The 57,671-nt window shown below is 36.7% G+C and carries 46 protein-coding genes (1 of these 46 running past the window's edge); 28 read left to right on the forward strand and 18 right to left on the reverse strand.

Translation table 11 applies throughout. The annotated features are described in order from the left end of the window. Positions 1-189: 189 nt before the first annotated feature. Positions 190-2,598: a prolyl oligopeptidase family serine peptidase gene (locus tag ACH2CJ_RS00605; RefSeq protein ID WP_394990125.1), complete on the reverse strand. Its 2,409-nt coding sequence runs from the start codon at positions 2,596-2,598 to the stop codon at positions 190-192. A gap of 260 nt (positions 2,599-2,858) precedes the next feature. On the opposite strand from ACH2CJ_RS00605, the gene ACH2CJ_RS00610 reads away from it, so the two are divergent. Further along, positions 2,859-3,761: a radical SAM protein gene (locus ACH2CJ_RS00610; protein WP_394990126.1), complete on the forward strand. Its 903-nt coding sequence runs from the start codon at positions 2,859-2,861 to the stop codon at positions 3,759-3,761. Positions 3,762-3,837: 76 nt separating this feature from the next. On the opposite strand, the gene ahcY is transcribed toward ACH2CJ_RS00610, so the two are convergent. The 4 genes from ahcY to ACH2CJ_RS00630 form a co-directional block, all read right to left on the reverse strand. Continuing rightward, positions 3,838-5,154, reverse strand: coding sequence for an adenosylhomocysteinase (gene ahcY / locus ACH2CJ_RS00615; protein ID WP_394990127.1), 1,317 nt, complete (start codon positions 5,152-5,154; stop codon positions 3,838-3,840). A gap of 171 nt (positions 5,155-5,325) precedes the next feature. Next, the gene (locus tag ACH2CJ_RS00620; RefSeq protein WP_394990128.1) at positions 5,326-5,985 is read right to left on the reverse strand and encodes a hypothetical protein; all 660 of its coding nucleotides are present in this window, start codon (positions 5,983-5,985) and stop codon (positions 5,326-5,328) included. A gap of 152 nt (positions 5,986-6,137) precedes the next feature. After that, entirely contained in the window at positions 6,138-6,965 is an 828-nt protein-coding gene (locus ACH2CJ_RS00625) for a DUF2911 domain-containing protein (RefSeq protein ID WP_394990129.1), read from the reverse strand. Positions 6,966-7,101: 136 nt separating this feature from the next. After that, positions 7,102-8,226, reverse strand: coding sequence for a Gfo/Idh/MocA family protein (locus ACH2CJ_RS00630; protein ID WP_394990130.1), 1,125 nt, complete (start codon positions 8,224-8,226; stop codon positions 7,102-7,104). A gap of 110 nt (positions 8,227-8,336) precedes the next feature. On the opposite strand from ACH2CJ_RS00630, the gene ACH2CJ_RS00635 reads away from it, so the two are divergent. Next, positions 8,337-10,004 (forward strand): S41 family peptidase, encoded by a 1,668-nt coding sequence (locus ACH2CJ_RS00635; RefSeq protein WP_394990131.1) that lies wholly within the window; start codon positions 8,337-8,339, stop codon positions 10,002-10,004. Positions 10,005-10,087: 83 nt separating this feature from the next. Here the strand turns inward: ACH2CJ_RS00635 and ACH2CJ_RS00640 are convergent, their stop codons facing one another. After that, entirely contained in the window at positions 10,088-12,340 is a 2,253-nt protein-coding gene (locus tag ACH2CJ_RS00640; protein WP_394990132.1) for a c-type cytochrome, read from the reverse strand. A gap of 443 nt (positions 12,341-12,783) precedes the next feature. Here ACH2CJ_RS00640 and ACH2CJ_RS00645 point away from each other — a divergent pair, with 443 nt between their 5' ends. Then, positions 12,784-14,313: a lipopolysaccharide biosynthesis protein gene (locus ACH2CJ_RS00645; protein ID WP_394990133.1), complete on the forward strand. Its 1,530-nt coding sequence runs from the start codon at positions 12,784-12,786 to the stop codon at positions 14,311-14,313. A gap of 116 nt (positions 14,314-14,429) precedes the next feature. Here the strand turns inward: ACH2CJ_RS00645 and ccsA are convergent, their stop codons facing one another. Together ccsA and ACH2CJ_RS00655 are read right to left on the reverse strand one after the other, a co-directional pair. Further along, complete coding sequence (gene ccsA / locus ACH2CJ_RS00650) at positions 14,430-16,955, reverse strand: cytochrome c biogenesis protein CcsA (RefSeq protein WP_394990134.1); 2,526 nt, start codon at positions 16,953-16,955, stop codon at positions 14,430-14,432. A 21-nt stretch (positions 16,956-16,976) separates the two neighbouring features. Further along, on the reverse strand, positions 16,977-17,414 hold the full coding sequence (locus ACH2CJ_RS00655; protein WP_394990135.1) for a hypothetical protein: 438 nt from the start codon (positions 17,412-17,414) through the stop codon (positions 16,977-16,979). A 110-nt stretch (positions 17,415-17,524) separates the two neighbouring features. Between ACH2CJ_RS00655 and ACH2CJ_RS00660 the strand changes: the two genes are divergently transcribed. The 11 genes from ACH2CJ_RS00660 to ACH2CJ_RS00710 all read left to right on the forward strand — a co-directional run bounded on the left by ACH2CJ_RS00660 (position 17,525) and on the right by ACH2CJ_RS00710 (position 26,500). Beyond that, positions 17,525-18,259, forward strand: a complete 735-nt coding sequence (locus tag ACH2CJ_RS00660) for a hypothetical protein (RefSeq protein ID WP_394990136.1) — start codon at positions 17,525-17,527, stop codon at positions 18,257-18,259. A gap of 191 nt (positions 18,260-18,450) precedes the next feature. Continuing rightward, positions 18,451-19,743 carry a phosphoribosylamine--glycine ligase gene (purD, locus tag ACH2CJ_RS00665; RefSeq protein WP_394990137.1) on the forward strand — a complete coding sequence of 431 codons (1,293 nt, stop codon included), beginning with the start codon at positions 18,451-18,453 and terminating at the stop codon, positions 19,741-19,743. Between the two features lie 14 nt (positions 19,744-19,757). After that, entirely contained in the window at positions 19,758-20,000 is a 243-nt protein-coding gene (locus ACH2CJ_RS00670; RefSeq protein ID WP_394990138.1) for a hypothetical protein, read from the forward strand. Between the two features lie 69 nt (positions 20,001-20,069). Beyond that, on the forward strand, positions 20,070-20,318 hold the full coding sequence (locus tag ACH2CJ_RS00675) for a type II toxin-antitoxin system RelE/ParE family toxin (RefSeq protein ID WP_394990139.1): 249 nt from the start codon (positions 20,070-20,072) through the stop codon (positions 20,316-20,318). Positions 20,319-20,373: 55 nt separating this feature from the next. Then, on the forward strand, positions 20,374-22,023 hold the full coding sequence (gene ricT / locus ACH2CJ_RS00680) for a regulatory iron-sulfur-containing complex subunit RicT (RefSeq protein WP_394990140.1): 1,650 nt from the start codon (positions 20,374-20,376) through the stop codon (positions 22,021-22,023). Between the two features lie 54 nt (positions 22,024-22,077). Continuing rightward, entirely contained in the window at positions 22,078-22,590 is a 513-nt protein-coding gene (locus ACH2CJ_RS00685) for a gliding motility lipoprotein GldH (protein ID WP_394990141.1), read from the forward strand. A gap of 83 nt (positions 22,591-22,673) precedes the next feature. After that, a complete protein-coding gene (locus ACH2CJ_RS00690; RefSeq protein ID WP_394990142.1) occupies positions 22,674-23,303 on the forward strand; it encodes an LON peptidase substrate-binding domain-containing protein in 630 nt (209 codons plus the stop codon). A gap of 137 nt (positions 23,304-23,440) precedes the next feature. Continuing rightward, a complete protein-coding gene (gene hemB, locus ACH2CJ_RS00695; protein ID WP_394990143.1) occupies positions 23,441-24,415 on the forward strand; it encodes a porphobilinogen synthase in 975 nt (324 codons plus the stop codon). A gap of 55 nt (positions 24,416-24,470) precedes the next feature. Beyond that, positions 24,471-24,614: a hypothetical protein gene (locus ACH2CJ_RS00700; RefSeq protein WP_394990144.1), complete on the forward strand. Its 144-nt coding sequence runs from the start codon at positions 24,471-24,473 to the stop codon at positions 24,612-24,614. Next, positions 24,607-24,771 carry a hypothetical protein gene (locus ACH2CJ_RS00705; RefSeq protein ID WP_394990145.1) on the forward strand — a complete coding sequence of 55 codons (165 nt, stop codon included), beginning with the start codon at positions 24,607-24,609 and terminating at the stop codon, positions 24,769-24,771. The genes ACH2CJ_RS00700 and ACH2CJ_RS00705 overlap by 8 nt, the downstream gene beginning before the upstream one ends. 385 nt (positions 24,772-25,156) lie before the next feature. Continuing rightward, entirely contained in the window at positions 25,157-26,500 is a 1,344-nt protein-coding gene (locus tag ACH2CJ_RS00710) for a dihydroorotase (protein WP_394990146.1), read from the forward strand. A gap of 52 nt (positions 26,501-26,552) precedes the next feature. Here ACH2CJ_RS00710 and ACH2CJ_RS00715 read toward each other — a convergent pair whose 3' ends face one another. Then, complete coding sequence (locus tag ACH2CJ_RS00715) at positions 26,553-29,492, reverse strand: alpha/beta hydrolase family protein (protein ID WP_394990147.1); 2,940 nt, start codon at positions 29,490-29,492, stop codon at positions 26,553-26,555. A gap of 186 nt (positions 29,493-29,678) precedes the next feature. Here ACH2CJ_RS00715 and ACH2CJ_RS00720 point away from each other — a divergent pair, with 186 nt between their 5' ends. From ACH2CJ_RS00720 to ACH2CJ_RS00745, 6 genes are all read left to right on the forward strand, one after another. Beyond that, a complete protein-coding gene (locus ACH2CJ_RS00720) occupies positions 29,679-30,608 on the forward strand; it encodes a sugar phosphate isomerase/epimerase family protein (protein WP_394990148.1) in 930 nt (309 codons plus the stop codon). A 156-nt stretch (positions 30,609-30,764) separates the two neighbouring features. Beyond that, positions 30,765-32,144 (forward strand): glycosyl hydrolase, encoded by a 1,380-nt coding sequence (locus ACH2CJ_RS00725; protein WP_394990149.1) that lies wholly within the window; start codon positions 30,765-30,767, stop codon positions 32,142-32,144. A 68-nt stretch (positions 32,145-32,212) separates the two neighbouring features. Beyond that, a complete protein-coding gene (locus ACH2CJ_RS00730; protein ID WP_394990150.1) occupies positions 32,213-33,664 on the forward strand; it encodes an NADH:flavin oxidoreductase in 1,452 nt (483 codons plus the stop codon). Beyond that, a complete protein-coding gene (locus tag ACH2CJ_RS00735) occupies positions 33,661-34,431 on the forward strand; it encodes a 3-ketoacyl-ACP reductase (protein WP_394990151.1) in 771 nt (256 codons plus the stop codon). The genes ACH2CJ_RS00730 and ACH2CJ_RS00735 overlap by 4 nt, the downstream gene beginning before the upstream one ends. Positions 34,432-34,535: 104 nt before the next feature. After that, positions 34,536-35,834 carry a Gfo/Idh/MocA family protein gene (locus ACH2CJ_RS00740; protein ID WP_394990152.1) on the forward strand — a complete coding sequence of 433 codons (1,299 nt, stop codon included), beginning with the start codon at positions 34,536-34,538 and terminating at the stop codon, positions 35,832-35,834. Between the two features lie 133 nt (positions 35,835-35,967). Next, positions 35,968-37,197, forward strand: a complete 1,230-nt coding sequence (locus ACH2CJ_RS00745; protein WP_394990153.1) for an MFS transporter — start codon at positions 35,968-35,970, stop codon at positions 37,195-37,197. 96 nt (positions 37,198-37,293) lie between these two features. On the opposite strand, the gene ACH2CJ_RS00750 is transcribed toward ACH2CJ_RS00745, so the two are convergent. Further along, complete coding sequence (locus ACH2CJ_RS00750; protein WP_394990154.1) at positions 37,294-38,211, reverse strand: OmpA family protein; 918 nt, start codon at positions 38,209-38,211, stop codon at positions 37,294-37,296. 329 nt (positions 38,212-38,540) lie between these two features. Here ACH2CJ_RS00750 and ACH2CJ_RS00755 point away from each other — a divergent pair, with 329 nt between their 5' ends. From ACH2CJ_RS00755 to ACH2CJ_RS00775, 5 genes are all read left to right on the forward strand, one after another. Then, a complete protein-coding gene (locus tag ACH2CJ_RS00755) occupies positions 38,541-40,304 on the forward strand; it encodes a phospho-sugar mutase (RefSeq protein ID WP_394990155.1) in 1,764 nt (587 codons plus the stop codon). A 193-nt stretch (positions 40,305-40,497) separates the two neighbouring features. Then, entirely contained in the window at positions 40,498-42,579 is a 2,082-nt protein-coding gene (locus ACH2CJ_RS00760) for a bifunctional aldolase/short-chain dehydrogenase (protein WP_394990156.1), read from the forward strand. A 59-nt stretch (positions 42,580-42,638) separates the two neighbouring features. Further along, complete coding sequence (locus tag ACH2CJ_RS00765; protein WP_394990157.1) at positions 42,639-43,649, forward strand: GntR family transcriptional regulator; 1,011 nt, start codon at positions 42,639-42,641, stop codon at positions 43,647-43,649. A 111-nt stretch (positions 43,650-43,760) separates the two neighbouring features. Next, a complete protein-coding gene (locus ACH2CJ_RS00770) occupies positions 43,761-44,192 on the forward strand; it encodes a MarR family winged helix-turn-helix transcriptional regulator (protein WP_394990158.1) in 432 nt (143 codons plus the stop codon). Between the two features lie 101 nt (positions 44,193-44,293). Beyond that, a complete protein-coding gene (locus tag ACH2CJ_RS00775; RefSeq protein ID WP_394990159.1) occupies positions 44,294-46,339 on the forward strand; it encodes a glycoside hydrolase family 3 N-terminal domain-containing protein in 2,046 nt (681 codons plus the stop codon). A 63-nt stretch (positions 46,340-46,402) separates the two neighbouring features. Here ACH2CJ_RS00775 and ACH2CJ_RS00780 read toward each other — a convergent pair whose 3' ends face one another. Next, positions 46,403-48,757: a prolyl oligopeptidase family serine peptidase gene (locus ACH2CJ_RS00780; protein WP_394990160.1), complete on the reverse strand. Its 2,355-nt coding sequence runs from the start codon at positions 48,755-48,757 to the stop codon at positions 46,403-46,405. An 80-nt stretch (positions 48,758-48,837) separates the two neighbouring features. After that, positions 48,838-49,749: a methionyl-tRNA formyltransferase gene (gene fmt / locus ACH2CJ_RS00785; protein WP_394990161.1), complete on the reverse strand. Its 912-nt coding sequence runs from the start codon at positions 49,747-49,749 to the stop codon at positions 48,838-48,840. A 237-nt stretch (positions 49,750-49,986) separates the two neighbouring features. On the opposite strand from fmt, the gene greA reads away from it, so the two are divergent. Beyond that, on the forward strand, positions 49,987-50,460 hold the full coding sequence (gene greA, locus ACH2CJ_RS00790; RefSeq protein WP_394990162.1) for a transcription elongation factor GreA: 474 nt from the start codon (positions 49,987-49,989) through the stop codon (positions 50,458-50,460). 182 nt (positions 50,461-50,642) lie between these two features. Here the strand turns inward: greA and ACH2CJ_RS00795 are convergent, their stop codons facing one another. Together ACH2CJ_RS00795 and ACH2CJ_RS00800 are read right to left on the reverse strand one after the other, a co-directional pair. Further along, positions 50,643-51,812 carry a glutathionylspermidine synthase family protein gene (locus ACH2CJ_RS00795; protein WP_394990163.1) on the reverse strand — a complete coding sequence of 390 codons (1,170 nt, stop codon included), beginning with the start codon at positions 51,810-51,812 and terminating at the stop codon, positions 50,643-50,645. A gap of 107 nt (positions 51,813-51,919) precedes the next feature. Continuing rightward, positions 51,920-52,606 (reverse strand): hypothetical protein, encoded by a 687-nt coding sequence (locus tag ACH2CJ_RS00800; RefSeq protein WP_394990164.1) that lies wholly within the window; start codon positions 52,604-52,606, stop codon positions 51,920-51,922. Positions 52,607-52,816: 210 nt separating this feature from the next. Here ACH2CJ_RS00800 and ACH2CJ_RS00805 point away from each other — a divergent pair, with 210 nt between their 5' ends. After that, positions 52,817-54,583 (forward strand): ABC transporter ATP-binding protein, encoded by a 1,767-nt coding sequence (locus tag ACH2CJ_RS00805; protein WP_394990165.1) that lies wholly within the window; start codon positions 52,817-52,819, stop codon positions 54,581-54,583. A 37-nt stretch (positions 54,584-54,620) separates the two neighbouring features. Here the strand turns inward: ACH2CJ_RS00805 and ACH2CJ_RS00810 are convergent, their stop codons facing one another. From ACH2CJ_RS00810 to ACH2CJ_RS00825, 4 genes are all read right to left on the reverse strand, one after another. Then, complete coding sequence (locus ACH2CJ_RS00810) at positions 54,621-55,187, reverse strand: bifunctional precorrin-2 dehydrogenase/sirohydrochlorin ferrochelatase (RefSeq protein WP_394990166.1); 567 nt, start codon at positions 55,185-55,187, stop codon at positions 54,621-54,623. Beyond that, the gene (locus ACH2CJ_RS00815; protein WP_394990167.1) at positions 55,184-55,681 is read right to left on the reverse strand and encodes a GAF domain-containing protein; all 498 of its coding nucleotides are present in this window, start codon (positions 55,679-55,681) and stop codon (positions 55,184-55,186) included. Before ACH2CJ_RS00815 ends, ACH2CJ_RS00810 begins: the two co-directional genes overlap by 4 nt. Positions 55,682-55,717: 36 nt before the next feature. Then, positions 55,718-56,218, reverse strand: a complete 501-nt coding sequence (locus tag ACH2CJ_RS00820) for a hypothetical protein (protein WP_394990168.1) — start codon at positions 56,216-56,218, stop codon at positions 55,718-55,720. A gap of 161 nt (positions 56,219-56,379) precedes the next feature. Beyond that, positions 56,380-57,174: a (Fe-S)-binding protein gene (locus ACH2CJ_RS00825; RefSeq protein WP_394990169.1), complete on the reverse strand. Its 795-nt coding sequence runs from the start codon at positions 57,172-57,174 to the stop codon at positions 56,380-56,382. A 246-nt stretch (positions 57,175-57,420) separates the two neighbouring features. On the opposite strand from ACH2CJ_RS00825, the gene priA reads away from it, so the two are divergent. Then, positions 57,421-57,671, forward strand: the beginning of a protein-coding gene (gene priA, locus ACH2CJ_RS00830; RefSeq protein WP_394990170.1) for a primosomal protein N'. 2,242 nt of this gene lie beyond the right edge of the window; only the first 251 of its 2,493 coding nucleotides appear in the window; its start codon is at positions 57,421-57,423; its stop codon lies beyond the right edge, outside the window.

Below are 57,671 nucleotides of genomic sequence, written 5' to 3' on the forward strand. Positions count from 1 at the left end.
ACCGTAGCGGTGCTATGCTTTCAAAATTTCCTCAATTTTCGCTTGAAAATCTACTATTTTTCAATCATAAAACACTTTCGCAAGAAGTCTAATAAATAATCCTATTTTTGCAAACCTTGAAGATTTTAACTTCGTAAAACGCCCATCTATCTCTCAATAAATGGGCGTTTTTCATAAAAACACTATCGACTATTTACTTTCTTTTACATATTTTCTCAACCATTCATTTTGCTCCCAAAGCATGTGTAGCAAGTTTTCCTTGCCTCGGTAGCCATGTGCTTCGTAAGGTAAAAATACAAAACGTACTGTTCCACCATGACCTTTGATAGCACTAAACATGCGTTCACTATTGATGGGAAAGGTTCCAGGATTATCGTCAGTATCGCCATGAATCAACAAAAGTGGTGTTTTGATTTTATCAGCGTAACTAAACGGACTCATTTTGTAATACAAATCTGGTGCTTCCCAATAAGTTCTATCTTCAGCTTGAAAACCAAATGGTGTTAAAGTTCGGTTATAAGCACCGCTTCGTGCAATTCCTGCCTTAAAAAGTTTGGTATGACTCAATAAATGGGCAGTCATAAAAGCACCGTAGCTATGTCCGCCAGCCGCAACTCTGTTTCTATCACCTACGCCCATTCCTGCCAAATGATTGATGGCGGCCTCGGCGTTGAGTGTTAGTTGTTCAATAAAATCATCATTCGGTTTTGAATCTCCTCCTTTGCTCACAATTGGCATTTCGGCATTGTCAAGTACTGCAAAACCCTGTGTAACGTAGTAAATCGGACTTCCCCACGCAATAGTTATGAACTTATTCTCGCTTCCACGCACCTGTGCGGCATCAGCGGCATTGTTAAATTCTCTTGGATACGCCCACAAATAAACTGGCAATGCTCCGTCTCGCTCTTTATTATAACCTTTTGGCAAATATAAATCTCCTGTAAGCTCAATACCGTCTTTGCGAGTATATTTCACTTTTTGCTTACTTACACCAACCAAACCAGGGTAAGGATTTGTAAATGCCGTTATAGGCATATCGGCTATTTTTAATTTTAAGTTTTTAATATAAAAATTTGGCACATCGGTTTTAGACTCTTTTCGGGTAATAAACTTTAAATTTTTTGAATCTAAAACATCTACTACGAATTCAAAAGTACCTTCGCTGCATCGCCAAAGTTGTTCGGTTTTCTTGGTATCAAAATCAAAAAGGCTCAAAAATGGCAAATCACCTTTAGGAGAAGAACCCGCAGTATTATTCAAGAAAACCTTGTTTCCTTCTACTAAAATAACTTGTTTACCATAGTTGTTTTTTGTCATTAAGGGCGTTCCTGGATTACCGTAAGCATCAGTAATATTTCTTTCAAACAGCGTAGATAAGGTTTTGCTACTGCTATTATATCTACTTACTTTGAAAGTTTGCTTGCCCGTAAGTGCTTCCGAAACCCACGCAAAGTTTTCATTTCCCCAAGTTATTCCACGAAAACGCATCTTTGTTTTGAATAATTCTTGCTTTTCAGCCTTGAAAGGTGCAGTTTGAGCATAAACTACATCATGAAATTCCACATTCTTTTTTATCAAGCCACTGTCTAAAGGCATTGCCCAAACCAAAGTGGCTGCTTCGTCGGCTCTCCATTCAAAGCCTCTTGGAATATTCTGAACATTGTCATTACCTGTTGGTCTTGTTTCGGCACTTGGCAAGTCTGCAATGTCTTTCATCAATTTTCCACTAATATCTACTATCAAAATCGTAGTTGGAAAGCCACCAGCTGTAACTAAATATGAAAATGGTTTCTTCAAAATTTCCAACAAAAAGTATTTTTTATCGGGCGATAAAGTATAAGATTCATAAATGGCAGGTTTGCCAATAGGCGTTTCTACACCTCCACGATTAATGACCATTTGAGCGATTGACATAAACTCAAAAAGCTGTTCATCATAAGGCGTTTTGATTAAATCTTGGTAGGTTCGTCCAGGTGCAGCTTTTCCAATATTTTGCTGCACAGTTGGTCCTTTGGGCGTTATAGGTTTTGCAGGAGCTGCACTCGGAAGACTAACAGCCGTTTTATAAACAATCGCATTGTCATCAAACCAAGTTAAGTCCGCACCTAACACCACGTTTAATGCTTTTTTATTTACCTTCTTAGCTACTTTTGTTGATACATCAATAAGGTATAAATCAACTCTGCCGTTGGTAGTATTGGTGAATGCAATTTTCTTTTCATTAGGACTCCATCTTACATTACCTGCCAACATATTGGCTGGCAAACCAATAATTTTAAACTCTTTACCAGTTTTTATACTTTTCAGGGTAAAGTTATTGATGAAAGTTTGTCGGCTGGGCGAGAAATTATTCGGGTTTAATCTCAAACCCGCAATTCGAATTTCGGGCTGACCTAACTCCTCAACCGTAGGGTAGGAATTTCTTTCACTCTGCAACATCCATTCGCCTTGACTGTCGATGCTCACATCGGGCGTGGGTTTTGCCAAAAGTAAATCGGCTATTTCTTTGGGTGGGAGTTGATAATTTACGGCATCTTGTGAAAATGAACTAAAATACATGGCAAAGGTTGCCCATAAAAAGATAATTGTCTTATTCATTGCAAGTGTTAGTTAGTAAAATTGATGAAGAATGATTTAACAAAGTGAAATTAACGATTAAAAAGCATTTATGATATGTTTTGGCGACTTATACTGTAAAAAGGTAGACGTTTCAGTAGATTTATCTAATTCTTACCATCAATTTTTATAAAGTTACGTGTTCTTGATAATACCTTTAAAATTAGAACTATCACACTAAAAATATTGTTATATATAGTTAGCCAACTTTAGATTTCGCCCATTTTTAGAATTAATCCATCATGCCTTTTACACTCAAACCTATTGTCGCTCGTCAGGCTCTGACTTCAACCTACGGCTCAAATATTGCAATCAATCCTTATCAAGGATGTGTTTTTGCTTGCGAATTTTGCTCGGCTATTAAAATGAATTTTTTTACAGGTCGAACGAAGGAAAAATGGGATAAAACTGGTTGGGGAACTTGGGTAGATTATAAAACTAACTTGGTGGAATTGCTCCACAAAGAAAAAGAGAAAATTAAAAAATCAAAGATTTATTTTGGCAATGCTACCGATATTTACATGCCTATCGAACGAAAATTAGGTTTAATTCCTCCAATTTTAGAATTTTTTCTTGAAAATCCACCCATCGAATTAGAAGTGCAAACACGTGGTACGGCTCGAGATATTGCCCGAGATATTCCATTATTGCAGGAATTATCAAAAAAAACGAGCGTCTTGGTAAGTTATTCGATTCATACTGACCGAGAAGATGTTAGAAAGATTTTTGAACCCAAAGCTCCCAGCTTACTGGAAAGAGAACGTGGACTAAGACTTTATAATGAAGCAGGCATCGAAACTCGACTTTCTTGTATGCCTATTTTACCACTAAATCCTGAAATCTATGCTGAGCGATTTGCTCCGTTCGTAACCAAACGAGTTTGGATTGCTACCATGAATCATAAACAATTAACCAAAGACTTATTTCAAAAACATTTTCCAGAGTGGTTAGATGAGTCATTTGTGGAAGCAATGATGCAAAAAACTCGTGAAGAGTTTGAGAAGCGAGGCGTTAAATCATTTTATAATTCTATTACGCCCGAAGCCAAAAAAGAACGTTGGGAATGGCGTGAGAAAAAAATAGTTGAACGTAAACTAAAACCGATTGCTGTAATAACCGATACGAATCAATTAAATCTATTTTAAAGATTCTATAAAATATCATAAAAAGCCCATCTATTTCTCAATAAATGGGCTTTTTTGTATAAAAATCTATTATTTCTTAATAACGATACATTTCTGATTTGAATGGTCCTTCAGTCGAAACGCCGATGTAAGCAGCTTGTTCAGCATCTAATGTTTCTAATTTTGCACCAACGTGAGCCAAGTGGAAAGCGGCTACTTTTTCATCTAATTGCTTAGGAAGTACATAAACTTTTTTCTCATATTTGCCAGGATTACCCCACAACTCCAATTGAGCTAAAACTTGGTTTGAGAACGAACATGACATCACGAATGATGGGTGTCCCATGGCACAACCTAAGTTTACCAAACGTCCTTCAGCTAAGATGATGATTTCTTTACCATCAACTTCATACATATCAACTTGTGGTTTGATTGTAGATTTTGTATGACCATAGTTTTTGTTCAACCAAGCCATGTCGATTTCGTTGTCGAAGTGACCGATGTTACAAACAATTGCTTTGTCACGCATATTTTTGAAGTGGCGGTCACGAATGATATTTACGTTACCAGTAGCCGTTACGAATATATTTGCACGAGTTACCGCTTCATTCATTGTTACAACTTCGTAGCCGTCCATTGCTGCTTGCAAAGCACAAATTGGGTCGATTTCAGTAACTAATACACGGCAACCAGCTCCACGAAGCGATTCTGCCGAACCCTTTCCTACATCACCATAACCTGCAACGGCAGCAACTTTTCCTGCCATCATAATATCGGTTGCACGACGGATAGCATCTACCAACGATTCTTTACAACCATATTTATTATCAAATTTCGACTTTGTAACCGAATCGTTCACGTTGATAGCTGGCAAGAACAACGTGCCATTTTTCATACGCTCATACAAACGGTGAACACCAGTTGTAGTTTCTTCCGACAAGCCTTTGATGCCTTCGATGTATTCTGGATACAAATCAAAAACCATATTTGTTAAGTCGCCGCCATCATCCAAAATCATGTTTAATGGATTTTGTTTTTCGCCAAAAAGCAAAGTTTGCTCAATACACCAGTCGAATTCTTCGGCAGTTTGACCTTTCCAAGCATAAACTTGAATACCAGCAGCAGCAATAGCAGCAGCGGCGTGGTCTTGTGTTGAGAAAATATTACAAGAAGACCAAGTTACTTCTGCACCCAACTCTACAAGGGTTTCAATCAAAACCGCAGTCTGAATTGTCATGTGTAAACAACCTGCTACTCTTGCACCTGCCAATGGTTTTGACGGGCCATATTCAGCACGGATTGCCATTAAACCTGGCATTTCGGCTTCTGCTAATTTAATTTCTTTGCGACCCCAATCGGCAAGCGTTATGTCTTTTACCTTGAAAGGAATGTAGGTTTTTGTTGCTGTTGACATTATTGATATAAGTTAAATTATCCTTAGAAAATTATATATTTAGTTGGTTTTTCTAAATAATGAACAAAATTAGGATAATTTATTTGCCAAATCAACTTTTTTTGGATAATTTTTATTTACCAAAATCTTTTACTTTAACAAAAAATAATACTGTTGGTGCAGAAGGTTTCTTTAGTTTTTCTTCAATTTCATTTTTCCATCTGTCAATACTATCACATCTTTTTTATCTTGTTTTTTATAACCATTTCCTTCGGGGTCTATGTCTGAATCAAAACCAGTTGCTGATGTAATCACTTTACTTTCAAATTTATCTTTAATTCTGCCCAAACCTCCAAAAACCGTAGCCGAAGCTTTTTCTTTCCAATAAGAGCCTGTTAGTGTTCCGCTAAATATAACTTCAATAAAACCATCTGTTCCTGCTTTTACCTCTAAAGTTTCATCATTATTTTGCGACTCGCCCACATGATATTCCATGCGAGGTTCTTTGGTTTCTTCTACGTATTTAATAGCCGCAATACCTTTATATTTTCCCAAATCTTGAGCTTTTTTAATATTATCTTTCGTGTCGGGGTTATCGGCATTGACGATTAGATAAGTGCCAGATTCTACAGCCGAGCGACCATAAAAGTCACCAAGCCAAATTCTTAGCATTTTATCTGGTTTGCTTCCATTTCCTGTAAAATAGGCATAATTGCCAATTTTTATTTGGCGAGGTTGAGTTTTAAACTCCTTACCATCAAGCATAACTGTCATAGAATTTTCGTTAGAAAGCTGGCCAAATGAGCTAACAGAAATAATCAGAAAGAAAAAGAATAATTGCAGTGCTTTCATATTATTGAATATTTATGGGTTCATGAATCTTTTATATAAAGTTAAAAAAGTTTTATGAACTGTTCTATGATTATTGGTAGTTTCTCGTAAAATAAAAAGCGTTCCCTCCTTACGAAGAGAACGCTTTTTCAATGTTTTTAGAACCATGCTTCTTATAAAGTTGCAATCAATTTTTCGTTCAATACAACGTAGTCATCATTTTTGCCTTCTTTTGCTAATTCAATTCCTTTCAAAGCTGTTGCTTTTGCAGCAACCTTATCGCCCATTTTAGCTTGGATTTTTGCTTTCAAATGTACCATCCAATAAGCTTTTGGTTGAGCGTCAATTGCTTTGTTTACCCACTCCAATGCCTTTGGTAACTCTTTTCCTACTTCAAAATAATAACTTGCAGCAGCAAAGTAAGGACGATTATCAACATTCATTGCTGCGTCAATCGACTTCATAATTTTGCTGTTAATATCTGCTTCTACTGGAATGCTTACAGCGGTATTTTCCCATAAAATTTGGATATTGGCAGAAGCAGGCAATACATCACCAATCATCATCGTAAACGATTCAATAGCAAATGGCAACGCCATTGTTTTTACTTTGAAACGAGCTACATCTTCTTCAGTTTTGTAGCCAGTTAAACCACCATTATTTACGCCTTTATTGATAATAATTTCCCATTCGTTAGCATTTGGAATCGAATAAATAGCATACGAACCTGCTTTTACTGCTACTCCGCCTACTTTTACATCTTCACCGAATGTTACTTTGGTAGCACCATTGGCACCTGTACGCCATATTTTTCCGAAAGGCACTAAATCTCCAAAAATCTTGCGACCTTTAGCCAATGGACGAGAATAATTAAGTTCGATTGATGAAAGAGCAAAATCTTGCTTGATGGTTTGGGTTGGACTTGGTGCAGGCATTTTGATGCCTTGTGCCATTGCTCCCATTGATACAAAGATTGAGAATAGTAAAACGATTTTTTTCATTTGTGTTTGATTGTTTTTGTTTAAAAAAAGATAACGTTGAAATAATAGAAATGGTTTGTTGGGGAGATACAAGATTCGAGAATAGAATTTGAAAATATAAATACTACTTTCTCAAATCACGTATTTAAAATCCTCCTTATACCAAACTAATTCGCTTGCCTGTTTGAGCGGCTTCATAAATTGCCATCAAGATTTTCATATCTCTCAATCCTTCTTCACCGCCAATATGTGTAGGGAATTTTTTGGTTGCGAGAAATTCCTTACAAATTTCTTCCAACATTACAGTTTGATGATGAACAACAGGTAATTTCAAATCTCCTTCATGTGTTTTTCCTTTTAATGGGCCATACGAATACGCTGGACTTAGCTGAACAAAACCTTTATTTGCCGAAACATAAAGTTGCTCAATATTAGATTTGTAAGAACTAAAGCCATTGACCATTGCTCCGCTTGGAAACTGCATTTGCCATGAAACATTTTCTTCTACATCTTTGAAACGCTCGGTGTCAGAAATTGGGCCATATTGTGCAGTTACCCAAAGTGGTTCTTCGCCCAAAACATGGCGAGATGCTTGCACACAATAAATGCCAACGTCCATCAAAGGTCCACCACCAGCCATTGCTTTTTTCAAACGCCATTGTGTTGGGTCTCCAATGCTAAAACCAAAATTTGTTTGAATAAACCTTACATCACCAAATACTTTTTTCTGTCCAATTCGCATAATTTCTTGCGTAAATGGCTCAAAATGAAGACGATAACCAATGCCCAATTGCACGCCAGCATCTTGACAAGCCTTTATCATTACTTTACAATCTTCTACTGAAGTTGCCATTGGTTTTTCGCACATTACATGTTTTCCTGCTTTTGCTGCACGCACCACAAATTCGCGGTGCAGCGAATTTGGCGTAACTACATAAACAATATCAATGTCTTTGTTATTGACTATTTCGTCAAAGTTTTGATAATTATAGACATTTTTTGCAGGAAGGTTGTACTTTTTCGCCCATTCTTCTGCTTTGGCTGGTGTACCAGTAACGATTCCTGCCAAATAGCAATTTTTAGCATTTTCTAAACCAACCGCCAATTGATTTTTTGCGTAACTACCTAAGCCAACGAGAGCGACTCCGAGTTTTTTTTCGTCTTTTTGAAGCTTAGTTTCTTGAATCGCCATGACTGAAGGCACAGCAAAAGCAGCTGTAGTAGTGCCAAGTCCGACACCGAGATTTTGTAAAAAAGACCTACGAGATTGATTTTCAGACATTTTTTTAGTAAATAGGGTTAAAATAGAATATTTATGTAATCTTGTGTAATTTATTAAGCCAAGAAACTGTTTCTAAAAGTACGAACTAATTATCAAATCAAAAGTAAAAAGTGGAAGAAAAAAAAATATTCAATAGTAAGACAACTATTCGTACGCCCATAATCGTAGCTACGACACTCGTTGTGGGCATGTTGATTGGTGCTACTTTTTTTGGTGGACGCAGTGCAGGAAATGATGTTTCTCGTAGTTCGACCAAATTCAGAGAAATTTTAACATACATAAATCGAAGCTATGTTGATAGTGTCAATACCGATTCGTTGGTTGATTATTCTATCACGAAAATGCTCGAAAAACTCGACCCACATACTTACTATTTTCCGCCACAAGAAGCTGAAATAGCTCGTTCGCAACTCGAAAGTGGTTTCGATGGAATTGGAATTGAGTTTAATGTCTTCAATGATACCGTTTATGTGGTTACTCCCTTAGCTGGTGGGCCTTCCGAAAGTGTCGGAATTCAGAGTGGCGATGCCATTATTAAGGCAAATAGTAAAAACTTGACAGGAAAAGATGCCAATAGTACAAATATTTTTTCAAATCTTCGAGGAAAGCGTGGTTCAGAAGTAAAACTCGAAATCAAACGCCGAAGCTTTAAAGATTTGTTGAAATTTACTGTTATACGCAATAAAATTCCCCAGTACTCAATCGATGCGGCCTACATGATGGAAGATAAAAAAACGGCTTATCTCAAAATCAATCGTTTTACTGAAACCACTTATGACGAATTCAAACAACATCTTTCTTCTTTGCAAAAGCAAGGCATGAAACAATTATTGCTCGATTTGCGTGGAAACCCTGGCGGCTATATGGACAGAGCTACCGATATTGTTGATGAGTTGGTGGGCGGTAAAGGTGTTATTGTTTATACCGATGGAAAAGATAGCCGAAATAACAGAAAAACGTATGCCGAAAAAGATGGAATGTTTGAAAAAGGCTCAGTTATAGTTTTGGTTGATGAAGGCAGTGCATCTGCCTCAGAAATTGTTTCGGGAGCTTTGCAAGATTATGACCGTGCATTAATTGTAGGTCGTCGAACTTTTGGAAAAGGTTTAGTTCAACAGCCAATTCAACTTTCTGATGGCTCAGAATTACGTCTGACGATTTCTCGATATTATATTCCAAGTGGGCGAAGTATTCAGAAACCTTATTCGAAAGGGCATTTGGAAAATTATGAACATGAACTTGAAGACCGTAGCAAATCGGGAGAGTATTTTATAGCAGATAGTATAAAAAACAATCCTAAAATGCGATTCAAAACTAATGGAGGAAGGGTCGTTTATGGCGGCGGCGGCGTTACTCCCGATATATTTGTACCGAGAGATACAAGTCATATTACCAGATACTTGTTGGAATTATATGGCAAGAATGTTTTGCGTGAATATGCCTTAAATTATGCAAATGATAATAGAAAAACATTAGAAAAACAAGCCTTTAATAGCTTTTTCAAGAATTTTGAAGTAACAGAGCAAATGCTTGAAAGTGTAAAAAAACTGGCAAATAGCTCTGAAATCAAATTTATTGCTGCTGATTATGGTCTCTCAAAAGATTTTATCAAATTACAGATAAAAGCTACGATTGCTCGTCATATTTGGCAACGAAATGTGAAAAATGGCTTGAACAATGAATTTTACCAAATCATTTATGGTAAAGACCCAATTGTTGAAACAGCAATGGGACAATTTGACAAAGCTGAAAAATTGGAGAGAGAAAAGAGGCTTTAAAAGCCTCTTTTCCTAAACTCAATCCTGTTTTGCCTATTAAACTTCAATTTAACCCTCAAATATAAATTTAAAAGCAGAGTAATTTACTGACTTGGAGGTATTGATAGTTTTTCTAAAGCATCCATTGTCCAAGACTCATTTTGGGTTGAATGTTGGTCTCTAATCTTCTTAACATCAGCTACTTGTACCACCGCAGACTGTCTGCCTTTGCCAACTCTCACCGAAGTTCCAACAAATTCGTAGCGTATATAACTTACTACAGAAGCAATCCACTCATCGGAATTATCTTTCATTGAAGCCATTTCACTTGGATACGTTTTTCCTTCGATTGGGCCTTTTAAACCATGTAATAAAATTCTGATGGCTATATCTTTATCTGCACTTACATGTTTTGCCCCCCTCAAGGCTGGAGCTGCATTTGTGGGAAGTCCTTTTCCATCAGCACCGTGGCAAGCTGAACAAAGTGATTTGTAAATTTCACTACCAGCTAAGATTAGTTTTCTTTCGGGCGGTGTAAAGCCAGCGAGTTTCATTCCATATATTTTTGCATCTTCGTTTCGGTCAATGCTTGCTTTTGACCTTACAAGCATTTGATTATTAGGGTTTTGTACTAAAATGTCTTGAACAATTTTCTTGGCAAGATTATTTTTATTCGCCCCTAATGATAAAACCAACTGTGTTTTTACATCGAAACTTTCATCATTTGTTAGTTTGCCAACTTGGGCAATCATTGCTTGGTCATTTTGTTTTAGGTAGCGTTCAGCAATCCAAATTCCTGCTCTTCTTATTTGAGGATCAGTATCTTTCAGAGCAATATAAAGCACACTTTTGTCAATGGCATTCAAGCCTTCAAGCGTCCATAATGCGTGTAATCTACCCAAAACTGATGAGCCTTTTTTGCCGGAAACTATCAATTTTAAAGTTGGAATTACCGATTTATCGCCAAGAATAATGATTTGTTTTTGGGCATTGTCACGCCACCAACCGTTTGGATGGTCTAAATAATTGACCAACGTTTTTGCAGAAACGTCTAACATTTTAGGTTTCGGACTTGGTTTATAGTCATCGTGAACCAATCGCCAAATTCTTCCTCGCTGGTTGATTTTAGCTATACCATAATAATCAATTTTATTTCTGAGAAAAGTCCCTTTTTGCGTCCAATTGGATTCTTGAATAATTCCTCTATTCATATCTACAATATAAATAAGTCCGTCAGGCCCTGTATAAGTATTTACTGGTCTAAAATAAAAGTCAGTGCTGGCAATAAATTCCTTGTGGTCGTAAGCATTTTCGAGATGTGTTTTGCCTTCTCGATTGATTACTTTGGCACGTCTAACGATGCGTGCTACGGGTTCGTTGATAATATAATCGCCCACCAAATCGGCGGGAAGACGGTCGCCTCTAAAGATTGATTGACCATTTGCAGCAGTAAAATGGTTCAAAGTGCTATCAGGACGCAAACGAGGTAAACCACCTTGCACATCAGGATTAGCAATAGCTGACCAAACAGGGCTAAATTTTTCCTCACTGTAAGCATCCGAAAATTCTAATGAGCCATATTTTGGATTTACTTGAAAGCCCGAACCAGCGTTTTCTCCACCTGCACGGCTAAAAAATAAACGTCCGTAATTGTCATGCGTTAAGCCCCATTGTCCATTTGAACCACTATGCAGCGAATCGGGCTTGAGCATTCCATTTACATAACGAAATCGTATGGGGTCAACAGTTTGATAAATATAATTGTCGAGATTCCAGTCTAAACCGCTTCTCTGATGTTCCAAATTGCCAGGTGCAACTTTCCCCAATGTATAAACCGCTTTTTTTACATCGGCAATGCCATCGCCGTTGGTATCTTTATAACTATGAATATCGTAGGTATCAGTTTCGTTTACCAAAAGCTCATGATTTACACAAAGAATCATACGTGGCAGCATCAAGTCTTTGATGAAAACCGAACTTTTATCCATCTTTCCATCATTATTTGTGTCTTCTAAAAGCATCACCCTACTTTTCTTCTCTTTTGTACCCGTTCCATCGGCATCTTGAGTATAAGTTTCCATTTGAGCAACGTACATGCGAGCGTCGCCGTCCCACGCAATAGCCACAGGTTCGGTAATCATTGGTTCACTTGCCACCAATTCGATATGGTAGCCCGCAGGAACTTGAAATGCCATCAGGCTTTGTTGGGGCGTGAGTGGTGTGGGTGTTTTAATCAGACTGTCTGATTTTGTAATTGAGATAGCATTTTTTTCAGTCATTGATGTTTCTTGAATCATAGAAACAAATATTAATGTAGAAAAAGCCAATAAGCTAAATTTCAAACTATTACTTTTCATTTTATTAAGGTTGAGGTTAAAAACGTTACAATTTAGGGTTATTTTTTAGCATTTTAGAAAATCTAAAAAAGGAAAATCTATAAAAGTCTTAGCAGTAAATAAACAAATGCCAAATAGCTACGCACTGAAAGGCTGAAAGCCTTTAACATGAATAGCCCCGAAAGTATTTCGGGGAATAAAATGCAATAAATGTTCACAACCCCAAAGTGGGTTGAACCACTATTGTTCAACCCACTTCGGGGTTGGTATCTATTTTTATAGTTTACCCCGAAATACTTTCGGGGCTATTCAGGTTTAAGCCCGTTGGGCTTAGTTTTGCGTAACATCAGTTAATTATTAATTACCATTGGTGATTCTATTGCTTTCGCTTGCATATAACTCTTTAAGTGCTGAAATTGCGAGAAATTTATGATAAAGTAAACCTATAGTCTATCGACTAACAAATGAGCGTAGTAAAAAAATTAGCGAGCGATACCGCTCTTTATGGCATTAGTAGCATTGCAGGACGTTTTCTAAACTGGCTTTTGGTGGCAGTACATACACGAGTTTTCCATCAGCCAAAACTCCTTGCCGATAACAATCAACTTTATATTTATGTAATATTATTAAATATTCTCTATACTTATGGCATGGAAACTGCGTTTTTCCGCTACGCCAATAAAAAAGAAAATCGGCAAGAATATTACAATCTTATACTGTCATACATTATTATGACAAGCATTTTTTTCTCAATAATCATCTATTTTTTGGCTACACCAATCATCAACTTGATGGGTTTTCCAGGAAAAGAACGCTTGATAGTTTGGTTTGCAATTATTTTGGCAACTGATGCAATCGCTGCCATTGCATTTGTAAAATTAAGAGCCGAAAGTCGAGCAAAACGCTTTGTTTTTATTCGTTTGGCCAATATTTTTATCAATATCGGACTTAATGTTTTCTATTTGATGTTCTGCAAATATATTAATGAAGGGTTTTTTCTTAGTTCATGGAAACCTTTTGCCGACTTTTTTTATAACCCCGCTATTGGGCCAGATTATATCGTTTGGGCAAATTTTATAGCCAGTCTTATTACAGTTTTACTGCTGTGGCGAGAGTTCATCGACTTCAAATTTACTTTCGATTTTCAGAAATTTAAACCTATTTTGGTCTATGCTTATCCACTACTCATCATGGGTTTGGCTGGTGCAGTCAACCAAACCGCCGACCGTGTGATGTTTCGTGAGATACTTCCCGAAGGTTTTTATAAAGGTTTTAGTACCGACGATGCCTTTAGTATTTATGCTAATGTTTATAAATTATCGATTTTTATGTTGCTCGTTGTGCAGGCTTATCGCTATGCTGCCGACCCGTTTTTTTTCTCAAAAGCCGAAGATAAAAACTCGCCTTCAATGATTGCCCTCGCCACCAAATGGTTTACAATTGCTTGCATTTTGATTTGGGTGGGCGTGAGTATCAATATCGACTTGATTAGTTTGATTTTGGGCAAAAGTTATCGTTCGGGAATTGTAGTTGTACCTATTTTACTCTTAGCCAATCTATTTATTGGTGTTTATCAAAATATGTCGATGTGGTTCAAATTAAGCGACAAAACTCATTTTGGTACTTATTTCACCATTTTTGGAATGATTTTGACGGTTATCCTCAATATCATTCTGATTCCGATTTTGGGCTACGTTGGTTGTGCCATTACCTTTGCGTTTTCATCATTTGTTATGATGATACTATGTTATTATTATGGACAAAAACATTATCCAATTCCTTATGAACTTAAGTCAGTGGGTATTTATCTTATTGCTGCTGGCGTTCTTATTTTTGCTTCGTTGCAAATCAAAATTACAAATCCTTATTTTTCTATACCTTTTCATATCATACTAAGTTTGTTATTTTTATTTAGTATTGTTATTTTGGAAAGAAAAAGCTTAGGAATAAGTTTTAAAGGCACCAAGAAACAAAAGCACAAAGGCACAGAATAGAAAAGGGTGTGGTAAAGAACGTATGATTTGATTAGAAAAGACAATGAAGATTCTTCATTGTCTAAGTGTTATTGATATTTTTAAGAGAAATTTTACTGATTTTCTGAGAATTTAATTTATTCAGCCCCAATAATTCTAAATCTTCTGATTGTTGCCAAAGTTATTCCTATAATTACCAACAGAAATCCAAACCAAAGTAAGTTGATATGAGGTTTTTCGGTAGCTTTCATAACCAAAAACTCTCGCTGCCCTTGACTTGCAGAGAATGAAAATTTACCAGAAGTAGGGTCAATTTTTGTCAGTTGGAGGCGTAGTCCCATTTCGTTATTTACTTCGGGTTTGCTCCAAATCTCACGGTTACGAATAGCAAAAACTGGTCGCATTGTAACCGAAACATCTCTGTCCAAAATTCTTACCGATGCACGTGCTGCTGCATCTCCTTCGGCGAGAGCCATGCCATCAACCTCCTTTATGCCTTCAACATTTTCTAAAATGGCTACGTAGTCATTCACAAAAAAAGTATCGCCAATTGCCACTGCAAATTCTTCTGGACGACTCCAATCACGCTCATCTTCTGCCACAGGAGGCCCCGATACGAAAGCATAAATATCTTTATTCCAAAACTTTTTAATGTCAGGCGAATCAACCCTGCCCATTTTTTCATTTTCCTGCGTGCGTGGGTACATATTAAAATGCTTGCCCGATTTATCGGTATATTCTATCTGATAATAAGTGTTTTCTCCTTCAAATTCGAGGGTGTCGCCTCTTTTATAGAAAGTTTTATCGCCATCAACTACATCGGCACGGGCAATTCCTTTATAATTACTTCCTGGCACAGGCATAATATATTTCTTTTCGATATAACCTGGTACATTTCGTACATCTACAAATTGACCTTTATATGTGAAAGAAAATTCACTCAATTCGGTTGGGCGATTGAGCCAAAGTAAGGCATTTTCTTTATTATCAGTTTCGTTGGTAAAAATCTTGGCTCCCGAAAAATTTAAAGAAACAACTTTTGAATAACCCGATGAGAACATGATTCCAAGCAACATTAAAGCAATACCGATATGGGTAATTGCTCCGCCCGCAACCTTAAACTTGCCTTTCAGAATATCGGTTAAAATGCTACCATTAGCTGCAATACTAAACATTGTAGCGGTCAATAAAATAATGTATTTCCAATTGTTTACTTTGGCAAAAGTGATAATTAAAGCAGAAACCAAAAGGCTTATAATCAATGGATTGAGCAATTTTGAAAGGTTTTCTTTATTAATACGTTTCCACCAAAAAAATTGAGCAACGCCCGAAAGTGCGGTAATAGCTATAAAGAACCAAAGTTGGAACTGTGTAAAATGTTCAACTTGATTGGTAGGCAATGCCATATTGAGTTTTCCACCAAAAACTTCTGCAATTTTATTATAAACAGGGATAGAAGTGGTAACAATTACCTGAAAAGCAGCTAAACAAAGCATTAAAACGCCTGTAAAAACCCAAAACTCACGAGAATAAGTCGAGATTTCAGTTTCATCTTTTGGTAAATATTGCCAGCGAATAATTGACAATGCTACTGCAAAAACAATGAAAGTTAGCAAGTAAATAAGCAATTGTCCCGAAAGCCCCAAATCAGTAAATGAATGAACTGAAGCATTTCCAAGAATACCACTTCGAGCCAAAAATGTAGAATAAATAATCAGAATAAATTGAGCTATAACCAAAATTATGGTGTATTTCAATGCCGTACTACTTTTACGAGCAAGAAGCATGGTATGAAAGCTTCCAACCAAAACTAACCACGGCACATAAACTGCATTTTCAACGGGATCCCAGTTCCAATAGCCACCAAAATTGAGGGTTTCATACGCCCAAATTCCGCCCATCATAATTCCTGTTCCGAGAATAACCGCCGCGGCCAAAGTCCAAGGCAAAGCAGGTTTTATCCATTCGACATATTGTTTTTTCCAAAGTCCAGCAATGCAAAAAGCAAACGGAACAAGTGTCATGGCAAAACCCAAAAACAGGGTAGGCGGGTGAATCACCATCCAATAGTTTTGAAGCAAAGGATTTAACCCGTTTCCATCTTTTGGAATGAAATTAGGATTGGTTTTCCAAATTGGAATATTCGGCATTGATTCTCGTAAAGTCAAAAATGGCGTGCTTCCAATTTTAAATTCTCCCCAAAGCACAACTCCCAAAATCATAGAAGCCAAAAAAACTTGAACCAAAGCAAAGATAGTCATTGTTGGAGCTTCCATGCCGCCATTTTTGGTTTTTCGGAGCGTAGTATTTATCAAAATTACGCCCAAAACTACATTCCAAAACATCCAAAGAAGGAAACTTCCTTCTTGGTCTTGCCAAAAACACGAAATAGCATAGCCCAAAGGCAAACTCAACGAAGAGTTGTCCCAAGCATAATGATACTCGAAATAATGATTAAAAATAATGCTTAAAAGTGAAGCACAAATAGTAAAAATCGCCAAAGTATGGACATAAAATGCCTTTCGTGCGAACTTTAGCCAACTTTCTATGCTTAAATTTTGTGTGCGAGATGCTTGCCAATAGGCATAAGTTGAAACAACAGCAGCTACAAATGCAATAATGACGGACGTATGCCCGATGTTACCAAGATATGACCTTAACATAATTAGATTTTAAACAATTTTTCAATCAAACCAAACTCCCCAAGGAATTCTACTCAAAATTAACAACAATGCCACACCAAAGAAAATGGCAGTTTGCTTAAATTTACGACCATTACCTATGGCACGTTTCACACGAGCATTTCCTATGGTTACTAATATAACGGCAATAATATTAACAAATGGATGCTCGACAACCGCTTTTCTTACGTCGCTATCCTTCATGGCTGCTTTCATATCAGCAAAAGCTGCCTGTGCAATTGGTGAAACAAACAATAAAATTAACCCTAAAAGAAACATTGTATGGGTAGCAATGAGAGCAAATTTGTTGATATTTGCATCTTTCGCTTCAAAAGCTTTTTCGCTATTAGAACCCAAAATACCATTGATTGTTGCAAATCCCAAAAGAAACAATGCCGCAAAAGCAAGATAGGAGTGAATCGGTTGTATAATCGAGTACATAAAATTTTGATGGTTTTTGTTTAAAATTTTGCCAAAGTTAAGTCATAATCACTGAATAACATACAATATTGTAAGCTGAACTTTTAGTTCGCCTAAATAATGAAAGACGAATGAAATATTTTAAGATTTTGACAACTATTTTAATAGCGGTTTTATTGGTTTTTACTTGGACTTTTCCACAGTTCTTTCGTTGTCTTTTTGTAGCTTATGACAATTTTGATGAAATAAAGCCAATGATTTTTGCCGAAAAAAATATTTCTAAACAACAAAAAGATACGTTAATAAAAGATATAGAGTTGGCAAAAAGGCGTATTATAGGTTTCTGGGAAAAGCAAGAAGGCATTGCCAAAATTGTTTTTTGTAAGAATGCTGAAACCTACAAAAAGTATTGTCAAAGCTCAGAAGGAGCAGGTTGTAGTATCGGAACGCCATTAGGTTCGTGGATAATTTTAAATACTGATGGATTCAATACTGACGTAATTGCCCATGAAATGTGCCACGACGAACTAATGACAAGACTCGGTTGGTGGAAAACCAAAGTTCACATTCCAACTTGGTTCGATGAAGGGCTGGCTTTGATGCTCGACCAACGATTTGTGAGTTCGCAAGACAGCATTCAGCGATACATAGATTACCGTACAGAATTAAATTACTTAACCCCTCAGCCAATTGCTTTAGAGGAACTGACTACCCAAAAAGATTTTTTTCAAAAAAATCAGCTTTTTATCAAAATTGCTTATTTCAGTTCAGCAATGGTAGTTTCTCAAAAAATCTCATCAAAAGGCAAAAAGGAAGTGTTTAAAATTATCAAAAAAGTACAGAATGAAGGGAAATTTGAGTTTTAGACGCTTTAAAAACTTGGAAAATTCATAAAACCTTTCAGGTTTAAGTTTGAGATATTATTATTAAGTAGTTGATTATCAGTAATTTACAATAAAAGTAATTGATTATTGATAAACCCGCAATTACTAAATTTATTATTTTTCAAAAAACTTACCGAACTTTACGACTTCAAAATTCAAAGATTTTAATTGTAATGAATATTTTAATACTTGGTTCGGGCGGCCGTGAGCATACTTTTGCTTGGAAAATTTCACAATCAAAAAACTGTACAAATCTTTTTGTTGCTCCAGGAAATGCTGGTACAGCACAATTGGCAACTAATTTACCACTTGGAATAAATGATTTTGAAGCGATTGGAAAAGCGGTAAAAGAGCATCAAATCGAGATGGTAATTGTTGGCCCCGAAGAGCCATTGGTGCTTGGTATTGTTGATTTTTTCAAGAAAGATAAATTTCTGAAAAAGATAAAAATCGTTGGCCCAGATGCTTCTGGAGCAAGGCTTGAAGGCAGTAAAGACTTCTCGAAAGGCTTCATGCAAAAATACAATATTCCTGCTGGAGTTTCACAAACTTTTACCAAAGAAACGCTACAAGAAGGCTTACAATACCTTGATAAACAATCACTACCGATAGTTTTGAAAGCCGATGGTTTGGCAGCAGGAAAAGGTGTAATCATTGCCGAAACTAAATCCGATGCCCAAAAAGCATTACACGAAATGCTTACCGAAGCCAAATTTGGCGATGCCAGTAGCAAAGTTTTAATCGAACAATATTTGTCAGGAATTGAACTATCAGTTTTTGTTTTGACCGATGGCAAAAACTACAAAATCCTACCCGAAGCCAAAGATTACAAGCGTATTGGCGTAAATGATAAAGGTCTCAATACTGGAGGTATGGGAGCGGTTTCACCAGTGCCATTTGCCGATGCTGAGTTTTTAGCTAAAGTTGAAGAACGAATCGTAAAACCTACTTTAGACGGCTTACAAGCCGAAGGTATCAAATATGTAGGTTTTATTTTCGTTGGATTAATGAATGTTGATGGCGAACCTTTCGTAATTGAATATAATGCTCGCATGGGCGACCCAGAAACTGAAGTAGTTTTTCCAAGAATCAAAACCGATATGGTGAAACTTATGAAAGCAACTGCCGATGGGAAATTAGATAAAATTAAACTTTCCATTAATCCAAAAGTAGCAATTGCTACCGTTTCAGTTGCTAAGGGTTATCCAGAAGATTACCGCAAAGGCGACGTAATGCAAATTCCAGAAGCTGAAAAAGATACGATTATTTTCCACGCTGGCACAAAAATCGCTACTGATGGTTCGGTAGTAACTAATGGTGGACGAGTAATTGTAACAACAGGAATGGCTCGAACGCTAAATTCTGCCCGTAAAAAGTCGCAGTTGATGGCAAAAAAGATTATATTTGACGAAAAATATTTCCGAAGTGATATTGGCAAGGATTTATTGAAACATATTGAAAAATAGATGACGCTGCAATTATGCAAGTAACATTAGAAATACCAGACGATAAATATGCTTCTTTTATGGAAGTAGTGCGAAATATTCGTTTTGTTAAAATTCGTAAGGAAGAAAAATTAACTGTTGCTGAACAAAAGTTTATAAATGGTTTGAAAAATTCTTTGAATCAAGTTGAATTACATCAAAAAGGAGAAATTCAATTAAAAGATGCGTATGATTTTTTAAAAGAGTTACAAAATGAAGAATCTGCTATTTCAAAATGAAAATTGTTATCACTGATTATTGTCAGAAAGAAATTCGTAGATTAAAAAAGAAATATGTTTCGATAGTCAATGATTTTGGCAATTTACTTTGTACAGCAGAATCCTTTACAAGGTGATGCTCTCGGTAAAAATTGCTACAAAGTAAGAATGGCGATAACTTCAAAAGGAACTGGTAAATCGTATGGAGCAAGAGCTATTACTTGTGTGAAAATTATAAATGACACAGTATATCTTCTATTCATCTACGATAAATCAAATAAAAAAGATATTTCAGACAAAGAACTTGATTACTTATTAAAGGAAGCAGGTCTGAAATAATTATTCAACAATCGATGCAGTAAATTTACTCATCGAATCTTTATATTTATAGAAAATGGGCTGTGGACAATGTTCATCGGGAGGTTGTGGAGCAGTTAAAGCAATAGGCCAAACCGAAAATTCGAATACTAAAACCGTAGCGGGCTGCTCATCAGGTGGCTGTTCGTCGGGAGGGTGCAATAAAATGAATGCGTTCGACTGGTTATCCAATATGGATGTACCTCGTTCGATGCGTTATGATATGGTTGAGGTAAAATATAAAGGCGGACGGAAAGAATATTTCCGAAATACCAATAATCTTGACCTCTACACAGGTGATTTTGTGGTTTGCGAAATGGCATCTGGCTACCATATCGGCAGCGTATCTTTGCAGGGTGAATTGGTGCGTTTGCAAATGATAAAAAAAGGATTGAAGGATAATGACGAAATCAAGAAAATCCTTCGACTTTCTACTGAACGTGATTTAGAAAAACACCAACAAGCCATTGCCCGTGATACGCCAACAATGTATCGGGTAAGAATTATTGCCAAAGAATTGAAGTTACAAATGAAAATGTCGGATGTAGAATTTCAGTCTGACAATACAAAGGCAACTTTCTATTATTCGGCCGATGACCGAGTAGATTTTCGTGAAATGATTAAACTTTTAGCATCAGAATTTAAAATTCGGGTGGAAATGAAGCAAATCAGTTTGCGTCAAGAAGCGGCTCGTGTGGGCGGAATTGGCTCATGCGGACGAGAATTGTGTTGCTCGACATGGCTCACCGATTTTCGTGCGATTCCGACTTCTGCCGCACGTTATCAAAATCTTTCGCTCAATCCGGCTAAGCTTTCAGGGCAGTGTGGACGCTTGAAATGTTGCTTAAACTACGAATTGGAAACTTATTTGGATGCTTTAAGTGATATTCCAACAGTTGAAAAGCCATTGAAAACCGAAAAAGGGAATGCTATTTTGCAAAAAACTGACATTTTTCGCCGAATTATGTGGTTTTCTTATAATAACGACATCAACTGGCATTCACTCCCTATTCATCAAGTAGTCGAAATTATGAAGATGAATGAAAATGGTATTTTGCCTAATTCGCTCGAAGATTTGAATTTGATTGATACGGTAGTAGTAGATAAAAATGCTCCAAGAAACTCTGATTTAGACCGTTTGGATAAAAAATATACTGATAAAGGTAAAAAACCACAACAGTTTTCAAACGGCAATAAAAATCAAGGTAATAGGTCTAATACGCCTCAACAGAGTAATATACCAGTTAATAGAGGAAGCAATGTTGCCCCAATAGAAGGTGGTAAACAGGAAAGTTTGCAACAAAAAAACACTAATAACCCACAAAAAAAAGGTGGTAATTCACAGGGAAATACACCTCAAAATCAAGGTAATAATCCTCAGAAAAATAACCCTAACAATAAGCAAGGTGGGAATCAACAAGGAGATATTCCACAAGGAAATTTAAATAAAGTAGTACCTCAGCAGAAAAAAAGTCCACAGGATGGAAATCCTCCACAGGGTGGCTCTCCACAGGGTGGCTCTCCACAAGGAGGCTCCCCACAGAATCAAACCAAGCAAAACCCTAATAATCAAGGGCGTAATAACCAAACCAAAAAAGGTGGTGGACAAAATAATCCTCAAAATAATCCTCAAAATAAACAAGGAAACCAACCACAAGCACCAAAACCTAAGGAGGATAAGAGCTGATTGTTATTGAGTAATGTTAAATGTGTTAAGTATTGAAAAATATTTTTGGATATTATGAGTAATAAATTAGTAGAAAAAGCATCGAAAATTGTAAAACATGCTATGTTATTAGCGATTGCACTTTATTGTTTGTCATGCGATAGTAATGCGATTTATAAATCTTACGTGGATTTGAAAGATACAAATTGGTACGTCAAAAACGTACCAACTTTTACTTTCGAGGTAAAAGATGAAACAGTACCTTATAATATTTATCTTTTGGTGCGAAATGCCTCTCAGTACCCTTATAATAACCTGTATGTTACTCGTTATATTTATGGCACCGATGGTAAAATACTAAGTAATCGCTTGGAAGAAGTCATGCTTTTTGACCAAAAAACAGGCAAACCATTAGGCGATGGGTTGGGAGATATTTATGACCATAAAGTGATTTCAAGTAGAAATTTTATGTTTCCTACAAAAGGAAAATATACTATCAAACTCAAACAATATATGCGTCAAGACCCGCTTCCTTATATAATGTCGATGGGCGTGAGTGTTGAAAAACCACTTCCACCAAAACAATAAACTGAAATTTGATGTTTTAAAAGTTCGAGAGAAAATGAAAATATAGAATCGTTCACTATTCAAAACTCGACACTTAAAATTCTATGAATTTCCTCCCACTTTTTCCATTAAATCTGATAGTTTTTCCGCACGAAGACTTAAATCTGCATATTTTTGAACCACGTTACCGCCAATTAATAAATGAATGCTTGGACGAAAAAAAGACTTTTGGCATTCCTGCATTTGTCAATAGTAAACTCTTGGGTTATGGCACAGAAGTAGAAGTAAAGCAACTATCGAAACGCTACGGTGATGGCAGAATGGACATCAAAACCAAAGGTTTACGGATATTTAGAATTGTAGATTTTCAGAATCCTGTCAAAGAAAAATTGTATGCAGGAGGCGAAGTAGTTTTTATAGAAAATGAAGATTTAAGCGGAGAAATCAATTCATATTTGCTGAGTTTAGTTGAGAAGTTGTACAGTTTATTGAAAGTAAAAGTTGATTACGACAAACCCGAATACGCTCCATTTAGTTATAGAATTGTTCATAAAATAGGTGTTTCGCTTGAAGAAGAATATGAATTGCTCACAATTCCCACCGAAAAACAACGCCAAGAAAAACTTATCAAGCATCTTGAACTCATTCTGCCAATTGTTGCCGAAGTAGAGCGTACCAAAGAACGCATCGCCATGAATGGGCATTTTAAGGAGCTTGATGCGTTAGAATTTTGAAAAACTTCACCAAACGCCTCGCCTGAAATCGAGGCGTTTTCTTTTTTATAAAATGTTTGAGTGTTTTACCTTCAAAAACAAGTTTTCTTGCCGAACTTTGTTGTTGGATATTTCGTAGATTCAAATAAACAAAAAATATGTTAATTAATCGCCCACGTAGAAATAGAAAAAGTGCTGCCATCAGAGATTTGGTGCAGGAAACCACACTTTCAGTCAATGATTTTATCTTTCCGATGTTTGTCATGGAAGGTTCAGGAATCAAGAGCGAAATAAAATCAATGCCTAATATTTATCGCTTTTCGTTGGATACTTTGATGGAAGAAATCAAAGAAATTACCGATTTGGGCATTAAATCAATTTGTCTTTTTCCAAATTATCCAGAATCAAAAAAAGATAAATATGCTACCGAAAGTCATAATCCTAATACGCTGTATATCAAGGCTTTGAGTGAAATCAAAAACAAATTTCCTGATTTAGCTTTAATGACCGATATCGCAATGGATCCATACAGCAGCGATGGACATGATGGTTTGGTAGAAAACGGACAAATTCTGAATGACGAAACGCTTAATATTTTGGGTAAAATGGCTCTCGCTCAAGCCCGTGCAGGTGCCGATATTCTCGGGCCGTCAGACATGATGGATGGACGAATTGGTTATATTCGTGAGTTATTAGACGATGAAGGTTTTACTAATGTGAGTATCATGTCATATTCGGTAAAATATGCGAGTGCATTCTATGGCCCTTTCCGTGATGCTCTTGATTCTGCCCCAAAATTTGGCGATAAAAAAACTTACCAAATGAATCCCGCTAATGTACGTGAAGCCCTCATCGAAGCTCAGCTCGATATGGATGAAGGAGCAGACTTTTTAATGGTAAAGCCTGCATTTTCGTACCTCGATGTTATCAAAACAATGGCCGATAATTTCGATTTGCCAATTGCTGCTTATAACGTTTCTGGCGAATATGCGATGATAAAAGCCGCCGCTCAAAATGGCTGGCTCGACGGCGATAAAGCCATGCTCGAAATGCTATTGAGCATCAAGCGAGCAGGTGCAAAAATCATTTTGAGTTATTTTGCAAAGGAATATGCCATTTTGAAAAATCACTAAAAGTTAACTGTTTTTAATTTTTTTTTTACTAAGTTTGACTATAAAAATTAGAAAAATGGTCTTAGAAAATGAAATACAATCACTTCCCAAAACCTTAACAGAATTTATGCTTTGGGAGCCAAATGATGGTTTCAACGGGGTCGCCCGTGCGATACGAATGGAACGATGGGGAATTGATAAAATTTATAGGTATGAATAAGAAACAAGTTTATATTTATGATGTTTTAGCTAAACTTTTTAGTAAAAAAGGTCTTTTTGAAGTTGGTTCATTAGTCTCTGAATATGACACAATGCTTTCGGGTATTCAGATACGAAGACCTGATATTGTTGATTTGACAAAGAGCAAATTCAGCTAACAAAGAAAAATCAGGATGTAATCCCCGATTTCGTTATTATAATTATTTCAGAAACCGACTTATTTTATCAAATAGAAATAAAATTACAGGATATTTTAAGGCGGGTGCGGGCGACGTTCCGCTAAAAGTTATTTGGAATATCGTTCCCGAACATAAATTGGTTTATATTTATACCTCTCGCAAAACTGTAAAGATTTGTATCGATAATGATACTTGTTCTGCTGACCCAGTTCTACCCGATTTTGCTATTGCTGTAAATGAGATTTTTACTGAAGAATAAGTTGCCATCGGTTTTCAAAACATTATTGTCTTACATAATTTAGCTCAAAATTTTTGGTATATAAGATCCGAAAGTTTTGAGCTAATTTTTACCAAAAAACTTCCCATGTCACAAACAATATTAATATTAAACGCCCTCGTAGTAAACGAAGGGAAAATTACGCCATCGGATGTATTTATTAAAGATGGCATTATTGAGCAAATCGGTAATGATTTATCGCACCTCAAAACCAAGAAAATTATTGATGCCACAGGGAAATATCTTTTGCCTGGAATCATTGACGACCAAGTGCATTTCCGTGAGCCAGGACTTACGCATAAGGGAACGATTGCCACCGAAGCAAAAGCGGCAGTAGCAGGCGGCACAACGAGTTTCATGGAAATGCCCAATACTGTGCCGAATGCCCTCACACAAGCACTTTTGGAAGATAAATACCAAATTGCGGCAGAGTCTTCGTTGGCTAACTACTCGTTTTTCATGGGTGCGTCGAATGATAATTATGATGAAGCCATGAAAACCGACATCAAAAATGTATGTGGTTTAAAGATTTTCATGGGCAGTTCGACGGGCAATATGCTGGTTGATAATAAAAGTGTTTTGGAGAAAATATTTGCTAATTTCTCTTCATTAATTGCTACACACTGCGAAGATGAAGCGACTGTAAAAGCCAATTTGGCAAAATACAAGGAGCAGTTTGGCGAAAATATTCCGTATGATATACATGCTATAATTCGCAATGAAGAGGCTTGTTATAAATCTTCTTCAATGGCAGTTGAATTAGCTAAAAAGCACGGAACAAGGTTACATATTTTGCACATTTCATCGGCGAATGAAGTTCCTCTTTTCGGTAATACTTTATATACGAAAGAGAAACCAAAGAACATTACTGCTGAAGTTTGCGTACATCACTTATGGTTTGATGCCAATGATTACAAAATTTTGGGTAATCAAATCAAATGTAACCCTGCCATTAAGCACGACCACCGTGAAAAATTGCTTCAGGCTTTGCTCGACGACCATTTTGATGTAGTAGCAACCGACCACGCACCTCATACTTGGGACGAAAAACAGCAACCTTATTGGCAAGCTCCAGCGGGGCTTCCTTTGGTACAACATTCACTCAATGTCATGCTCGAATTTTATAAACAAGGTAAGATTTCACTCGAAAAAATTGTACAGAAAATGTCTCATTCGGTGGCAGATTGTTTCCAAATTGAGCGTCGTGGCTATATTCGTGAAGGTTATTGGGCAGATTTAACCTTGGTAGATTTGAACCAAACTACGTTGGTTACAAAAGAAAGCCTTTATGCAAAATGTGCTTGGTCTCCGTTTGAAGGTACTGAGTTTCAATCGAAAATTACGCATACGATTGTTTCAGGAAATGTTGTTTTTGCGAATGGCAAATTTGACGAAAGTGTAAAAGGGCAAAGGTTAAAATTTGATAGATAAAGCAAAAAATGCCTTCTGAAACAACTTAGAAGGCATTTTTTTGCGTAAAACACTATTTTTCGTTCATTATTACCCTTTTGTCTAAATGGTCTTCTAAGTTAAGGCGTTCTACACCTTTTTCAAGCCAATCGGGTGCTGGTTTTCCTTTCAAATGATAGTCAAAAAACTCCATCATTCTCATAGCGTAGTCTTTTCTGTTAGGCAATTTTGCTAAACCATGATTTTCTCCTTTGTATTGAATCATTACTACTGGTTTTTTCAATCGACGAAGGGCATTGTAATATTCAACTCCTTGGGTAAAATCAACAGCTCCGTCGGCATCATTATGTAGCATCAATAAAGGAGTATTTACTTTCTTGACATGATAGAGTGGAGAGTTCCTATTGTATGCCTCCCAATTTTCCCATGGAGCAACCAAACGCCCCTGTGATGCTTCAAAAATTGTACCGTTGGTTGTACCACTATTTTTATAAATAAGTCCATACATCGAAACCATATCGGTCAGTGGAGCTCCTGCCGCTGCTGCTTTAAACATATTGGTTTGGGTTATCAAAAAACTTGTTTGATAACCGCCCCAACTATGGCCATGAATACCCATTTTTGTTTCATCAATAATACCAGTTTTGATAGCAGCCTTCACACCAGGCAACACACACCAAACGGCCGACATACCAGGGTCATTGAATTTATAAACGATGTCGGGAATAAATACGGCATAACCATTAGAAGTATATACACTTGGATTCCACCCAGTACCTGAATAGCTTGGATTAGCAAAACTATGTAAGGTTTGCGAAAGTTTTTCGTAGTAATAAATGATTGTTGGATATTTTTTTCCTGCTTCGTAGCCCGCTGGCAAAAACAATGCCCCTTGCAATTTATCGCCTTTATCGCTCTTATAATCAATCAATTTGACCGATGGAGACCAGGCATATTTTTCAAAATCAGGTGTGTTTTTTGTGAGTTTTTTTGCGTCTGATAATTGTGTTGATGTAGATACAAAATATTCAGGAGCATCTTTGAATGTTTGTTTTGAATAGACAAAAGCGGTTGCATTTTTGGCTTTCCCCAATGAACCAAGCGAGGCATCTTCCCAAATAATGGTTTGAGTTTTGGCATTATCCAAAGTGGCAAATCCACTTTTTTTATTCCACTCACCATAAACTTTAAAATATTGTGTTTTGGTTAAATCAATGCCTTTTTCTTCAGGGTCGAGTGTATATCGATTTTGGTAACGAATTTGGTCTGTTTTACCATTTTTTGTTAGGTTTATAGGTATCACCGAAGCATCAGCCGATAATTGCCAAATATCCCAACCATCACCCACCAGCACCGAACGGTTATCGCTACTCCAACCATATACGTCATAAGGCGGTTTACGCACGTTGTGGTCGTCTTCAATATCAACAAATGAAGTTGGAGCTTTTTCCGAGATATTCTTTGAAGTTTTATTGGTCATATCATAAACCAGCCAATTGCCTTCTTGCCAATACAAAAACTTCGTTCCATCTTGCGATGCAGTAGGATTTGCCCCAAAACTTGGAATATAATATTTGTCTAAAACTTTAGAACGAATTCCTGTTTTCAAATCAATCGTATAAACATCGGCATATTGCTGTCCGTCAAGATTCGATTCTAATTCGTAATTGGTAATATCTTGTCCAATACCAAATTGTTGTTTGGGAGCAACAGAGATGTTTCGTATAGCACTATCTGCCAATTGTATAAATTTCTTACTGGTAACGTCGTAAATTGAAATAAAGTTAAAGTTTTTATCTTGGGTTTCTTGCACTTGCTGGCGAGACTGTAATCTTTTATCTTGCCAATGCCAAATCGTCATATCTGGTTTGTCAGTATCGGGCATTGTTGCAGCAGTTTTTTTGCTTGAATCAGGCTTTGCTTTTGCCAAGGCTTTTGCCAAATCATCAAGTGATTTGATACTTGTATCTGCTTTAATCTTAGCCAATTTTTCTACATCACTACCCATTTTCTTGGTCGAATCTTTCTTAAATTCCGCCTTTTTTGTGTCTTTTTTAGCCAATTCTACTTTTGAAACACCAAAAAACAAACGACTCAAATCTTCTGACCAATAAGGAGTACGGTTCGAACTAATAGACATTCCTTTCGGAAAAACGGTCGAATCTTTTTTAGGCTCATAAGTGACTAATTCAGGCATTGAAGTAAAGTTTTTTACGCCTAAAATGCTATTTAGTTCACTTTTGTATTTTTCATCTTTCATGCCTTTCAGAAGTGCCAAGCCATCACCTTTTTCCGTCCAATTCAGTGATTTATAACTTGCTTTATCATTGTCCAAAATCATTACTACACCTGTGTTCATGTTGCGTATGTGTAAGCCGTTTCCTGCTTTTTCGTTCGCATCAATGGTATATGCCATCCAATCACCTTTTTTATTGAATGAATATTCAGAAACATTGCCAACGTTTTGTGTTTTGGTCGATATCAAATCAAAAAGTAATAAATCTGAGCCTTTTGGAGCATCAGCCGCAGTACTTGTTCCTACAAGTTGAAGAGCCAAAACAGAAGATTTTTCACCATTGAATGCAAAAGATTTTACTCGCTCAAATTCGGTTTTCTTTTTGGCAGATAGCTCAATCAAAAAAACTTTTTCAGTCAAAGGCTTTCCTGCGGTAGCTTTGGCTGCGGCTTTTTTCTCTTTGTCAGTCGGGTAAACCTTAAATGCAATCCATTTCGAATCATTAGAAAAGTTCATTGAAAAAGATGCATTCGACCCGATAGAATATTTTATTTGTGTCGAATCTGTTGTTTTCTTGATCACGATTTCTGCATCACCTTCATTTGGATTTAATATGTAGGCAAACCATGTGCCGTCAGGCGATAATTGTGTGCCGCCAAACCCAGGAATTGCTTTCCAAGATGCCACGTCTTTCCACGAAAGTGCAGGTTTGGGTTTGTCTTGGGCAAATGTTAGAAATGAAGTAAAAAGTAAAAGTAAGACGAAGTGTTTTTTCATGTCTTGAAGGGTTGTTAAGTTTGTTATAAAATTAGGAAAAAGTTTTAGAAAAAGAATAATTAAATTATCAGAACATCAGAAATGCTTGTTATTCTTTAAAAAAATATGTCACGGAATAGTTTTAAATAAAATAAAATATGTGATATTTTTTGTGAGGCAATCTGAAATATTTTACTAATTTTAGGCATGAACAGACGAGATTTTATCGGAACTACCTTGACTGGTACTATTTTTGCAAAAACTGATTTTCTTTTTGCAAAACCTGCTACTGGATTGAAAATTAGCGTGTTTTCTAAAACGCTTCATTGGATTGAAGACTACCAAACTTTGACCGAAACCGTAGCCGAAATAGGCTTTGATGGCATAGACCTAACGGTGCGTCCCGATGGGCATGTGCTACCCGAAAAAGTAGAATTTGATTTGCCTAAAGTAGTACAAGCTGCCAAAAAAGCAAATATCGAAATACAAATGATGACTACAAGTATTTTGCAAGCCGATGCACTTTCAGAGCGAGTGCTGAAAACCGCCAATGCCGTAGGAATAGGGCATTATCGCATGGGTTGGTATCATTTCGATATGCAAAAAGACATCATGCAACAAGTCGATTCGTTTGGACAACAAATGAAGGGATTGGATGCTCTTAACAAAAAGTATAAAATTTCGGGCGAGTATCAAAATCACGGCGGGCAATATCTCGGAGCAGCCGTTTGGGATTTGCAACCAATCTTCAAAAGTATTAATTCACCTTTGACTGGTTGTCAATATGACGTCAATCACGCTACCGCCGAAAGTGGAGCAAACTGGGAAACTGGTTTTAGAATTATTGCTCCGTATATCAAATCATTAGCAATCAAAGATTTTAAGTGGGTATTAAAAAATGGAAAACTTATAAAAGAAGGTTGTCCACTTGGTGAAGGAGTTGTTGATTGGAAAAAGTATTTACAATTAGTAAAACAATATAATATCAACGTACCAATTACAATGCACTTTGAATACGATTTGGGAGGAGCAGAAAATGGAGCGAAAGTCATTAAAATTGATAAAAAAGAAGTTATCTCTGCCATGAAAAAGGATTTGACTTTATTGAAAACTTGGCTGAAAGAAGCTGGTTTGTAGAATAGACTTCCTGCGAAAGTGTTTTTCGACTTAAAATACTTTCGCAGGAAGTCTAATAAGTTTTCAACTTGTTTGAGCGATACATAAATAGAAATCTGACGGCAGCGGCCGACCGTCGTCGAAGCGGTTGTTCGTTAAAAACACTAAATATTCCAAATGATTAAAATAGATTATAACCTTCAACCCTCAGACTTAATCTCAAAACTTCAAACTTTTTGGGAGCTTTCGGGACAAAAAATCCATTCAATTGAGCAAAATTATGATGTTTCAAAAGGTTCACCAGTATTTACCCAACAAGGAAAATATACTACTCGTGGCTGGACCGAATGGACGCAGGGTTTTCAGTTTGGCTCGGCAATTTTGCAATTTGATGCCACAGGCGAACAAGAATTTCTTGAAATTGGCCGTAAAAACACCCTAAAAGTAATGGCTCCGCACATCAGTCATATTGGTGTACACGACCACGGGTTCAATAATGTAAGTACCTACGGCAATCTTTTACGTCTCATGCGTGAAGGAAAAATTGGTTTCAATGAATGGGAAAAAAACTTCTACGAATTAGCTCTTAAAATTTCAGGAGCAGTACAAGCAAGTCGCTGGACGCCAATAAAAACGGGTGGTTTTATTCACTCATTCAATGGTAGTCATTCACTTTTTGTTGATACGATTCGTTCTTGCCGTGCTTTGGTTGTGAGCCATCAATTAGGTCATGTTTTTCAAGGCGAAGGCGATGTGAAAATTAATATGCTCGATAGAGCTTTGCAACATATTAAAGCTACTGCCGACTATTCAGTTTTTTACGGAGAAGGGCGAGATTCGTATGATATTTGGGGCAGAACCGCCCACGAAAGTGTTTTCAATGTTAAAGATGGCAATTTTCGTTGTCCAAATTCTCAACAAGGTTACACCGGTTTTACGACTTGGACTCGTGGTTTGGCATGGGCGATGTGTGGCTTTGCCGAAGAATTAGAGTTTTTAGAAACCCTCGAAGATGCCGAACTCGAAACTTATGGCGGACGAGTATTTATCGAAAGTTACATGCTAAAAGCCGCCCGTGCGACTTGTGATTTTTATATCGAACATACGCCAATTGACGGCATTCCGTATTGGGACACTGGAGCTCCCAACTTACATAAATTAGGCGATTATCTTGACCAAAAAGCCAATCCTTACAACGATTTTGAGCCTGTTGATAGTTCGGCGGCGGCTATTGGCTCGCAAGGCTTGTTACGTTTGGGCAAATATTTAATCAAAAAAGGCGAAACCGAAGTAGGTCAAAAATATTGGAAAGCGGGGTTGACTGTTTTAACTTCACTTTTAGACGAACCATATTTGAGTAAAAACGACGCTCATCAAGGCTTGCTTTTACATTCCATTTATCACCAACCAAACGGTTGGGATTACGTGCCAGAAGGTAGCAAAGTTGCCAATGGAGAGTCAAGTATGTGGGGCGATTATCACATGCGTGAAGTAGCTCTTTATGTCCAAAAAATTATTAATAACGAGCCTTATTATGCTTTTTTTAATTGTTTGTGAAATATAACTAATTGATATTCAGACAATTAATCAAAGAAATCTTAAAATCAGTTAAATCATAGTAAAAGATGGCCGAAAAATTTAAACCTAAATTTACAAGAGTAGCTCAATTAAAAACTGCCCAAGATTTACGAAATTATCTTGGGGCAAATAATGTAAAATTGGAATTCGATGATGAATTACTTTCAAAAGAAGAATCACCTTTTGGACAACATATAAAACTTAATTCGGGCAGAGAAATTGGTAATCGACTTTGTATTTTGCCAATGGAAGGTTGGGACGGAACTGCCGATGGTCGTCCGAGTGAATTTACTAAACGACGCTGGGAGAATTTTGCCATCAGCGGAGCAAAATTATTGTGGGGTTGTGAGGCTGTTGCAGTTTCGCACGAAGGAAGAGCCAATCCACGGCAATTGGTGATGAGCGATGCTAATTTTTCAGAATTTGTCAATTTGTACCAATTGCTTATTGATAAACATAGTGAGAAATTTGGTTCAACTAATGATTTGATGATTGGTTTACAACTAACACATTCGGGCAGATTTTGTAAACCAAATGATAACACAAAATTTGAGTCGAAAATATTATACAACCATCCAAAACTCAACAAAAAATTCCATTTGGGTGAAGATTATCCACTCATGACCGATGATGAGATTGATATTTTGATTGAAAACTTTGTAAAAGCTGCAGTTTTAGCTCAAAAAGCAGGTTTTCATTTTGTGGATATTAAGCACTGTCACGGTTATTTAGGACATGAGTTTTTAAGTGCCTACGACCGAGAAGGTAAATACGGAGGTAGCTTTGAAAACCGTACAAGGTTTCTACGAAATATTGTAGAAGGTATCCAAAAAAATGCCCCAGGTTTAGAAATCGGTATAAGACTTAGTGCCATTGATTTTGTTCCATTCAAGAAAAGTGCAACTGGCGAAGGCGAGCCAGATTTAATTCATAATCAAGCATATAGGTATGCTTTTGGGTGCGATGATTCAGGTACAAAAATAGATTTAGACGAACCAAAGGCATTTTTAGCTTTGGCACAATCGCTTGATATTCAGTTGATTTGCGTAACCGTTGGAAGTCCATATTATAACCCTCATTTGATGCGACCAGCATTATTTCCCCCATCAGATGGTTATCAACCGCCCGAAGAACCGTTGGTTGGCGTTGCTCGCATGATTGATGTGGCCGATGGTCTGAAACAAGCTTTTCCTGAATTAATCATTGTTGGTTCTGGTTACTCATATTTACAAGAATGGTTGCCAAACGTTGCACAAAATGTGTTACTAAACAACAAAGTTGATTCGATAGGATTTGGTAGAATGGTACTTTCATACCCAACCATGCCCGATGACATGTTGAATGACCGACCAATTCAACGAAAACTTTTATGTCGTACTTTCTCTGATTGTACAACTGCCCCACGTAATGGTTTGTATTCGGGTTGTTTTCCTTTAGACCCAGTTTACAAAAACCATCCACATGCTGAAACATTGAAAACTATCAAAGACGGACTATGAAAAAAGTAGCATTCGTCACAGGGGGAAGTCGTGGAATTGGCTTGGGAATTGCCCAACATTTGGCACAAAATGGTTTTGATTTGGCAATAAATGGCATCCGTTCTGAAGAATCAGTAATGGAGATTTTAGCATTTCTACGAATTCTTGGGGCAGAAGTAATTTATTGTCAAGGCGATATTGCATCGAGCGAAGACAGAAAGTCAATGCTCGAAAAAATTAAACTTCACTTTGGGCGATTGAATATTTTGGTCAATAATGCGGGCGTTGCACCCAAAGAACGTAACGATATTTTGGCTGCCACCGAAGAAAGTTTCGATTATGTAATTTCAACAAATTTGAAAGGAACATATTTTCTGACACAAGCCGCTACCAATTGGATGATTGAGCAAAAGGCTGATAATCAGAACTTTATAGCATCAATTATTACAATTTCGTCAATTTCGGCAACCGTTGCATCGGTCAATCGAGGAGATTATTGTGTTTCAAAAGCAGGTTTGGGCATGATGACCCAACTTTTTGCAGCACGATTGGGCGAATTTAATATTCCAGTTTACGAAGTCAGACCTGGTATAATTAAAACTGACATGACCGAAGGAGTTACAGCAAAATATGATAAACTTATTGCCGAAGGATTGACAGTTCAAAACCGTTGGGGTTTCCCCGATGATGTTGGCAAAGCAGTAGCAGCCATCGCCAAGGGAGATTTTCCTTATTCAACCGGGCAAGTTTTTATGATTGATGGCGGTTTGACGATTGCACGATTATAGGTCGCAATGTAGAGGCAAGGCATGCCTTGCCTCTACATTATATATGTGTTTTTGTATTTCAGCATTAAAAAAATTATTCAACCTTTAAAACTATTCAACAAACAATGAAAACATTTACTCGCCGTGATATTCTCAAGGCAACAGTTCCGAGTTCGCTTGCTATGATGGCAATTCCGACCATCATTCCATCTACTGCATTTGGTGCAAATGACCGAATGCGGGTTGCCGTAATCGGTATCAATGGTCGAGGTAAAGACCATATTTCAGGCTTCATGAAGCAAGATAATGTGGAAGTTGCTACGCTATGCGATGTAGATAATGTTGTGCTACAATCGGGGGCGAAGGCTTTTGAAGAAAAGTACAACAAAAAGGTACAAACCGAACAAGACTTACGCAAGGTTTATGAAGATAAAACCATTGATGCCGTAAGTATCGCTACGCCCAACCACTGGCACGCTTTGGCGGCAATTTGGGCGTGCCAAGCAGGAAAAGATGTTTATGTCGAAAAACCAGCTTGTCATAATTTATTTGAAGGTCGAAAATTAATTGAAGCAGCAACAAAATACAATCGAATTGTGCAACATGGTGTGCAGTTGCGTAGTTCGGTAGCGATGCAAGAAGCAATTAAGCATTTACGAGATGGACTTATTGGTAAAGTTTATATGGCTCGTGGAACGGTCTATAAATGGAGACCAGATATTGGAAACCTCGGAAAATCGCCAGTGCCTGAAGGCTTAAATTGGGATTTATGGCAAGGGCCTGCCCAAGTGCGTGATTTTAGCAAAAACTATGTGCATTATAACTGGCATTGGTTCTGGGATTATGGCAATGGTGATGTTGGTAATCAAGGAATACACGAAACCGATTTGTGTATGTGGGGTTTAAATGTGGGTTTACCAGAAACTATTACTTCGGCAGGTGGAAAATATCTTTGGAACGATTGTAAAGAAACCCCTGAAGTATTGAGTACAACTTACAACTATCCAAAAGAAGGAAAGGTAATTCAAATGGAAGTGCGTCCGTGGATGACCAACAAAGAAGATGGGGTAGAAGTTGGTAATATTTTTTATGGCGATAAAGGCTACATGGTTATCAATGGATATTCAGATTATAAAACTTATTTAGGCAAAAGTCGTGAACCTGGTCCAGCACGAAATGCAGGTGGCGACCATTATAAAAATTTCGTAGAAGCAGTTCGTGCTAAAGATAAATCTATGTTGAATGGCCCAGTAGAAACGGCACATTTGGCAGCAAGTATTGCTCATTTGGGCAATATTTCTTATCGTTTGGGTAGAACACTACATTTCGACCCAACCAAAGAAACTTTTATTGGGGATAAAGAAGCAAACGCAATGCTCACTCGTAAGTACCGAGCACCTTATGTTGTTCCTGATAAAGTTTAGTTTTTCCTCATTAAGCAAAAATAACCACGGAGGCACTTATTACACAGATTGCCACAGAACTAATAATGTGTTAATCTTAAAATCTGTGCCTCCGTGGTAAAATAACCCGAAAATCTATTCCCCCTAAACCTTTATGAAAGAAAACAATCAGTCACTTACTAAGCAACTTTTAAAACTACCAGTAATTGTAGCAGCTTTAGGCTATTTGGTAGATATGTATGACTTGTTTCTATTTAGCGTTGTGCGTGTACCAAGTCTGAAAGCACTTGGTGTTTCTGACGAATTATTATTACCCGAAGGTGTTTTTCTGCTCAATATGCAGTTGGCAGGCTTGCTCATCGGAGGTGTACTTTGGGGAATTATGGGTGATAAAAAAGGTCGTTTGTCTGTGCTTTTTGGCTCAATTATTCTTTATTCATTGTCAAATATGGCAAATGGCTTGGTACAAACACTGCCACAATACGCCGTTCTGAGATTTATTGCAGGAATCGGACTTGCAGGTGAATTGGGTGCAGGAATCACGCTCGTTGCCGAATTGCTTCCACAAAAACTTAGAGGTTATGGAGCTATAATTGTTTCAACAATGGGTGTTTTAGGTGGCGTTTTGGCCTATTTCGTAGCTGATTTGTTCGAATGGAGAGTTTCTTACTTTGTTGGTGGAGGTTTAGGCTTATTACTTTTATTACTAAGAATCAATGTCTTTGAATCGGGTTTATTTTTAAAACTCAAGCAAGAAAAAGCACAAAGAGGTGATATTTTAATGATTTTTGGTAATGGAGAAAGGCTTAAAAAATACCTTTTGGCAATTATTGTTGGTGTGCCATTGTGGTTTGTTGTTGGTGTTTTGATAACATTTTCTCCAGAATTTGGCAAAGCTCACGGGCTTACCGAAACAATCGTTGCAGGAAAAGCGGTCATGCTCACTTTCTTGGGGCAATCGTTCGGCAATGTGGTTTGTGGTTTGTTGAGCCAACAATTACAAAGTCGCAAAAAAGCCATTGGTATTTTTATGGTTTTATCATTCATGATGATGCTCATTTATTTACTTTTGCCAGTTTCCTCAACATTTGTCTTTTATACCATCATTTTCTTTTTAGGATTTTTCAATGGTTATTGGACCTTGTTTATTATCATGGCTGCCGAGCTTTTCGGTACGAATATTAGAGCAACGGTAGCAACCTCAATTCCAAATTTTGTGCGTGGAGCAGCTATTCCACTAACAGCGTCGTTCGCAGCCTTAAAACCAGATTTTGGAGTAAATACTGCTGCCTTGATTATTGGGGGCATTACTGTTGGGGTTTCTTTATTTGCTTTGTTTTTCTTGGAAGAAACATTCTCGAAGGATATGAACTACGTGGAGTAAAACTTATAAAATGATAAATTTCAAAAATAGTTAATCATAAAAAAGCCACTCGAAAAAAGCTTTCAAGTGGCTTTTTTATGATTAGAATTGTAAGCCTTATTTTTTATCAGGATTCAATAAATCGTAGAATTGGTCAAGTTTTGGCATCAAAATGATACGTGTACGGCGATTGGTCGTTCGTCCTTCAGATGTATCATTTGTGGTAAGCGTATTGTATTCTCCTCTACCTGCTGCGATTAGTTTATTTGGGTCAATGCTAAAGTTTTGTTGCAACGTACGCACCACTGAAGTTGCACGTTTGGTACTCAAATCCCAGTTATCATTAATACAATCAGTATTGATAGCCACATTATCCGTATAACCTTCAACCATCACTTCTAACTCAGGTCTTGACTGAATGATTTGAGCAATTTTTCCTAAAACCGCATTGGCATTTGACGAAATTTTAGAGCTTCCACTGCTAAACAACATTTTGTCAGAAATATTAATCATCACAACAGTTTTATCAATTTTTACCTCCACATCTTGGTCGTCAATACCATTATTCAACACACTTTTAAGGTTTACCGCCAAGGCTAAATTAATAGAATCAGTTTTGGTACGTGCAGCTTGAAGCAAGTTGATATATTTATCTTTAGTTGCTAATTGAGACAAAGTTTTATCAATATTATCATTGGCTGTTTTCGATAAAACCGTCAAATTGCCTACTTGCTCCATTTGTTTATCACGCATTTTTTTTAAGTCAGCAATTTGGTCTTTCAAATCGCCTATTTGCTGGTCACGTTGTTGAATCGTGCTGAGTGAAGTGTTTTTTTGAGCTTCGGTTTCTTGTTGTACTTTAGACATACGTTCAAGTTTATCTTTGTAATCTTGAACATTGTCGCCACATTTTACCAAATCAGATTGAGCTTTGTCATACTGCGACTGTAAAGCAGTCAATTTTTTTTTGGCAACACACGAAGCCATCGACATGGCTACAAATACAACGAAAAATGGTTTTAATGAGATTCTCATATTTGAGTAATTTTGGTTTGAGATAATTATTCGAATAAAATTTTACAGTAAAATTGACAAATTAAAATATTTTAAAAAATACTTTGTTCAATTAGTCGCCCATTTATAAATTAAAAGAGACGTATGGTTTAATATACACTATATCGAAAAGTAATTTATTTTAATCAAATAACGTAGTTCATATTGGATAATACTGAAATATTATTGATAAACATACGAGAATAATTTTAAGAAAGTCTAAGTAAAATATAAGACATTCTTGAAAAACATCAAAAACTTGCTTTAATTTGCTCAAATCTTTTAAAAACCATATAAATCTGGGAAAAGTCATGTTAAAAGCTCTCAAATTAGATACAACGGCAGAAAAAAATATTAAAACTTGGCTCAAAGGCAAGTATGATGCTGATACAAAAGCAACTATTCAAAAATTTATTGATGAAGGAAATACTAATCAATTAAACGACTCTTTCTATAAAAATCTTGAGTTCGGAACTGGAGGAATGCGTGGCGAAATAGGTGTTGGGTCTAATCGTATGAATAATTATACCGTTGGAGTAGCTACGCAAGGCTTAGCAAATTACCTAAACAAAACCTTCACTGACCAAGAAATTAAAGTAGCCATTGCTCATGATAGCCGTAATTTTTCGCCTGAGTTTGCTCGGGTAGCTGCCGATATTTTGTCTGCCAATGGTATCACGGTTTATTTGTATAAAGAACTTCGCCCTACGCCACAGCTATCTTTTACTGTGCGTCAGTTGGGTTGCCAAAGTGGAATTGTTATCACGGCATCGCATAACCCACGTGAATATAACGGCTATAAAGTTTATTGGGTCGATGGCTCGCAAGTGGTAGCTCCGCACGATAAAAACATCGTAGCAGAAGTAAATGCCATTACAAATGTAAAAGATATTAAGTTTAGAGGCGTAAAAAAACGCATCAAAATGATTGGCGAAGTGCTTGACAAAGCTTATTTAAAAGCCGTGAAAAGTATTTGTGTAAACCCTCGAATGATAAAAAAACAATCTGATTTGAGTATTGTTTTTTCTCCAATTCATGGTACAGGAATTACGATGGTTCCCAAGGCTTTGGCACAATTAGGTTTTACGAATATAAATATTGTAGCCGAACAATCTACGCCCGATGGTAATTTTCCAACGGTAGTTTATCCAAATCCAGAAGAGCATGAAGCCATGAGTTTGGCTTTGAAAAAAGCAAAGGAAATTAATGCAGATTTGGTAATTGCTACCGACCCTGATGCCGACCGTGTGGGCATGGCCGTAAAAGACCCGAAAGGCGAGTGGCAACTATTAAATGGAAATCAAGCAGCAAGTTTGATTATCTATTATTTGCTAAAAGCATGGAAAAAAGCTAAAAAATTAACAGGAAATGAGTTTGTAGCAAAAACAATCGTTACAACCGACTTGATTGACGAAATGGCTGCAAAAGCAGGGGTAAATTGCTACAATACACTTACTGGTTTTAAATATATTGCCCAAGTGATTAGAGAATTAGAGGGCAAGCAAACGTTTATTGGTGGTGGCGAAGAAAGCTACGGATATTTGATTGGCGATAAAGTGCGTGACAAAGATGCCATTGCAAGTTGTGCGATGATAGCCGAATTGACAGCTTATGCCAAAAATGAAGGTTTATCTTTGTTCGATTTCTTGGCAGAAATGTACCAAAAGAATGGGTTCTACTACGAAGGCTTAATTTCACTAACCAAAAAAGGCAAAACAGGTGCAGAAGAAATTCAACAAATGATGCTTGATTTTAGAGCAAAACCACCAAAAGCGTTGGCAGGTTCAAAAGTTATCCGAATAGATGACTATAAATCGCTCATGACCAAAGATTTAAAAACTGGTGAAGAAAAAGCCATTCCTGCGGGAGAAATGGGCATCGAATCATCAAACGTATTGCAGTTTTTTACAGCCGATGGTACTAAATTTACTTGTCGGCCGTCAGGAACAGAACCCAAAATTAAGTTTTATGTAGGAGTAAGAACAAAATTGAAGAAAAAAGATGAATTTGATGCCACTTTAGAGACTTTAAAAGCAAAAGTAAAAGCGATTCAAGTGGAGTTGGATTTGAATTAGAATATCAAAGAATAAAGTTTCGCTAAGTGATTCTGAACAGAATATTTACAATATTCTGTTCAGAAAGCTCAAGAAATAATAACATCAAACAAATCTCTTGATGCAGGTGAGTACATGAAGATTCTTTTCAGAAATCGTAACAATTTTGTGAGTTCAAAATGATTTCCTGAAAAGAAAACTTATTATTTATACAATGGAAAAAACACTAACATTCAACCATGTTAGCTATTTGTGGGATGAAACTAAAGCCGCTGAATTAGCTCAAAATGAAGTAGATTTGTTTATTTATCGCTCAAATCTTCTGGGAGCAGATTTACGCCTAACAAACTATGCTGGAGGAAATACTTCTTGCAAAATTACTGAAAAAGACCCTGTTACAGGCGACTCGGTAGAGGTAATGTGGGTAAAAGGATCTGGTGGTGATATCGGAACATTGACCAAAAAAGGCTGTGCCAATTTATATGTTGAAAAACTTCATGCCTTAAAAAGACGTTACAGAGGATTAGCTTTTGAAGATGAAATGGTTGGTTTATTCGACCATTGTTTGTTCGACCCAAAATGTGCTACTCCTTCGATTGACACACCGCTTCATGGACTACTCCCATTCAAACATATCGACCACCTTCACCCCGATGCACTTATTGCTATTGCTGCCAGTAAAGATGGTCAAGCTATAATGAAAGAAATTTGGGGCGACAGCATGGCATGGTTGCCGTGGCAAAAACCAGGATTTGATTTAGGCTTACAATTAGAAAAAACGGTTAAAGATAATCCAAATCTCCGTGGTGTAATTTTGGGCGGACACGGTTTGTTCACGTGGGGAGATACTTCTTATGATTCATATATAAATACGTTAGAAGTTATTGAAATGGCTTCGGACTACTTGGAAGCTAACTACGGCAAGAAAAGTCCTGTTTTTGGTGGAGTAAAATTAACTTCAAAAACTACCGAAGAACGCAAGTCAGCGGCTGCCGAAATCATGCCAACCTTGCGTGGCTTGGCATCAAGTTACCGCTTAATGGTTGGACATTTTACTGATGATGTACGAGTTTTAGAATATGTTAATTCAAATGATTTAGAGCGTCTGGCTCAAAAAGGAACGAGTTGCCCCGACCATTTTTTGCGTACAAAAATTCGCCCAATGGTGCTAAAAGGCACTTCAAAAGAGTCAATCGAAGCACAATTTGAAGCTTACCGTGCCGATTATGCCGCTTATTATGACCGTTGCAAGCATAGCAATAGTCCAGCAATTAGAGATTCAAATCCAGTCGTAATTTTGTATCCCGAAGTGGGAATGTTTACATTTGCAAAAGATAAGCAAACAGCGAGAGTTGCTGCCGAGTTTTATACCAATGCTATCAATGTAATGAAAGGTGCTGAAGCGGTTTCAGAATATGTTGGTTTAGCCGAACAAGAAGCTTTCAATATCGAATATTGGTTGTTAGAAGAAGCAAAATTACAAAGAATGCCAAAACCAAAATCATTGTCGGGCAAAATAGCTTTTGTAACTGGTGGAACTGGCGGAATTGGTAAAGCAATTTGTGAAGAATTATTAAAAGAGGGGGCATGCATAGTAGCCGCCGACCGTAATTTATTAGATGAAACTCAAGCAGAACTTAGCCAGAAATATGGCAAAGATTCAGCGATTTCGACAGGAATTGATGTAGTAAGTGCCGAAGCAATTGCCGAATCTTTTCGTAATACTATTTTAGCTTTTGGTGGTGTTGATATTATCGTAAATTGTGCTGGACTTTCAATCTCCAAACCTTTAGAAGACCATACCATTGATGACTGGGATTTATTACAAAACGTATTAGTAAAAGGTCAGTTTTTGGTTTCGCAAGAAGCAGTAAGAATTATGCGTCTGCAAGCAACAGGTGGCGATATTGTGAATATTGCAAGTAAAAATGCACTGTTTGCTGGACCAAATAACGTTGGTTATGGTACTGCTAAAGCTGCACAAGTTCACATGACCAGATTACTGGCAGCAGAATTGGGCAAAGATAAAATCAGGGTAAATACTGTAAATCCTGATGCAGTTTTGCGTGGAAGCAAAATTTGGGAAGGAGATTGGGCAGAAGGTCGTGCGAAGGCGTATGGCATAAAAGTAGATGAATTACCAAAAATGTATGCGGCACGAACGCTACTTAACGAAGAAATTTTGACCGAAGATATCGCCAAAGCCGTAAGGGTTTTTGTGGACGGAAGCCTTTCAAAATCAACAGGAAATATTTTGAATGTTGATGGTGGTGTAGCAGTTGCTTTTGTGAGATAAAATAGATATTTATTTCCTCTCCTTTTTCAAGGAGAGGAAATTTTAACAAAAATACACTTGTGTACAAACTTCAATTTAACCCTAACGAAAAGACACCTAAGTACAAGCAAATTGTACAATCTATCGTTGCGGATATTGAGCGAGCTGTTTTAAAAAAAAATGAACAATTACCCTCTATTAGTGAGCTAAGTGAGGAATATTATTTGGCTCGAGATACCGTAGAAAAAGCCTATCGAGAGCTAAAAGAGCGAGGTTTTATTACATCGGTGCAAGGAAAAGGTTTTTATGTGAATGGAGGCGAAAATAGTAAAATGCGTATCTTATTGGTTTTCAATAAGTTAAGTTCTTACAAAAAGCTAATTTACTACGCATTTTTAAAAGTTTTAGGCAATAAAGCAAGTGTAGATTTACAAATTCATCACTATGATGCTCGTATTTTTGCCGAAATAATTGATAAGAATTTAGGTAAATATAATTACTACGTTATTATGCCTCACTTTTTCCCTGAGTCGGAAAAAATGTTGGCTTTAAAAACCATACAAAGAATTCCTGCAGAAGAATTGGTATTACTTGATAAAGATTTACCAGAATACACGCAGCCTTGTTTGAGTGTTTATCAAGACTTTGAGAAAGATATTTTTGATGCTTTAGACGATGCCAAAGATTTGTTGGTTAAGTACAATCGAATGGTTTTGGTCTTTCCAAGTGATGGTAATTATCCTTCCGAAATTGTACGTGGATTTCGACAATTTTGTGTAAACAATCAAAAAGATTTTTTTATTAAAGAAAATGCTTTTGAGGAAGTGCTTCATGCAGGAACGGCGTATTTGGTAGTGGAAGAAACCGATTTAGCAGAATTAGTGAAGAAAAGCCGCCAATCAGATTTTACTTTAGGTAAGGAAATTGGCATTATTTCTTTCAACGAAACAACCCTCAAAGAATTATTAGAAATCACGGTGATTACCACTGATTTTGAAACAATGGGACGCACAGCCGCTGCCCTTCTTCTCGACAAAAAACAAATCAAAGTCAAAAATCCTTTTTATACCATTCGTAGAAGTAGTCTTTAGTTGAGGTGAAACTTTTGCGATTTTTTCATGGATACTTAAAAATGAAATATATTTGTAATATTAGTTGACAAGTACAACTAATTATCATTATTTTAATCAAAAAAAGCAGATATGGATAGAATTTCGATAAGAATGCAAATGGCCGCCACATTACAAATAATAGGAAAGCTCGTCACCAAATCATTCCAAGAAAGCGATTTTGATGTTACTATCACACAATTTGTGATACTCAATTTATTGAACTCACACGAAAATTTAACATTAACCCAACAAGACTTATCATTGTTGATGAGTAAAGATAAATCGGCGATTTTGAGGCAAATTGACGAGTTAGAGAAAAAAAATATGGTAGCGAGGGTTACCGATACTGAAGATAGAAGAAAAAAAATATTGATGCTGACAAAGACTGGTATTGAAGCGGTTAATCAATTATTAGAAATTGAAGGGCGTATTTTAGATTATTTGATTGCTGATGTAAATGAAGAGGAATTGATTATTTTTTCAAAGGTTTTATCCAAAATTAAGAATACTGCTAAAGAATGAGTTTTTTGTAACATTAGTTGATTTTGTCAACTATTATTGAGATTTTTTCAATAAAAAGTAAATAAATTTACAATTTTCAACCTTAAATCACCCTATAAAAAATGAAAATATTCAAAAGGTCAAAAACTAAGATAGTTCTTTATGTAGGATTATTGGTAGCAATAACGAATGTTTTTGCTCAAAAACCAGTAGCTCAACCTCAACTCGGCAAACGAAGTGCGGAGATTCTGAAAATCAACAATTTGGAATTCAAAGACCTTAACAAAAACAAAAAACTTGATAAATACGAAGACTGGCGTTTACCCAATGAAGTTCGAATCAAAGACCTGATTTCTCAAATGACTATTGAAGAAAAAATTGGTTTTATGATTATCAGCACCACCCGTTTGGCGGGCGATTTCGCTTTTCAACAAAACGCACCACGAGTCGAAATCACAAGTGGATTCAACGAGGAAGATTTATTGCAACCCAACAATATGTTTACCCGAAAACCTTTGGCTGTTCCAATCATGTCGGCAGCGGGTACAACCAAAGGAGTAATGACATATAATCTCCGTCATTTTATTATTAGAGCTAACCCAAGTGCCAAGATATTGGCCGATTGGGCAAATAATTTGCAAGCCTTGTGCGAAACTTCTCGTTTGGGTATTCCTGCCATAGTCGCCTCAAATCCGAGAAATCACGTAACGATGGATGCTGCCGTTGGTTTGAGCGTTGGTACAACGGTTTTCTCAAAATGGCCTGGCGAATTGGGTCTTGCTGCCATGCGAGATTTGAAATTAACCCGTGAATTTGCCGAAATTGCCGCTAAAGAGTGGTCGGCTGTTGGCATACGCAAAGGCTATATGTACATGGCCGATTTGGCAACAGAACCCCGTTGGCAACGTGTAGAAGGCACTTTTGGTGAAGATGCCGACTTAGCTTCCAACATGATTAGTGAAATAGTCTTGGGTTTTCAAGGTAATAAATTAGGTAAAAACTCGGTTGCAATGACAACTAAGCATTTTCCAGGTGGTGGCCCGCAAGAGGGTGGACAGGATTCTCATTTTGATTGGGGAAAATTTGCTCATTACCCTGGTGGTATGTTTGATTACCATGTCAAGCCATTCAAAGCTGCCATTGATGCAGGCACTTCATCTATCATGCCTTATTATTCAGCCCCTAAAGGTAAAGAATTTGAAAACGTAGGATTCTCTTACAATAAAGCTATCATTCAAGATTTATTGCGTAAAAAATTAGGCTTCAAAGGTATCATTAATTCTGATACTGGCCCGATTGATATGATGCCTTGGGGTGTTGAAAATTTAACCGTTTTGGAGCGTTACAAAAAATCAATTGAAGCAGGTGTCGATATTTTTTCGGGTGGTGCAGACCCCACTTTATTGTTAGAAACCGTCAAAAAAGGATTGGTAACAGAAGCCCGAATCAACGAATCAATCATCAAACTTTTGAGAGAAAAATTTGAATTAGGTTTGTTTGAAAACCCTTATGTAGATGCCGATGCAGCTGTAAAATTAGTTGGTAATGCCGAATTTCAGAAAAGGGCAGATTTAGCACAACGTAAATCTATTGTTTTACTGCGAAATGATGCCCAAGTTTTACCAATAGTGAAAAACAAGACAGAAAGCCGCCCGAAAGTTTTTTTTGAAACGTATTACGATAACGGTAGAACCAAAACTCCGATAACGGTTAAAAAGCCTACGATAGCAAATGATAGATTTGAATTTGTATCAACCAAAGAAGAAGCAGACGTGGTGTTGTTATGGTTGATACCGAGTGCAGGAGGTTTATTTAGTTCAGGAGGTAAGCCAATCGAATTGAGTTTGTCGAAAAATAAAATTGATATTGCCCACGTAAATGAATTAATAAATGCCAAACCAACTGTTGTAGTGATTAATTTTAGTAGTCCATGGGTAATTGATGAACTTGATAAAAGTAACACAAAAACGATATTAGCCACATTCGGAACAACTCAAGAAGCGTTGTTAGATATTGTGAGTGGGGCGTTTAATCCGACTGGAAAAATGCCTTTTTCAACACCAATTTCAGAAAAAGCCGCCGCAGAAAATAAGTCAGATGTACCAGGCTTTTTGGAGCCAAAAGGTTATGCTTTGTTTAAATTTGGCGATGGATTAAGCTATAAATAATTGATTTTTGTACTAAAAAGCCGTCATTATTGCAATAATGACGGCTTTTTATATTATTACTGCTTACTTTAACCTCTCTTCAAATAACTTCAAAATACGCTTATATTCATCCATCCACGAAGTTGGTTCTACGAAACCGTGGTCTTCCATTGGATATGTTGCCATTTCCCAGTTTTCTTTTTTCAACTCTATTAAACGTTGAGCCAAACGATAAGAATCTTGAATATGCACATTGACATCAACTACGCCATGACAAATCAATAAATGTCCTTTCAAGCCCGCTGCATGGTAGATTGGGGAGCTTTTTCGGTAAGCCAAGCTATCGGTTTGTGGTTCGTTTAGAATATTGGCAGTATAACCATGATTATAAGCTGCCCAGTCGGTTACGGGACGAAGAGCCGCACCTGCCGCAAAAACATCTGGCGTAGTAAACATCCCCATTAATGTAATAAAACCACCGTACGAACCGCCGTAAATGCCTATTTTTTTAGGGTCAATACCATATTTATCTACTAAAAGTTTTGCACCGTCCACATTGTCGGTTAAGTCTTTTCCACCCATAAAACGATAAATTCCTGTGCGGCAATCTCGCCCGTATCCAGCACTTGCTCGGTAGTCAATATCCAAAACTGTGTAGCCTTTGTCCACTAATAAATTATGAAACATGTATTCTCTCGAATATTGACTCCACCATTTATGGGCATTTTGTAAATAACCAGCACCATGGACGAATACAACCGCTTTTTTATTTTTGAGTTTAGCAGTTGGTTCATAAATTCTTGCAAAAATCTCTACGCCATCACGTGCCGTAAACGAAATAACTTTAGCATCTTTCCAAGGATAGGCTTTAAACTCGTCAGTCAATGAAGAAGTCAATTGCTCTGCTTTAGCATTAGGGGTATTTTCCTGCAAAAACAACTCCCACGGCTTATTAATATATGAATATCGAATGGCTAATTTTGATTCATCGGGCGAAAGTGTTACGTCATTTCCACCTACCATGCTTGTGAGTTTGGTTTTTTCTTGACCATCGACGGACATTTTATAGAAATGTTGCTCTCCAGGATGTACTTCATTTGTAATCAAATAAAACGATTGCTTATCTTTTGATAATTGTGCTTGTTGTACCTCAAATTTTCCTTTGGTGAGTTGTTTTTTCTCATTTGTCAGCACATTAATTGTATAAAGATGAGAATATCCATCAGCTTCCGACTGGAAATATAGCGTTTGGTCATCAATCCAACCGATATTTCCGCCACCAAAGCCACTAATTCCAGGGCCACCAATCCATGCTTCGTCGTGTTGACGGTCGAGGTTTTTGAGTTTGCCAGTGGCTGGGTCGAGGAGCATTATCCAACGGTCTTTGTTATCAATTGAACGTATTGTAACTACGGCAAAAGTGCCATTTGTTGACCAAGTTGGACTTGAAATCGTAATTTTTCGAGGCAATGCTTTCTTTTTTGTGGTATCTTTTTTGGCATAATCTTTCAAAAACTCAGGCTGGTCAGTAATACCTACAATATCTTTCGTAATGACTTGATAAGTAGTATCTTTTTTGATGTCATAAATGAAATTTTCATAACTTGACAATGGAGCACCCACTTTTGTGCGGGCGGGTAAATCTTCCGTAAAACCCGACTCTGTTACATAGCTTGGTACGATGGCACTTTTGGCATTTTTGGGTTGTGTAGAAAGTCGGTAAGTAATGTATCGCAAATCAGGGCTTGCTCGTGGAAGTTCCAAAGTTTTGTCATCAGTATAAATTTCTTTTGGGCGTTTGGGTAAATCGGCTTTAGCTATTATATCGGCTTCGTCTTTTTTGTCTTTTCGCTCTTTCAAAACCTCAAACATGACTAATTGGTCGGCTTTCAACCATTTTTCTTCGTCATTGGCCGGTTTTGCTTCGGCTTTTTTGCTTCCCGTGATAAAATTCGATAATTGTAAAATCGAACCATCTTCTAAACTAAGGTTATACAAATTTCCGTTTCTCGAAAATATAATCTTTGTTTCATCTCCACTAAAATAAGGATTTGATTCTCGTTCAATAGTATTAGTTAATTGCTTGATTTTCAGTGTTTTAAGATACATTAAAAAAATTTCACCTTGCTTTTCAAAAACTTTCATCGAATAGTTTTTATTATAATCGCCCGACTGGGCAGGTAAAGCACGACGTTCTTTTGGTGTAACTTTGATAGCTTTTTTTTCGGGTAAAACAATTTTATAAAGAGAATCGCCTTTGTTTTTATCAGGATTCCACGAAAAATAAATCGTTTTGGAATCTTCTGACCAAAATTGATTACTTGGCGAAGTACCAATCCATTTCGATTGGTCTTGCATGATTTTCTCTACCGTAAGTAATTGACTATAAGTAGTTTGTAGAAAACAGGTAGCAATTAATAGTAAAAATACTTTTTTCATTTGATGAAGGGTTGTAAATATATTTGTAAAAAATCCGTAATTAAATAACATTGAACAAAAGCCCAAAGGGCTTGAAAAAATCAAAACCTAAAACCTCTCAAAAACTCCTCAATACTCATTCGTTTCTTGCCTTCCAATTGTAATTCTTTGATATTCAACCATTTATCTGAACATCGAAATGACAAAAATGTCTTTCCATCAGTCTTGAAACTGCCAATTTCTGACTCGTCATTTGCTGAACTTCCTATTTCTGACTGATAAATTTTACAAGTTTTTTCTGCCAAAACCGTCCATGATGCTGGATAAGGCGAAAGTCCACGCACAAAATTATGTACTTTTTCGGCCGATTGATTCCAGTTTATTTGACAAGTTTCTTTGAAAATTTTCGGAGCGGCTTTCAGTTCCACGTCCATTTTTTGAGGAATTTGCGGATAGTTTCCTGCCCCAATTGCACGCACTGTTTTTAGTACCAAATTTGCTCCTCGCTCCATCAATTTATCATGCACTGTACCTGCATTATCGTCTTGCAAGATAGGTTCTTTTTCTGCAAAAATAATGTTTCCAGTGTCAATTTCTTGTTGAATAAAAAAAGTTGTTACGCCCGTTTCGGCATCACCATTTATCACCGCCCAATTGATAGGAGCAGCCCCACGATATTGCGGCAAAAGTGAGCCATGAAGGTTAAAAGTACCAATGGTTGGCATATTCCAAACAACTTCGGGCAACATTCTAAAAGCCACAACTACCTGTAAATCAGCTTGATAGCTACGTAATTGTTCTAAAAAATCAAGGCTTTTTAGTTTTTCAGGTTGCAAAACAGGGATGTTCTGTGAAACGGCATATTTTTTCACTGGCGTTTCGTGCATCTGCAATCCTCGCCCCGAAGGTTTGTCTGGAGCAGTAATAACAGCTACTACTTCACACCCATTTTCAACTAATTTTGCTAAACTCGCCACTGCAAAATCTGGCGTACCCATAAAAACTATTCTCATGTTTTATTCGTTATAAATATGTGAGTTTTAAAAACGCTTGATTTTTAAAAAAACTTTGTACCTTTGTTTTTCAAATTAAGCAAATGAAAAGAAAACGAACAAATAAAGTGTTTTTTCGACTGAAATTCAGGTAGTTTCTGTAATAAAATGTAAGTTTTATCAGGAACGGTCGAATTTTCGCCGTTCTTTTTTTGTCCACCCCTAAAAAAGTTAGGGGTTTTTAAATTTATAACCGTTATGTCAAAGATTCAATATTACACAGAAGAAGGTTTTAATAACCTAAAAAATAGACTTCACGAATTGAAATTTAAGGGTCGTTCCAGTATTGCTGCTCAGATTGCCGAAGCAAGAGACAAAGGCGATTTGTCGGAAAATGCAGAATATGATGCTGCCAAAGATGCCCAAGGTCTAATGGAGATGGAAATATCGAAATTGGAAGAAATTGTTGCCAATGCCCGAATTTTGGACGAATCGACCGTTGACACATCGAAGGTTTCGCTATTGTCGAAAGTGAAAATTAAAAGCATAAAAAGCGGTGCAACGATGTCATATATGCTTGTTGCAGAAGAAGAGGCGGATTTGAAATTAGGAAAAATTTCAATGAATTCTCCTTTTGGTAAAGGACTTTTTGGTAAAAAATTAGGCGAAATTGCCCAAATTCAAGCCCCCGCAGGAATGGTTGAAGTAGAGATTTTAGAAATTAGTAGATAATGTTTTCGGCTATTTCAAATAGTAAATGTTTGATTATAAATAGCGTTTTCTTGAGCATTTAGGTGGACATGACTTTTAGAAGTTATGTCCACCTAATGTTTTATGGTATTTGGCAACTAAGTATGGTAAAATTTGAGAGCTAATCTTACTTAGTTTTATGTTTGCTTTAGATTATTAATCGTTTATTCAATAATATGCCCACAAAACTGGGCAGTATTATCTAATATTTTCCCACCTCTGCGGAAGCCTAATCCACATGCTTCACCTGCAAAGAAAACTCCTGCTTGATAGCGATTTCCTGCTGAATCTTGCAAAAATTCGGTATATTCTTGAAAAACCGTTTTCTGTTCTGCATACTCTCCATCAGTTTTTTCTAAGGATGTTCCTGAAGGTGAAAGCATTTTTATATTGGCTCCCTCACGCCCAAAAAGCACCTTTTCTACACAATATTTACCTAAAATTGACTGATTTTCAGTTCTCAACAAAAGAGGATGATTTGGGAATAATTCCCATAAAACCTTCAATATTGCCTTCGATTGAAACAACAAAGTATAAGCAGGATTCAGAATAATTGCTTTTTTATTGACAGCTATTTGAGTCAAAATTCCTGATAATTCGGGTTCGTCCCAACCGATATATTCCCATGGTACTAGCTTGAACCAATAATCATACTTGATGAAACTTCCGCCGTTTGGATTTTGCTTAAAAATACCTTCAATTGACGAAAATTCAACATTTTCGATGGTATCAAAAGCTACTTCAAAACCAGCTTCTTTAGCAGCTTCTCCTAAAACTTGCATATTGGTATCATCTTCAGGGAAATCTTTCATAGTTGAAATTAATAACGAAGGCTTAAAACCTGGATTTTGACCTTGTAATTCTCTGAAATTATCTACCAAAGCTTCATAAAGTGTATTAAATTGGTTACTTTCATCCAAGCCATTTGCTTTCAATGATGCCCATTGCACTACTGCTGTTTCTGGAATACAAGTAGCTGTATCGGCATTGAATTCTATCAATTTTATTGGCTTTCCATCTAAACCTCCACTCAAATCGAAACGACCATAGAGATGCCAATGGCTATCATTTTCCCAAGAATATTTAACTAACTCAACCAAGTTTTCAGGAATTCCTAATTCTGTAAATCGTTGATTATCAATTACAAGCTGTGCTGCTACGATATACATTTCGTATAATTCGTTGGCAGAATCATAATATTTTTCTGCCTCATTTTCAGACATAATAACCATTTCATTAGTGATGTAGGGCAAAGTATTTTCACCCAGCATCCAATCCCAACCTGCATTTCGGAGTGACGATTCTGGTGGAATAGATAGTTTTTTTAATTTCATTTTTTACAAAATATAGGTAGGGATTTGCAGCATAAACCCTTGTGTGCGAATTAGTATATATTTACGACAAGGGCTTATACAATAAGCCTCTAAATTTATTGATATTTTTAAGAAACATGACTTGCACGACTTGCCCCATGAAAAAAGCCAGTACGTCCGCCCACAGGTCGGGTTATAGTTGAACGAGAGTTTCCGATATTTTGATGAATTGAGTTTGAACGATTGAAAGCTCCAGATGTTAAAAAATATGCCATCATAAGGCCACTACCACCAAAATGACTACGATGATAGCGAGTAGAATGAGTAGAATCGGTTTTTGAAGTCGAATTATTTGCTTTAACACCACTCACATCGGGGCGATAAGTCATATAATTTGGACTAACAGTTTTTGCTAATAAATAACCCATTCCGCCAAAAAGAAGTGCATTTGGAAGATTGCTCTTTTCACCAATTGAGGCCGAATCTGTTTTTAATTCGCTGTCTATCAGTCCTTTAACTATTTGTGGAGAAAGAATTTCTTTCCTACCATCAAGATAAGTTACGATTGCCTCCGAACTATCGGCAGGCACTTCTGTTTCGTCAGAAATTTTAAAAATACCCTTTGAAGTTTCCGAAATATAGGTTTTTACGCCTTTGGTATAAACTTCCACTTCTTCATATTCGTAGTCGTTTTCTGAGCTATTGCCGCAATTTTGCAAAGTCATACCACCTCCCAAAATTGCTAAGGCAAGCGTACTACTTATGGTAATATCTTTTACTTTTCTGATAAATGTTTTTTTACTTACAGGTGTCATATCGGTTTAGATTTGGTGCGTAAAGGTTTCTGAAAAATAATTACCAAAAAAGCATCTTTGTAAGAATGGTAATTTACAAGCTTGTTTTGGACGAAAATAGAGATGATTTTTGTAAATATAGCGAGTTTCTGATTAAAAACTTTGGAATTATTTGCTAAAAGTATATGTTAAAAAGCATATACCTAACAATTATCCTTGGAGGAATTTTAAATGAAACTTCTTTTACATTACCTTAGTCGCTACCGTTGGCAAGTAGTTTTAGCTTTATTTTTAGCTTCCATTAATCAAACTTTTTCGTTGCTTGACCCACTTATTTTTGGAAAAATAGTGGATGAATATGCTGGTAAAGCTAAAACTTTTACTAAAGAAGATTATACAAAAGGTGTATTATTAATGCTTTTGGCAGTTGTAGGTGTGGCAATGGTCAGTAGAATTGCCAAAACACTCCAAGATTATGTGATGAATATGGTTATTCAGAAATTTGGAGCGTCTATTTTTACAGATGGTTTGAAACATACGCTGAAACTTCCATATCAGCAATTTGAAGACCAAAGAAGCGGTGAAACGCTTTCAGTTTTACAAAAAGTACGCACCGATACCGAAAAATTTATCACGCTTTTTGTCAATGTTGGTTTTACTTCTTTGATTGGTATTATTGTTTTAAATGTCTATATCTTTCATTTTGGCATTAGCCCTTGGTTATTTTTTGTGTATTTGGGTGGAGCAGCCGCTTTGGCTTTTTTAACGAAGGTTTTGAGTAAAAAAATCAAAGAAATTCAACGGGTCATTACTAAAGAAACAACTTCTTTGGCAGGAACAACTACCGAATCGCTTCGCAATATTGAGTTGATTAAAAGTTTGGGTTTGACCGACCAAGAAATCAAGCGTTTGAATTTAAATACCTTGAAAATATTGCAATTGGAATTGAAGAAAGTTCGCAGTATTCGTAGTATTGGTTTTATCCAAGGTACCTTTGTCAACTTCCTTCGTCAAGCAATTTTATTTCTTTTATTGTTATTGATTTTTAAAGACCAAATGACTGTTGGTCAGCTACTTACGCTGCAATTTTGTTCGTTTTTTGTGTTCGGGCCAATGCAGGAAATGGGCAATGTAATTATCGCTTACCGTGAAGCAGAAGCGTCTTTAAATAATTTCGAAAAGCTAATTAACAACCCCATTGAAGTTACTCCCGACCATCCTACAAAATTGGGTGCGGTAAATAATTTAAAATTTGAAGATGTTAGTTTTAGCCACTTAACTGCACAAGGAAAAGCATTGGATACTGTAAATTTTGAAGTACAAAAAGGTCAAACTGTGGCATTTGTGGGGCCGTCGGGTTCAGGAAAAACAACTTTAGTAAAACTCTTAGTTGGACTCTATAACCCATCAGAAGGAACTGTTTATTACAATAATTTACCTTCACACGAAATAAATATCGAAGAATTACGCTCGCAAATTGGCTTCGTAACGCAAGATACGCAATTGTTTTCTGGAACAATTAAAGAGAATTTGCTCTTTGCTCAACCTCGTGCGACCGATGCCGAGATATTAGATGCTTTACAAAAAGCGGCTTGTCAAAACCTTTTGGAAAGAGCCGAAAATGGCGTTGATACTGTCATTGGCGAAGGCGGGATCAAGATTTCGGGTGGAGAAAAGCAACGCCTTTCAATTGCAAGAGCATTGCTAAGGAATCCAAAGATTTTTGTTTTTGATGAAGCAACTTCGGCCTTAGATTCATTGACCGAAGAAGAAATAACAAACACCGTAAAAGATGTAACCGCCGAAGGTGATTATATTACGGTAATGATTGCTCACCGCCTAAGTACGGTCATGCACGCCGATAGAATCTTTGTTTTAGAACAAGGAAAAATCATTGAAGTGGGTAAACACGAAGAACTTTTAGTAGAAAAAGGCTTGTACTATGCTATGTGGAGACAACAAATAGGGGAACGTAAGAATAAGGTTGTAGTAGCATAAAGGTGGGTTTTCCGTGGACTGCCGACTATTGACTTGCCTACTCCTGCATAACCTTCGTGATTTCGTTGAGTTTCTGAACTTTACTCTGAAAATCTCCTTTTAATTTGTTTCTGATAGCCTGCAAGTTATTCAATGTTTCTTGCAGGTTTTCAGGAATAATTTCCTCTAAAATTTCCCGAAAACGCTTCGCAAAGGTTGGTGATTTTCCATTGGTTGAAATGGCAATTTTTAAATCATCTTTCACTACCACCGAACTCAAATAAAAATCGCATAAATCGGGCGTATCTGCTATGTTGACTAGTATTTTTTTAACTTTACAATCGTCTCGTACTTGGCGATTTACTTCTTTGCTATCTGTTCCTGCCGTAACTAAATCTATGCCTTCAAGGTGCGAAATATGGTATTTTTCTTGAATCAAAGTCAAATTATGGTGCGAAACCAAAGCCTTTATTTCGTCACGAATTTCGGGAGAAACGAGCGTTACTTTTGCTTTGGGTGAATTTCTGAAAATAGCTTCTATTTTTTCTAAACCCACATTTCCACCGCCAACAACGAGCGTGTGTAGTTCTTCAAGTTTTAAAAATATAGGAAATAATGTGTTCATTTTTTAGCTGTCAAAGTTTTTTCTAAAATTCTAACCAATTGCTCCAATCCTTCTTTATCTACTTCCGAAAAATCATCTAATTTATCACTATCAACATCCAAAACCATCAAAATCTCGCTATTTTTATCAAAAACTGGTAAAACTATTTCAGATTTTGAAGCTGAACTACACGCAATATGCCCAGGAAATTCGTCAACATTTGGTACGATAACAGTTTGTTTTGTGCGATAACAGTATCCACAAACACCTTTGTCGAAATTGATGCGAGTACAAGCAATTGGTCCTTGAAAAGGTCCTAAAACCAATTGGTTTTCTCGTTTTATATAAAACCCCACCCAAAAGAAATCAAAGGCTTCTTTCAAAGCCGCAGCGAAGTTTGATAAATTAGCAATTTCGTCAGTTTCACCACTCAAAAGTCCTTCGATTTGAGGAATAATGCTTTCATAAATTGCCTTTCGAGAAGCATTTTCAGGAATATATAATGTTTCAGCCATATTTTGTGGGACGAAGAACAGCTTTGTCCAAATGGATTAAGCGAATGTTTTAACAAAAAAACGTTTCAAAGTTGGAGCCTCAATGGCTTTTATTTGCCATCCGTTTGATAAGTCGCTAAATTTTTCTAAAGTATTATTATTGAAAATAATGGTTTCGGGTAAAAGAAGTCCACTTTCAACGGCTTTTTTTGATTGGAAAACTGAGAAAGTTTTGATTTCATCGCCATCAAAATAAGCCTGTGAACGGTCGAAGAAATCAATATTTAAAGTCTCGCCTAACTCTTTAAACCAATGTGTAGAAGCATCAATTGAACAACCACTGGCGGCATTCATATTTTGGTCGAGAGCAATAATGACGAAACGATTATGCAAAACTTTTGCCGAAGCCAATAAAGTTGCCCCGTGAGCAGCCCATTGATTAACGGCAGGTTTTAAATAATCCCCAATCGTAATCGCCTCATTATCAGTTAATTGACGATTGGCTTGATATACCCAAATACGGGCATTTTGCGGAATTTTATCGAAATCTATATACATGTTATTGGCTTAAAAAAAAATGCCACAATCAAAAGTGTGGCATAATTAGTTTAGAAACAATATTTTTTTGAAAATAGTCTCCGATAAAGACAATTAAAATTTTGTAGAATAAGTTTCTAACTTATTTCTATTGTCAATAAACAAGTTGGAAGCTTGTTTTACTACATCGCTTGCTCGAGCAACTCCGCCAAGTCATAAACTTTTATATCATGCTCACGTTCTTTGTTTTTTACTCCGTCCGACATCATTACCATGCAGAAAGGACATGCAACGGCAATTGTTTTTGCTCCAGTAGCCAAAGCGTCTTCAATTCTCTCAATATTTACTTCTTTTGTTCCTTTCTCGGCATCTTTAAACATTTGCCCACCACCTGCACCACAACAAAGTCCGTTGGTTTTGCAACGCTTCATTTCTACCAATTCGGCATCCAAATTTTCTAATAATTGGCGTGGAGCTTCATAAATATCATTAGCACGACCCAAATAACACGAATCATGATAGGTGATTTTTTGACCTTTAAACGAGCCGCCACCTTCGATTTTTATTCTACCTTCGTTGATTAATTGTTGTAAATATGTCGAATGGTGTATCACTTCGTAATTTCCACCCAATTCGGGATATTCATTTTTGAGCGTATTGAAACAATGCGGGCAAGCCGTCACGATTTTCTTTACGCCATAGCCATTTAACACTTGAATGTTTTGTTGAGCAAGCATTTGGAAGGTAAATTCGTTTCCTGCACGACGAGCTGGGTCGCCCGTGCAAGCTTCTTCTGTGCCGAGAACGGCAAATTTTACACCGATTTTATTTAGAATTTTAACAAATGAAATCGTTACTTTTTTATATCGGTCATCAAACGAACCTGCACAACCCACCCAAAAAAGCACTTCGGGTTCTTGACCATTTGCAGCCATTTCTGCCATTGTAGGTACTTTATATTCGATAGTTTCTGCCATAGTGTTAATTGATTGAATACGATTGTTAGCAAAAATAGTATGCGTGCATAATATTTGCAAGCGAGTAGCTGAAAATTATTTGTAATGTTTCATTGTTATGATAATTAAGAAGGGCTTTATTCAAAGCAAAGATTGAATTTAGTACCTTTGAACCATTCTTTCGAATGTATTTGATGCTGATTTTTTAAAACATTCATTCATTCAATAATTCAATTCCATTGTGGCACTCATTCACCCATTGCTCTTATGTCTGATAATCTTTTTTCTGTTGAAACAACTTATTTTGCCGATGTGATTTTGCCAGTGCCAATTCCACGAATGTTTACCTATCGTGTGCCGAGGAATTTTGTGGACGAAATAAAAATTGGGGCGAGGGTTATCGTGCAATTTGGTAAAAACCGTGTGGTTACGGCCGTCGTTGGTCGGATTCATAATACGCCTCCCGAAAAATATCAGGCAAAATACATTCTCGAATTGCTTGATAATGAGCCACTTAT

The sequence above is a fragment of the Emticicia sp. genome (assembly GCF_043780375.1).
Taxonomy (GTDB): domain Bacteria; phylum Bacteroidota; class Bacteroidia; order Cytophagales; family Spirosomataceae; genus Emticicia.

Coding starts and splice junctions, on each gene's coding strand:
- ACH2CJ_RS00605 (WP_394990125.1), bottom strand. CDS start 2,598: ATGAATAAGACAATTATCTTTTTATGGGCAACCTTTGCCATGTATTTT.
- ACH2CJ_RS00610 (WP_394990126.1), top strand. CDS start 2,859: ATGCCTTTTACACTCAAACCTATTGTCGCTCGTCAGGCTCTGACTTCA.
- ahcY (WP_394990127.1), bottom strand. CDS start 5,154: ATGTCAACAGCAACAAAAACCTACATTCCTTTCAAGGTAAAAGACATA.
- ACH2CJ_RS00620 (WP_394990128.1), bottom strand. CDS start 5,985: ATGAAAGCACTGCAATTATTCTTTTTCTTTCTGATTATTTCTGTTAGC.
- ACH2CJ_RS00625 (WP_394990129.1), bottom strand. CDS start 6,965: ATGAAAAAAATCGTTTTACTATTCTCAATCTTTGTATCAATGGGAGCA.
- ACH2CJ_RS00630 (WP_394990130.1), bottom strand. CDS start 8,226: ATGTCTGAAAATCAATCTCGTAGGTCTTTTTTACAAAATCTCGGTGTC.
- ACH2CJ_RS00640 (WP_394990132.1), bottom strand. CDS start 12,340: ATGAAAAGTAATAGTTTGAAATTTAGCTTATTGGCTTTTTCTACATTA.
- ACH2CJ_RS00645 (WP_394990133.1), top strand. CDS start 12,784: ATGAGCGTAGTAAAAAAATTAGCGAGCGATACCGCTCTTTATGGCATT.
- ccsA (WP_394990134.1), bottom strand. CDS start 16,955: ATGTTAAGGTCATATCTTGGTAACATCGGGCATACGTCCGTCATTATT.
- ACH2CJ_RS00655 (WP_394990135.1), bottom strand. CDS start 17,414: ATGTACTCGATTATACAACCGATTCACTCCTATCTTGCTTTTGCGGCA.
- ACH2CJ_RS00660 (WP_394990136.1), top strand. CDS start 17,525: ATGAAATATTTTAAGATTTTGACAACTATTTTAATAGCGGTTTTATTG.
- purD (WP_394990137.1), top strand. CDS start 18,451: ATGAATATTTTAATACTTGGTTCGGGCGGCCGTGAGCATACTTTTGCT.
- ACH2CJ_RS00670 (WP_394990138.1), top strand. CDS start 19,758: ATGCAAGTAACATTAGAAATACCAGACGATAAATATGCTTCTTTTATG.
- ACH2CJ_RS00675 (WP_394990139.1), top strand. CDS start 20,070: ATGATTTTGGCAATTTACTTTGTACAGCAGAATCCTTTACAAGGTGAT.
- ricT (WP_394990140.1), top strand. CDS start 20,374: ATGGGCTGTGGACAATGTTCATCGGGAGGTTGTGGAGCAGTTAAAGCA.
- ACH2CJ_RS00685 (WP_394990141.1), top strand. CDS start 22,078: ATGAGTAATAAATTAGTAGAAAAAGCATCGAAAATTGTAAAACATGCT.
- ACH2CJ_RS00690 (WP_394990142.1), top strand. CDS start 22,674: ATGAATTTCCTCCCACTTTTTCCATTAAATCTGATAGTTTTTCCGCAC.
- hemB (WP_394990143.1), top strand. CDS start 23,441: ATGTTAATTAATCGCCCACGTAGAAATAGAAAAAGTGCTGCCATCAGA.
- ACH2CJ_RS00700 (WP_394990144.1), top strand. CDS start 24,471: ATGGTCTTAGAAAATGAAATACAATCACTTCCCAAAACCTTAACAGAA.
- ACH2CJ_RS00705 (WP_394990145.1), top strand. CDS start 24,607: ATGAATAAGAAACAAGTTTATATTTATGATGTTTTAGCTAAACTTTTT.
- ACH2CJ_RS00710 (WP_394990146.1), top strand. CDS start 25,157: ATGTCACAAACAATATTAATATTAAACGCCCTCGTAGTAAACGAAGGG.
- ACH2CJ_RS00715 (WP_394990147.1), bottom strand. CDS start 29,492: ATGAAAAAACACTTCGTCTTACTTTTACTTTTTACTTCATTTCTAACA.
- ACH2CJ_RS00720 (WP_394990148.1), top strand. CDS start 29,679: ATGAACAGACGAGATTTTATCGGAACTACCTTGACTGGTACTATTTTT.
- ACH2CJ_RS00725 (WP_394990149.1), top strand. CDS start 30,765: ATGATTAAAATAGATTATAACCTTCAACCCTCAGACTTAATCTCAAAA.
- ACH2CJ_RS00730 (WP_394990150.1), top strand. CDS start 32,213: ATGGCCGAAAAATTTAAACCTAAATTTACAAGAGTAGCTCAATTAAAA.
- ACH2CJ_RS00735 (WP_394990151.1), top strand. CDS start 33,661: ATGAAAAAAGTAGCATTCGTCACAGGGGGAAGTCGTGGAATTGGCTTG.
- ACH2CJ_RS00740 (WP_394990152.1), top strand. CDS start 34,536: ATGAAAACATTTACTCGCCGTGATATTCTCAAGGCAACAGTTCCGAGT.
- ACH2CJ_RS00745 (WP_394990153.1), top strand. CDS start 35,968: ATGAAAGAAAACAATCAGTCACTTACTAAGCAACTTTTAAAACTACCA.
- ACH2CJ_RS00750 (WP_394990154.1), bottom strand. CDS start 38,211: ATGAGAATCTCATTAAAACCATTTTTCGTTGTATTTGTAGCCATGTCG.
- ACH2CJ_RS00755 (WP_394990155.1), top strand. CDS start 38,541: ATGTTAAAAGCTCTCAAATTAGATACAACGGCAGAAAAAAATATTAAA.
- ACH2CJ_RS00760 (WP_394990156.1), top strand. CDS start 40,498: ATGGAAAAAACACTAACATTCAACCATGTTAGCTATTTGTGGGATGAA.
- ACH2CJ_RS00770 (WP_394990158.1), top strand. CDS start 43,761: ATGGATAGAATTTCGATAAGAATGCAAATGGCCGCCACATTACAAATA.
- ACH2CJ_RS00775 (WP_394990159.1), top strand. CDS start 44,294: ATGAAAATATTCAAAAGGTCAAAAACTAAGATAGTTCTTTATGTAGGA.
- ACH2CJ_RS00780 (WP_394990160.1), bottom strand. CDS start 48,757: ATGAAAAAAGTATTTTTACTATTAATTGCTACCTGTTTTCTACAAACT.
- fmt (WP_394990161.1), bottom strand. CDS start 49,749: ATGAGAATAGTTTTTATGGGTACGCCAGATTTTGCAGTGGCGAGTTTA.
- greA (WP_394990162.1), top strand. CDS start 49,987: ATGTCAAAGATTCAATATTACACAGAAGAAGGTTTTAATAACCTAAAA.
- ACH2CJ_RS00795 (WP_394990163.1), bottom strand. CDS start 51,812: ATGAAATTAAAAAAACTATCTATTCCACCAGAATCGTCACTCCGAAAT.
- ACH2CJ_RS00800 (WP_394990164.1), bottom strand. CDS start 52,606: ATGACACCTGTAAGTAAAAAAACATTTATCAGAAAAGTAAAAGATATT.
- ACH2CJ_RS00805 (WP_394990165.1), top strand. CDS start 52,817: ATGAAACTTCTTTTACATTACCTTAGTCGCTACCGTTGGCAAGTAGTT.
- ACH2CJ_RS00810 (WP_394990166.1), bottom strand. CDS start 55,187: ATGAACACATTATTTCCTATATTTTTAAAACTTGAAGAACTACACACG.
- ACH2CJ_RS00815 (WP_394990167.1), bottom strand. CDS start 55,681: ATGGCTGAAACATTATATATTCCTGAAAATGCTTCTCGAAAGGCAATT.
- ACH2CJ_RS00820 (WP_394990168.1), bottom strand. CDS start 56,218: ATGTATATAGATTTCGATAAAATTCCGCAAAATGCCCGTATTTGGGTA.
- ACH2CJ_RS00825 (WP_394990169.1), bottom strand. CDS start 57,174: ATGGCAGAAACTATCGAATATAAAGTACCTACAATGGCAGAAATGGCT.